General features: G+C 72.9%; 55 protein-coding genes and 1 pseudogene (1 of these 56 cut by a window edge). 26 read left to right on the forward strand and 30 right to left on the reverse strand.

Features of this window, described 5'->3' with window-relative positions:
- Positions 1–597: 597 nt before the first annotated feature.
- A complete protein-coding gene (locus tag FHS37_RS00005) occupies positions 598–1,239 on the reverse strand; it encodes a DNA-3-methyladenine glycosylase (RefSeq protein ID WP_184816871.1) in 642 nt (213 codons plus the stop codon).
- A gap of 189 nt (positions 1,240–1,428) precedes the next feature.
- On the opposite strand from FHS37_RS00005, the gene FHS37_RS00010 reads away from it, so the two are divergent.
- The 3 genes from FHS37_RS00010 (at position 1,429) to FHS37_RS00020 (ending at position 3,507) form a co-directional block, all read left to right on the forward strand.
- Positions 1,429–2,211, forward strand: coding sequence for a sporulation protein (locus tag FHS37_RS00010; protein WP_184816872.1), 783 nt, complete (start codon positions 1,429–1,431; stop codon positions 2,209–2,211).
- A gap of 41 nt (positions 2,212–2,252) precedes the next feature.
- Positions 2,253–2,792, forward strand: a complete 540-nt coding sequence (locus FHS37_RS00015; RefSeq protein WP_184816873.1) for a YbhB/YbcL family Raf kinase inhibitor-like protein — start codon at positions 2,253–2,255, stop codon at positions 2,790–2,792.
- Between the two features lie 208 nt (positions 2,793–3,000).
- On the forward strand, positions 3,001–3,507 hold the full coding sequence (locus FHS37_RS00020; RefSeq protein WP_184816874.1) for an HNH endonuclease: 507 nt from the start codon (positions 3,001–3,003) through the stop codon (positions 3,505–3,507).
- A gap of 78 nt (positions 3,508–3,585) precedes the next feature.
- On the opposite strand, the gene FHS37_RS00025 is transcribed toward FHS37_RS00020, so the two are convergent.
- The 3 genes from FHS37_RS00025 to FHS37_RS00035 form a co-directional block, all read right to left on the reverse strand.
- Positions 3,586–4,542 (reverse strand): SPFH domain-containing protein, encoded by a 957-nt coding sequence (locus tag FHS37_RS00025; protein WP_184816875.1) that lies wholly within the window; start codon positions 4,540–4,542, stop codon positions 3,586–3,588.
- Positions 4,543–4,674: 132 nt separating this feature from the next.
- Entirely contained in the window at positions 4,675–5,106 is a 432-nt protein-coding gene (locus FHS37_RS00030) for an NfeD family protein (protein ID WP_184816876.1), read from the reverse strand.
- A 94-nt stretch (positions 5,107–5,200) separates the two neighbouring features.
- Complete coding sequence (locus FHS37_RS00035; RefSeq protein WP_184816877.1) at positions 5,201–5,998, reverse strand: ABC transporter ATP-binding protein; 798 nt, start codon at positions 5,996–5,998, stop codon at positions 5,201–5,203.
- Between the two features lie 161 nt (positions 5,999–6,159).
- On the opposite strand from FHS37_RS00035, the gene FHS37_RS00040 reads away from it, so the two are divergent.
- Positions 6,160–6,948, forward strand: coding sequence for an Rv1486c family protein (locus tag FHS37_RS00040; RefSeq protein ID WP_184816878.1), 789 nt, complete (start codon positions 6,160–6,162; stop codon positions 6,946–6,948).
- Positions 6,949–7,193: 245 nt separating this feature from the next.
- On the opposite strand, the gene FHS37_RS00045 is transcribed toward FHS37_RS00040, so the two are convergent.
- From FHS37_RS00045 to FHS37_RS00055, 3 genes are all read right to left on the reverse strand, one after another.
- Positions 7,194–7,439: a chaplin gene (locus FHS37_RS00045; RefSeq protein WP_184816879.1), complete on the reverse strand. Its 246-nt coding sequence runs from the start codon at positions 7,437–7,439 to the stop codon at positions 7,194–7,196.
- 158 nt (positions 7,440–7,597) lie between these two features.
- The gene (locus FHS37_RS00050) at positions 7,598–8,239 is read right to left on the reverse strand and encodes a response regulator (protein WP_184816880.1); all 642 of its coding nucleotides are present in this window, start codon (positions 8,237–8,239) and stop codon (positions 7,598–7,600) included.
- Positions 8,232–9,377: a GAF domain-containing sensor histidine kinase gene (locus FHS37_RS00055; RefSeq protein ID WP_184816881.1), complete on the reverse strand. Its 1,146-nt coding sequence runs from the start codon at positions 9,375–9,377 to the stop codon at positions 8,232–8,234. The genes FHS37_RS00050 and FHS37_RS00055 overlap by 8 nt, the downstream gene beginning before the upstream one ends.
- A 216-nt stretch (positions 9,378–9,593) precedes the next feature.
- Between FHS37_RS00055 and FHS37_RS00060 the strand changes: the two genes are divergently transcribed.
- The 3 genes and pseudogenes from FHS37_RS00060 to FHS37_RS00070 all read left to right on the forward strand — a co-directional run bounded on the left by FHS37_RS00060 (position 9,594) and on the right by FHS37_RS00070 (position 12,405).
- Positions 9,594–10,274, forward strand: a complete 681-nt coding sequence (locus FHS37_RS00060; protein WP_184816882.1) for an SDR family NAD(P)-dependent oxidoreductase — start codon at positions 9,594–9,596, stop codon at positions 10,272–10,274.
- Positions 10,271–11,307, forward strand: a pseudogene (locus FHS37_RS00065) (S-adenosylmethionine:tRNA ribosyltransferase-isomerase). The gene FHS37_RS00060 and the pseudogene FHS37_RS00065 overlap by 4 nt, the downstream one beginning before the upstream one ends.
- 339 nt (positions 11,308–11,646) lie before the next feature.
- Positions 11,647–12,405 carry a transglycosylase SLT domain-containing protein gene (locus FHS37_RS00070; protein ID WP_184816883.1) on the forward strand — a complete coding sequence of 253 codons (759 nt, stop codon included), beginning with the start codon at positions 11,647–11,649 and terminating at the stop codon, positions 12,403–12,405.
- A gap of 89 nt (positions 12,406–12,494) precedes the next feature.
- On the opposite strand, the gene FHS37_RS00075 is transcribed toward FHS37_RS00070, so the two are convergent.
- Entirely contained in the window at positions 12,495–15,059 is a 2,565-nt protein-coding gene (locus tag FHS37_RS00075) for an ABC transporter ATP-binding protein/permease (protein WP_184816884.1), read from the reverse strand.
- A 242-nt stretch (positions 15,060–15,301) separates the two neighbouring features.
- On the opposite strand from FHS37_RS00075, the gene FHS37_RS00080 reads away from it, so the two are divergent.
- Positions 15,302–17,155: a streptophobe family protein gene (locus FHS37_RS00080; protein ID WP_184816885.1), complete on the forward strand. Its 1,854-nt coding sequence runs from the start codon at positions 15,302–15,304 to the stop codon at positions 17,153–17,155.
- 406 nt (positions 17,156–17,561) lie between these two features.
- Positions 17,562–18,770: a phosphoserine phosphatase SerB gene (gene serB / locus FHS37_RS00085; RefSeq protein ID WP_184816886.1), complete on the forward strand. Its 1,209-nt coding sequence runs from the start codon at positions 17,562–17,564 to the stop codon at positions 18,768–18,770.
- Between the two features lie 80 nt (positions 18,771–18,850).
- On the opposite strand, the gene FHS37_RS00090 is transcribed toward serB, so the two are convergent.
- The 4 genes from FHS37_RS00090 to FHS37_RS00100 form a co-directional block, all read right to left on the reverse strand.
- The gene (locus FHS37_RS00090; RefSeq protein WP_184816887.1) at positions 18,851–19,369 is read right to left on the reverse strand and encodes a SixA phosphatase family protein; all 519 of its coding nucleotides are present in this window, start codon (positions 19,367–19,369) and stop codon (positions 18,851–18,853) included.
- Positions 19,370–19,433: 64 nt separating this feature from the next.
- Positions 19,434–19,640 carry a hypothetical protein gene (locus FHS37_RS00095; protein ID WP_184816888.1) on the reverse strand — a complete coding sequence of 69 codons (207 nt, stop codon included), beginning with the start codon at positions 19,638–19,640 and terminating at the stop codon, positions 19,434–19,436.
- Between the two features lie 179 nt (positions 19,641–19,819).
- Entirely contained in the window at positions 19,820–19,936 is a 117-nt protein-coding gene (locus tag FHS37_RS40420) for an SGM_5486 family transporter-associated protein (RefSeq protein ID WP_268254599.1), read from the reverse strand.
- An 82-nt stretch (positions 19,937–20,018) separates the two neighbouring features.
- Positions 20,019–21,341, reverse strand: a complete 1,323-nt coding sequence (locus tag FHS37_RS00100; protein WP_184816889.1) for a CynX/NimT family MFS transporter — start codon at positions 21,339–21,341, stop codon at positions 20,019–20,021.
- 79 nt (positions 21,342–21,420) lie between these two features.
- Here FHS37_RS00100 and FHS37_RS00105 point away from each other — a divergent pair, with 79 nt between their 5' ends.
- On the forward strand, positions 21,421–22,149 hold the full coding sequence (locus FHS37_RS00105; RefSeq protein WP_184816890.1) for a FadR/GntR family transcriptional regulator: 729 nt from the start codon (positions 21,421–21,423) through the stop codon (positions 22,147–22,149).
- Position 22,150: 1 nt separating this feature from the next.
- Here FHS37_RS00105 and FHS37_RS00110 read toward each other — a convergent pair whose 3' ends face one another.
- The 3 genes from FHS37_RS00110 to fabG form a co-directional block, all read right to left on the reverse strand.
- On the reverse strand, positions 22,151–22,498 hold the full coding sequence (locus FHS37_RS00110; protein ID WP_184816891.1) for a hypothetical protein: 348 nt from the start codon (positions 22,496–22,498) through the stop codon (positions 22,151–22,153).
- A 172-nt stretch (positions 22,499–22,670) separates the two neighbouring features.
- Positions 22,671–23,438, reverse strand: coding sequence for an enoyl-ACP reductase FabI (gene fabI, locus FHS37_RS00115; RefSeq protein ID WP_184816892.1), 768 nt, complete (start codon positions 23,436–23,438; stop codon positions 22,671–22,673).
- A gap of 5 nt (positions 23,439–23,443) precedes the next feature.
- Positions 23,444–24,163 carry a 3-oxoacyl-[acyl-carrier-protein] reductase gene (gene fabG, locus FHS37_RS00120; RefSeq protein ID WP_184816893.1) on the reverse strand — a complete coding sequence of 240 codons (720 nt, stop codon included), beginning with the start codon at positions 24,161–24,163 and terminating at the stop codon, positions 23,444–23,446.
- A gap of 305 nt (positions 24,164–24,468) precedes the next feature.
- Between fabG and FHS37_RS00125 the strand changes: the two genes are divergently transcribed.
- The 3 genes from FHS37_RS00125 to tyrS all read left to right on the forward strand — a co-directional run bounded on the left by FHS37_RS00125 (position 24,469) and on the right by tyrS (position 28,817).
- Complete coding sequence (locus FHS37_RS00125; RefSeq protein WP_184816894.1) at positions 24,469–25,992, forward strand: TldD/PmbA family protein; 1,524 nt, start codon at positions 24,469–24,471, stop codon at positions 25,990–25,992.
- An 82-nt stretch (positions 25,993–26,074) separates the two neighbouring features.
- Positions 26,075–27,469: a metallopeptidase TldD-related protein gene (locus FHS37_RS00130; protein ID WP_184816895.1), complete on the forward strand. Its 1,395-nt coding sequence runs from the start codon at positions 26,075–26,077 to the stop codon at positions 27,467–27,469.
- Positions 27,470–27,548: 79 nt separating this feature from the next.
- Positions 27,549–28,817: a tyrosine--tRNA ligase gene (gene tyrS, locus FHS37_RS00135; RefSeq protein ID WP_184816896.1), complete on the forward strand. Its 1,269-nt coding sequence runs from the start codon at positions 27,549–27,551 to the stop codon at positions 28,815–28,817.
- 121 nt (positions 28,818–28,938) lie between these two features.
- Here the strand turns inward: tyrS and FHS37_RS00140 are convergent, their stop codons facing one another.
- Positions 28,939–29,223 (reverse strand): GlsB/YeaQ/YmgE family stress response membrane protein, encoded by a 285-nt coding sequence (locus tag FHS37_RS00140; RefSeq protein ID WP_184816897.1) that lies wholly within the window; start codon positions 29,221–29,223, stop codon positions 28,939–28,941.
- 244 nt (positions 29,224–29,467) lie between these two features.
- On the opposite strand from FHS37_RS00140, the gene FHS37_RS00145 reads away from it, so the two are divergent.
- The gene (locus FHS37_RS00145) at positions 29,468–29,866 is read left to right on the forward strand and encodes a DUF3099 domain-containing protein (protein WP_184816898.1); all 399 of its coding nucleotides are present in this window, start codon (positions 29,468–29,470) and stop codon (positions 29,864–29,866) included.
- Positions 29,867–30,121: 255 nt separating this feature from the next.
- Positions 30,122–30,346 carry a hypothetical protein gene (locus FHS37_RS00150; protein ID WP_184817678.1) on the forward strand — a complete coding sequence of 75 codons (225 nt, stop codon included), beginning with the start codon at positions 30,122–30,124 and terminating at the stop codon, positions 30,344–30,346.
- A gap of 66 nt (positions 30,347–30,412) precedes the next feature.
- Here the strand turns inward: FHS37_RS00150 and moaA are convergent, their stop codons facing one another.
- The 3 genes from moaA to FHS37_RS00165 form a co-directional block, all read right to left on the reverse strand.
- Complete coding sequence (moaA, locus tag FHS37_RS00155) at positions 30,413–31,402, reverse strand: GTP 3',8-cyclase MoaA (RefSeq protein ID WP_229890072.1); 990 nt, start codon at positions 31,400–31,402, stop codon at positions 30,413–30,415.
- Between the two features lie 157 nt (positions 31,403–31,559).
- Positions 31,560–33,188 (reverse strand): monocarboxylic acid transporter, encoded by a 1,629-nt coding sequence (locus tag FHS37_RS00160; RefSeq protein WP_184816900.1) that lies wholly within the window; start codon positions 33,186–33,188, stop codon positions 31,560–31,562.
- Complete coding sequence (locus tag FHS37_RS00165) at positions 33,185–33,541, reverse strand: DUF485 domain-containing protein (protein WP_184816901.1); 357 nt, start codon at positions 33,539–33,541, stop codon at positions 33,185–33,187. The genes FHS37_RS00160 and FHS37_RS00165 overlap by 4 nt, the downstream gene beginning before the upstream one ends.
- Positions 33,542–33,876: 335 nt before the next feature.
- Between FHS37_RS00165 and FHS37_RS00170 the strand changes: the two genes are divergently transcribed.
- The 9 genes from FHS37_RS00170 to FHS37_RS00210 all read left to right on the forward strand — a co-directional run bounded on the left by FHS37_RS00170 (position 33,877) and on the right by FHS37_RS00210 (position 44,658).
- The gene (locus FHS37_RS00170; RefSeq protein WP_184816902.1) at positions 33,877–35,412 is read left to right on the forward strand and encodes a S8 family peptidase; all 1,536 of its coding nucleotides are present in this window, start codon (positions 33,877–33,879) and stop codon (positions 35,410–35,412) included.
- Positions 35,413–35,472: 60 nt separating this feature from the next.
- Complete coding sequence (locus FHS37_RS00175) at positions 35,473–36,999, forward strand: S8 family serine peptidase (protein ID WP_184816903.1); 1,527 nt, start codon at positions 35,473–35,475, stop codon at positions 36,997–36,999.
- Between the two features lie 119 nt (positions 37,000–37,118).
- Complete coding sequence (locus tag FHS37_RS00180) at positions 37,119–38,504, forward strand: CoA transferase (RefSeq protein WP_184816904.1); 1,386 nt, start codon at positions 37,119–37,121, stop codon at positions 38,502–38,504.
- Between the two features lie 157 nt (positions 38,505–38,661).
- Positions 38,662–39,669, forward strand: a complete 1,008-nt coding sequence (locus FHS37_RS00185) for a CopD family protein (protein WP_184816905.1) — start codon at positions 38,662–38,664, stop codon at positions 39,667–39,669.
- A 69-nt stretch (positions 39,670–39,738) separates the two neighbouring features.
- Positions 39,739–40,722, forward strand: a complete 984-nt coding sequence (locus FHS37_RS00190) for a DEDDh family exonuclease (protein ID WP_184816906.1) — start codon at positions 39,739–39,741, stop codon at positions 40,720–40,722.
- A gap of 211 nt (positions 40,723–40,933) precedes the next feature.
- On the forward strand, positions 40,934–41,167 hold the full coding sequence (locus FHS37_RS00195) for a metallothionein (RefSeq protein ID WP_184816907.1): 234 nt from the start codon (positions 40,934–40,936) through the stop codon (positions 41,165–41,167).
- Between the two features lie 50 nt (positions 41,168–41,217).
- Complete coding sequence (locus FHS37_RS00200; protein ID WP_184816908.1) at positions 41,218–42,015, forward strand: SURF1 family cytochrome oxidase biogenesis protein; 798 nt, start codon at positions 41,218–41,220, stop codon at positions 42,013–42,015.
- A 100-nt stretch (positions 42,016–42,115) separates the two neighbouring features.
- Positions 42,116–43,897, forward strand: a complete 1,782-nt coding sequence (locus tag FHS37_RS00205) for a glycoside hydrolase family 15 protein (protein WP_184816909.1) — start codon at positions 42,116–42,118, stop codon at positions 43,895–43,897.
- Between the two features lie 5 nt (positions 43,898–43,902).
- Positions 43,903–44,658, forward strand: a complete 756-nt coding sequence (locus FHS37_RS00210) for an SDR family oxidoreductase (RefSeq protein ID WP_184816910.1) — start codon at positions 43,903–43,905, stop codon at positions 44,656–44,658.
- A gap of 426 nt (positions 44,659–45,084) precedes the next feature.
- On the opposite strand, the gene amaP is transcribed toward FHS37_RS00210, so the two are convergent.
- The 5 genes from amaP to FHS37_RS00235 form a co-directional block, all read right to left on the reverse strand.
- Positions 45,085–45,672, reverse strand: coding sequence for an alkaline shock response membrane anchor protein AmaP (amaP, locus tag FHS37_RS00215; protein WP_184816911.1), 588 nt, complete (start codon positions 45,670–45,672; stop codon positions 45,085–45,087).
- Positions 45,669–46,310, reverse strand: coding sequence for a DUF6286 domain-containing protein (locus tag FHS37_RS00220; protein ID WP_184816912.1), 642 nt, complete (start codon positions 46,308–46,310; stop codon positions 45,669–45,671). The genes amaP and FHS37_RS00220 overlap by 4 nt, the downstream gene beginning before the upstream one ends.
- Entirely contained in the window at positions 46,307–46,690 is a 384-nt protein-coding gene (locus FHS37_RS00225; protein WP_184816913.1) for an Asp23/Gls24 family envelope stress response protein, read from the reverse strand. Before FHS37_RS00225 ends, FHS37_RS00220 begins: the two co-directional genes overlap by 4 nt.
- Positions 46,687–46,872: a hypothetical protein gene (locus FHS37_RS00230; protein ID WP_184816914.1), complete on the reverse strand. Its 186-nt coding sequence runs from the start codon at positions 46,870–46,872 to the stop codon at positions 46,687–46,689. Before FHS37_RS00230 ends, FHS37_RS00225 begins: the two co-directional genes overlap by 4 nt.
- Before the next feature lie 61 nt (positions 46,873–46,933).
- Positions 46,934–47,422 (reverse strand): Asp23/Gls24 family envelope stress response protein, encoded by a 489-nt coding sequence (locus tag FHS37_RS00235; protein ID WP_184816915.1) that lies wholly within the window; start codon positions 47,420–47,422, stop codon positions 46,934–46,936.
- Positions 47,423–47,507: 85 nt separating this feature from the next.
- On the opposite strand from FHS37_RS00235, the gene FHS37_RS00240 reads away from it, so the two are divergent.
- The gene (locus FHS37_RS00240) at positions 47,508–48,233 is read left to right on the forward strand and encodes a nucleopolyhedrovirus P10 family protein (RefSeq protein WP_184816916.1); all 726 of its coding nucleotides are present in this window, start codon (positions 47,508–47,510) and stop codon (positions 48,231–48,233) included.
- Between the two features lie 242 nt (positions 48,234–48,475).
- On the opposite strand, the gene FHS37_RS00245 is transcribed toward FHS37_RS00240, so the two are convergent.
- The 3 genes from FHS37_RS00245 to FHS37_RS00255 form a co-directional block, all read right to left on the reverse strand.
- Positions 48,476–49,279 carry an enoyl-CoA hydratase/isomerase family protein gene (locus tag FHS37_RS00245; protein ID WP_184816917.1) on the reverse strand — a complete coding sequence of 268 codons (804 nt, stop codon included), beginning with the start codon at positions 49,277–49,279 and terminating at the stop codon, positions 48,476–48,478.
- Between the two features lie 147 nt (positions 49,280–49,426).
- Complete coding sequence (locus FHS37_RS00250) at positions 49,427–49,648, reverse strand: helix-turn-helix domain-containing protein (RefSeq protein ID WP_018567695.1); 222 nt, start codon at positions 49,646–49,648, stop codon at positions 49,427–49,429.
- Between the two features lie 353 nt (positions 49,649–50,001).
- Positions 50,002–51,600 (reverse strand): ABC-F family ATP-binding cassette domain-containing protein, encoded by a 1,599-nt coding sequence (locus FHS37_RS00255; protein WP_184816918.1) that lies wholly within the window; start codon positions 51,598–51,600, stop codon positions 50,002–50,004.
- Positions 51,601–51,882: 282 nt separating this feature from the next.
- Between FHS37_RS00255 and FHS37_RS00260 the strand changes: the two genes are divergently transcribed.
- Entirely contained in the window at positions 51,883–52,302 is a 420-nt protein-coding gene (locus tag FHS37_RS00260; protein WP_184816919.1) for a VOC family protein, read from the forward strand.
- A 39-nt stretch (positions 52,303–52,341) separates the two neighbouring features.
- On the opposite strand, the gene FHS37_RS00265 is transcribed toward FHS37_RS00260, so the two are convergent.
- The 3 genes from FHS37_RS00265 to FHS37_RS00275 form a co-directional block, all read right to left on the reverse strand.
- On the reverse strand, positions 52,342–53,826 hold the full coding sequence (locus FHS37_RS00265) for a hypothetical protein (protein WP_184816920.1): 1,485 nt from the start codon (positions 53,824–53,826) through the stop codon (positions 52,342–52,344).
- 171 nt (positions 53,827–53,997) lie between these two features.
- Positions 53,998–55,125 carry an alpha/beta hydrolase gene (locus FHS37_RS00270; RefSeq protein WP_184816921.1) on the reverse strand — a complete coding sequence of 376 codons (1,128 nt, stop codon included), beginning with the start codon at positions 55,123–55,125 and terminating at the stop codon, positions 53,998–54,000.
- A 155-nt stretch (positions 55,126–55,280) separates the two neighbouring features.
- Positions 55,281–55,828, reverse strand: the 3' portion of a protein-coding gene (locus FHS37_RS00275; protein ID WP_184816922.1) for a class II aldolase/adducin family protein. It continues 190 nt past the right edge of the window; the window shows 548 of its 738 coding nt (coding positions 191–738); its start codon lies off the right edge, out of view; its stop codon occupies positions 55,281–55,283.

Consider the following 55,828-nt stretch of genomic DNA (forward strand, 5'->3'; position numbering starts at 1 on the left):
CCGTGAATGCTTCCCCGTGATCGGGGCGGACACATCACGAGAGCGGTGCGAGAGGAGGAATAGTCCCCTCGCACACAGCGTCCTCGCTGTGTTTTTCAAAGGAACCTCGTCTCAGAGAGACGGGGTATCAACATATCTGGCGTTGACTTTTGGCACGCTGTTGAGTTCTCAAGGAACGGACGCTTCCTTCGTACTCACCCTCTCGGGCTTTCCTCCGGGCGCTTCCCTTCGGTGTTTCCGACTCTATCAGATCTTTCCGACCCGATTTCCTCGGTGCTTTCCAGGTTCCCGCTTCCGCGTTTCCCTTTCCGGCGCTTCCGACTCTATCAGATCCTTTCGGACCCGATTCCCCGTCGGCGGGATTTGTCGTCGGCTTTCGGCTTTCGCCTGTCGGCCTTTCGACATTCACTACGTTAGCCGATTCCCCCGCTCGGTTCATAATCGAGCTCTGTGGTTCGAATTCAGACGTGCGGACACGTCGAATCCGAGCCCTCTGAGGGCTGACCGTAGGTAGTGGGTTGGCCGCTTCCGGCTGCAGGCGATCGCCGTACCCGGTTCAAGCGGCTCGGACTACATTACGCATCCTCCAAAGTCGAGTCAACTTCGCCGGCGCCTCGGGACGTGGGCCCGGTACGGACTCACGGTCGGGTCGTCGGCGACCCAGAAGCGCCAGGGGTGGACGGCTCCGTCACCGGAGACCCCGGTGCGCGGGCCGCTGCGCACCTGGTCGGAGGGCACGGGGGTGCCGGTGAGCATGCGGAGCGGGGTGTCGTCGGTGGTGCAGGCGTCCGTGCCGTTGAGGGCGCGGTCGACGTCCAGGGCCGTGGCCAGGCGAGCCGGGCCTTTGGCCAGTTCCTTGTCGTTACGGGCCGAGAGTCGACGGGTGCGGGCAAGCTCCGCGCCCTCGATGATCTCGCCGGCGCGCAGCAGGACCGCGCTCGCCCGGTCCTCGGGGCCGCACACCAGGTTCATGCAGAACCACATCCCGTAGGTGAAGTAGACGTACACGTGGCCGGGCGGACCGAACATCACGTCGTTGCGGGCCGTGCGGCCGCGGTAGGCGTGCGAGCCGGGGTCGTTCGGGCCGTCGTAGGCCTCGACCTCGGTCAGGCGGAGGGCGATCGGACCGTCCGGGGTGCTGCGCACCAGGATCCGGCCGAGGAGGTCGGGAGCGACCTCGAGGACGGGGCGGTCGAAGAACTTCCTGGGCAGGGGCGTACGGTCGGAGGTCGCGATCATGCCGTCCCAGGGTACTGGAGACGGGCGGTGGTACGGGGTGGTCACCGGGCACCGCGCTTGCCGGGGCGGGAGGGCACGGAACCGGCCACGGCCGGATCGCGTTGTGAGGATCAAGGGTCCCTTCGCGCAAGTCGATGCAGGACGACGGATCAGGTGTGGCCCACGGGGGTCGCCCGGAGAGGGAGAGACATGGCGTTCAAGAAGCTGCTGGCGAGTCTGGGGGCCGGCGGGGCCTCGGTCGAGACGGTGCTGCACGAGGTCAACGTCGTGCCGGGCGGGGTCGTCCAGGGCGAGGTGCGGATCCAGGGCGGGTCCGTGAACCAGCAGATCGAGGGTCTGTCGGTCGGGCTGCAGGCCAAGGTCGAGGTGGAGAGCGGCGACCAGGAGCACAAGCAGGACATCGAGTTCACGAAGTCGTCGCTGGGCGGTGCCTTCGAGCTCCAGGCCGGTGCGGTGCACGCGGTGCAGTTCGGGCTGGAGATCCCGTGGGAGACGCCGATCACGATGATCGACGGGCAGCCGCTGCGCGGGATGAACATCGGGGTGACCACCGAGCTCGCGATCGCGCGGGCCGTGGACTCCGGTGACCTGGACCCGATCAACGTGCATCCGCTGCCGACGCAGAAGGCCATCCTGGACGCGTTCGTCCAGCTGGGCTTCCGGTTCAAGAACGCGGACATGGAGCGCGGTCACATCCGGGGCACCCGGCAGAAGCTGCCGTTCTACCAGGAGATCGAGTTCTTCCCGCCGCAGCAGTACCGGGGGCTGAACCAGGTCGAGCTGAGCTTCGTGGCCGACGAGCAGGCGATGGACGTCGTGCTGGAGATGGACAAGAAGCCGGGTCTGTTCAGCGAGGGCAGCGACACCTTCCGGTCCTTCAAGGTGGGGCTGAACGACTACCAGGGGACCGACTGGGCGGCCTACCTCAACCAGTGGCTGTCGGAGGTCGGCAGCAAGCGCAACTGGTTCTAGGCTCGGTTCCCACTGGACGTAGACGATCAGGAGGTACCGAGGTGACCGAGCTCAAGCGGCGGCCGCTCCCCCACGACTTCCATCCGCCCGTGCCGTCGTTCACGGTGACGAGCGAGGACGTCGAGGAGGGGGCGACGCTCAAGGACGCTCAGGTCCACGCGGCGGGCAACACCTCGCCGCAGCTGCGCTGGGAGGGCTTCCCGCCGGAGACCAAGAGCTTCGCCGTGACCTGCTACGACCCCGACGCCCCGACGGGCAGCGGGTTCTGGCACTGGGTGGTGTTCGACATCCCGGCCTCGGTGACCGAGCTGCCGGCGGGCGCGGGCGGCGGCACGTTCGAGGGGTTGCCCGAGGGCGCGGTCCACGCGCGCAACGACTACGGCACCAAGGACTTCGGTGGCGCCGCGCCGCCGCCCGGCGACGGGCCGCACCGGTACGTGTTCACGGTGTACGCCGTGGACCAGGAGAAGCTCGGTCCGGACGCGGACGCGTCTCCCGCCGTGGTGGGCTTCAACCTGCGGTTCCACACGATCGCGCGCGCCCAGCTGATCGGTGAGTACGAGGTGCCCGCCGAGTCCTGAGCGAGTCCGGCGCCTCCGAGCGTTCACGGAACGTTTGCCCGTCCCCGGTCTTGGAATTGATCAGGGGCGGGCACTTTCGTTGTCGGGGGTCGCGGGGGTCACCTCCCGCTGGAGCAGCGGATATTGCGTTGTCCATCCCGGCGTGCCCGGCCAGAGTTGATCCCAGCCCGCCGAGGGGTGGGCCGGTGCACACGGGAGGTGGGCTGGTATGCGGGACACGCTGGTGCTGAACGCGAGCTTCGAGCCGCTGTCGACGGTGACGCTCAACCGAGCCGTCGTTCTGGTGCTCCAGGACAAGGCCGTCGTCGAGCAGGCCCACCCCGAGCTGCGGATGCGGGGAGCCGCGGTCGACATACCGGCGCCCCGGGTGATCCGGCTCTGCCAGTACGTGAGGGTGCCGTTCCGAAGACGAGCGCCGTGGTCGAGGCGGGGTGTCCTGGTGCGGGACCGGCACCGGTGCGCGTACTGCGGGCGGCGGGCGACGACCGTGGACCACGTGGTGCCGCGGTCGCAGGGGGGCCGGGACACCTGGCTGAACACGGTGGCCTCGTGCGCGGAGGACAACCACCGCAAGGCGAACCGGACTCCGGAGGAGGCGGGGATGCCCCTGCTGCGGCAGCCGTTCGAGCCGACGCCGACGGACGCGATGCTGCTCGCGCTGGGGCAGGACGACTTCGACGCGCTCCCGGAATGGCTGGCTCGGTCCGCGGCCTAGCTCCGGTTCGGGTCGCACGCGGCGGGCCCGCTCCCCTCGGGGGAGCGGGCCCGCCGTCCTGCCGATGCCGACGTCCCGTCAGTCGATGGACGGCTTCTCGCGGCGTTCCTGGGCCGGGACACCGCCTCCGGAGCCGCCGCTGCCGCCAGAACCGCCGCCCATGGCTCCAAAGTTGCCCACGGCTCCGGAGAGGCCCTTGAGCGCGTCGCCGATCTCGCTGGGGACGATCCAGAGCTTGTTGGCGTCGCCCTCGGCGATCTTGGGGAGCATCTGGAGGTACTGGTAGGACAGCAGCTTCTGGTCCGGGTCGCCGGCGTGGATCGCCTCGAAGACCGTGCGGACGGCCTGGGCCTCGCCCTCGGCCCTGAGGGCCGCGGCCTTGGCCTCACCTTCGGCACGGAGGATCTGGGACTGCTTCTCGCCCTCGGCGCGCAGGATCTCGGACTGCCGGACGCCTTCGGCCTGGAGGATGGCGGCGCGCTTGTCGCGGTCGGCGCGCATCTGCTTCTCCATCGAGTCCTGGATGGAGGTGGGCGGTTCGATGGCCTTGAGCTCGACGCGGTTGACGCGGATGCCCCACTTGCCGGTGGCCTCGTCGAGGACGCCGCGCAGGGCCGCGTTGATCTCCTCGCGGGAGGTCAGGGTCCGCTCCAGGTCCATGCCGCCGATGATGTTGCGGAGCGTGGTGACGGTGAGCTGCTCGATCGCCTGGATGTAGCTGGCGACCTCGTAGGTGGCGGCCCGCGCGTCGGTCACCTGGTAGTAGATGACGGTGTCGATGTTGACGACCAGGTTGTCCTGGGTGATCACCGGCTGCGGCGGGAACGGGACGACCTGCTCGCGCAGGTCGATGCGGTTGCGGATGGTGTCGATGAACGGGACGACGATGTTGAGGCCCGCGTTGAGTGTCCGCGTGTAGCGACCGAAGCGCTCGACGATGGCGGCGCTGGCCTGCGGGATGACTTGGATCGTCTTGATCAGGGCGATGAAGACCAACACCACCAGGATGATCAGGACGATGATGATCGGCTGCATCGTCGGTTCCCCGTACCCTTCTTCGCCTCGGCGCCTTGGGCAGATCCTATGCCTGTTGAAGATCTTGCTGGTCGAGTCTGACAGACCGTCGCGGAACTCGGGGGTGGTTCGGCTCAGTTGCGTCGCACGAGGTCACATGACGATGGCCGTGGCTCCCTCGATGTCCACGACGTCCACTTCCTGGCCTGCTTCGTAGGTGCGGCCGGCGTCGAGGGCGCGTGCCGACCAGACCTCGCCGGCCAGCTTGATCCGGCCGCCGGAGCCGTCGACGCGTTCCAGGACGACGGCCTGTCTGCCCTTCAGGGCGTCCACACCGGTGGCGAGTCGGGGCCGCTGTGCGCGGTGTCTGTTCGCGATGGGCCGTACGACGGCGATGAGGGCGGTCGAGACGACGGCGAAGACCACGACCTGGGCGACGGCGCCGCCGCCGAAGATCCCGGAGACCACTGCCGCGGCGACGGCGCCCACCGCGAGCATGCCGAGTTCGGGCATCGCGGTGATCACGAGCCCGATGCCGAGCGCCGCCGCGCCGATCAGCCACCACAACCATGCGTCGAAGTCCACGGGGTCATGGTAGGACCGTGCGCCCGGTCGTCGACAGGGCGCCGGTCGGTTTGAAAGGCCCTTCGTGCTCGGGGTTTTGAGCGCCGGAAGGGGTTCAGGACATCGGGAGGCCCTGGGCGGTCCAGCGGTCGCCGACCCGTTCGACGACGAGCGGCAGGCCGAAGCAGAGGGAGAGGTTGCGGGAGGTGAGCTCGAGCTCCAGCGGACCGGCGGCGAGTACCTTGCCCTGACGGATCATCAGGACGTGGGTGAAGCCCGGGGCGATCTCCTCGACGTGGTGCGTGACCATGATCATGGAGGGGGCGATCGGGTCGCGGGCGAGGCGGCCGAGACGGCGCACGAGGTCCTCGCGTCCGCCGAGGTCGAGGCCGGCGGCGGGCTCGTCGAGGAGCAGCAGCTCGGGGTCGGTCATCAGGGCGCGGGCGATGAGGGTGCGCTTGCGCTCCCCCTCGGAGAGGGTGCCGAACCTGCGGTCCAGGTACGCGGACATGCCGAGGCGGTCGAGGAAGGCCCGGGCGCGCTGCTCGTCGACGTCCTCGTACTCCTCCTGCCAGCCGGCGGTCATGCCGTAGGCGGCGGTGAGCACGGTCTGCAGGACCGTCTGGCGCTTGGGGAGCTTGTCGGCCATGGCGATGCCGGCCATGCCGATGCGCGGGCGCAGCTCGAAGACGTCGGTGCCGGGCGTGCCGAGGGTCTCGCCGAGGATGGTGGCGGTGCCCTTGCTCGGGTAGAGGTAGCTGGACGCGACGTTGAGGAGGGTGGTCTTGCCGGCGCCGTTGGGACCGAGGATGATCCAGCGCTCGCCCTCCTTGACCGACCAGGAGACCTGGTCCACCAGAGCTCGGCCCTCGCGAACCACGGATACGTCCTGAAGTTCCAGAACATCGCTCATGAGCGCCTTGTCTCCCCTTGCAGTGTGGCCGGTCTCGGCTGTCGCGTACGCCTGTGGGTCGGTCCGCCGCACCCGTGGGCGCAGCCCTCCATGAAATCTACGCCACCGGTCGGGCCGGGCATTCCATCGGTCCGGTTCTTGGCTCTGTCTAGGCTGGGGGCATGCTCTCGGAACCGCGCTCTGGACGCCTCGCCGCTTGGGGAAATGCCCTGCTCGCCGGACTTGTCTCGCCGGATGACGCCGTGCTCGCCGTCGTCGGTGAGGACGCGGTGCACCGGGTGGAGGGACTGCCGGGTGAGTCCGCGCCCGTGGGGCTCACGCTGGCGCTGGGGCGGCTGCGGGCGCTCGGGGCGACCGGGCTGCGGGTCGCGCTGCCCGCGCCGGGGCATCCGCTGGGGCTGAGCGGGCCGCCGGAGTTCAACGCTCGGGCGCTGGAGGCCGAGGAGGCGGTGGTCTGTCACGGGGCGGCGTTCGGGCTGGTGCCGGAGGTGTACGAGGCCGGCCCCGAGGGTGATGTGCACGTGGAGGTCGTGTGGCACTGCCTGCCGGTGCGGGAGGCGCCGCCCGCCGACGTGCCCTCGCTCGGTGAGGCCGAGCGGGAGCTGGCGGAGGCGCTGAGGGAGGCGACGGAGGTGCTGACGCGGCTGGACGTGGCCGGGTCGGGGCCGGTGGCGGAGGCGGCGATCGACGCCTACCGGGCGCGGGCCGAGCACGGGCGTGAGGTGCTGGCGCCGGGGTATCCGCCGCGGGCGGTGCGGGTGCTGGAGCTGGCGCAGCGCGTGGGGGCGCTGATCGCGCTGGCCGGTGCCGGTGGGCACGGGGGTGCGGTGAGCGCCTCGGAGATGGCGGCGCGGGGCGCCGCGCTGCGGCCGGTGGAGCGGACGGCCCGGCGGGCGCAGGTGGCCGCGTACAACTCCGTTGTGGAGGAGCGGGAGCGGGGGGTGCGGTGACGGCCCTGGGCCGGGGCGGCCGACGGCGGTGCCGAGGCGGGGCGGGGCGCGCGGCCGGTGCCCGCGGGGTGCCTCCCCCGAGCCGCTTCGAGCAGGGGACCCCCGTCCGCCCGTGCCGCCCTGAGGTACCCCAGGCCCCTTGGGGGACCGAGCGAGGCGCGATCGCCCGCAGCCGGGCGGCGTGCGACCGGCCTCCCGGGTGGGGGCCGGGAGGCCGGGGGTCTTCACCGGTTCGGTGACGGGCGTCAGTCGTTGACGGCCACGTTGCCGAAGGCCGGGTTCAGCAGGCCGATGACGTTCACGCTGTTGCCGGACACGTTGACCGGGATGTCGACCGGGACCTGGACGACGTTGCCGGAGACGACGCCCGGGGAGCCCACGGCCTTGCCGTCGGCGTGCGCGCCCTCGGTGGCGGAGGCCATGCCCGTGCCGGCGGCGAGCAGGCCGCCGGCCACCATCGTCACGGCCGCTGCCTTCTTCAGGTTCTTCACTTTCCAAGCCCTCCTTGCGATGGCCGCGGCAGGTGCCGCGGCACGCACTGGAGAACGGCGACCGCCGACGAGGGATACGGCCATCCGGGGGACATTCCCACGACAGTATGAATCTCGGATAGGAGGGGAACCTTCCGCACCGTCCGAGGCGTCGAGGGTCAGCCGCTCAGGCCGTGGCGCACGGCCCAGAGGGCGGCCTGGGTGCGGTCCGCCAGGTCGAGTTTCATCAGGATGTTCGAGACGTGCGTCTTCACCGTCTTCTCGGACAGCACCAGGGCGCGGGCGATCTCCCGGTTGGAGCGCCCGTCCGCTATCAGGCCGAGCACCTCGCGCTCCCGTTCGGTGAGCGAGCCGGCGCGCCCCTGGCCCGCGTTGGTCTCCTCCTGGGCCAGCAGGGCACCGGCCACCTCGGCCTGGAGGAGGACGTGCCCGGCGTGCACGGAGCGGATGGCCCCGGCGAGCGCGTCGGGGTCGACGTCCTTGTACACGTACCCGGCGGCGCCCGCGCGCAGGGCCGGGACCACCGTGCGCTGCTCGGTGAAGCTGGTGACGATCAGCACGCGCGCGGAGTGGTCCAGTTCGCGGAGCCGGCGCAGCGCGTCCACGCCGTCCGTGCCCGGCATCTTGACGTCCATGAGGATGACGTCCGGCTGCAACTCCTGCGCGAGGGCCACTCCTTCGGCCCCGTCCGCGGCCTCGCCGACGACCTCGATGTCGTCCTGCACCTCGAGGAAGGTGCGCAGGCCCCGGCGTACCACCTGGTGATCGTCGACCAGCAGCACCTTGATTGTGTCAGCCACCGGGGACCTCCATCTCGATCGTGGTGCCCTTGCCGGGCGCCGATTCCACGGTCATCCTTCCGCCGACCCCGCTCGCCCGGTCACGCATGGAGACCAGGCCCAGATGGCGTCCCGCGCGGCGGACGGTCCTCGGGTCGAAGCCGATGCCGTCGTCGGTGACCCGCAGGACGGCTCCGCCGCCGCGGCGGTCGAGGGTGACGTCGACGTGGTCGGCCCCGGAATGCCGCAGGGCGTTGTGCAGTGCCTCCTGGGCGACGCGCAGCACGGCCTCCTCCTGGGCCGCGGGCAGGGCGCGCACGCCGTGGCCGGCGAAGGTGACGCGCGCCGTGTGGGCGCGGTCGAGGACCTGTATCTGGGTGCGGAGGGTGGCGACGAGGCCGTCCTCGTCGAGGGCCGCGGGGCGCAGCTCGACGACCGCCGCGCGCAGTTCGTCGGCGGCCTCGGCGGCCAGGGCGGCGACCTGCTGGAGTTCGCCCTTCGCACGGGAGGGGTCCCGGTCCACGAGGCGGGCCGCGGCCTGGGCCGTCAGCCGGAGGGAGAAGAGCTTCTGGCTGACCGCGTCGTGGAGTTCGTGGGCGAGGCGGGAGCGTTCCTCGGCGATGGTCAGCTCGCGGCTGCGTTCGTAGAGCCGGGCGTTGGTGAGGGCGATCGCCGCGTGCTGCGCGAGGATCCCGAGCAGTTCCTCGTCGTCCTGGGTGAAGCCGCAGGTGCCTTCGGGTTTGGGACACCTCTTGTTGGCGAGGAACAGCGCGCCGATGACCTCGTCGCCGTCGCGGACGGGCAGGCCGAGGAAGTCGGCCAGATCGGGGTGGGCGCTAGGCCAGCCCTCGAAGCGGGGGTCCCGGCGCACGTCGGCGAGTCGCTGCGGCGTGGCCTCGTTCAGCATCGCGGCGAGGATGCCGTGCTGGCGCGGGAGGGGGCCGATGGCCTTCCACTGCTCGTCGCTGACGCCGTCGACCACGAACTGGGCGAACCCGCCGTGGTCGTCGGGCACGCCGAGTGCGGCGTACTGCGCGTCGAGCAGCTCGCGGGCCGAGGCGACGATCGTCTTGAGGACGTCGCGCACCTCGAGGTGCCTGCTCATGGCCAGCAACGCGGAGCTCACCGCGGCGAGGCCGGACCGGGGACCGTGGCTCATGTCCTCACGGTACCGGCGGGCGGTGACAGCCGGATCGGTCGTGCGGCGGCCGCGGCCCGGGCCGCGGGTCCTAGGACCACGGTCCTCGGGTGCGCGGGGTGAGGCGAAGGGACCCGGCCGTCTGCGCCCCCCGTCCGAGGCGGGGCGCGCGGCGGTGTCCGTACGTGGTGATCACGCCGGTCGGACGGCGTTCACGACAAGGGGCACGGCACGCCGGTGGCGGTCATCACGGGGGCTTCGAAGGGACTGGGGGAGGCGCTGGCCGCGCGTGGCTGGGATCTGGTGCTCGACGCGCGGGATCCGGTCCCCCTGGCGGAGGCGGCCGGGGCGGTGTCCGCGCACGGTACGCGCGTGGCCGCCCTGCCCGGGGACGTCACGGACGCCGGGCACCGCGCGGAGCTGGTGGCGGCGGCGAAGTGGCCGGGCGGGGTCGACCTGCTGGTGCACAACGCGAGCACGCTGGGCGCCGAGGCGCTGGTGCGCCTGGAGGAGCGGCCCCTGGACGGGCTGCGGGGGGCGCTGGAGGTGGACCTGGTGGCGGCGCTGGGTCTGGTTCAGGAGACGCTTCCGCTGCTGCGGGCCTCGCGGGCGGGCACGGTGATCGCGGTGAGTCCGGACGCCGGCGCCGAGGCCTCCGCGGCCTGGGGCGGGTACGGGGCGTCCAAGGCGGCCCTGGACCAGCTGGCGGCGGTGCCGGCCGTGGAGGAGCCGGGGCTGCGGGTGTGGGCGGTCGATCCCGGGGACATGGCGACGGACCTGTACGCGGCGGCCGTGCCGGACGACGACGGTCCTCGGCCGGAGCCCGCCCGCGTGGTGCCGGCCTTCCTGCGGATGCTGGACGAGCGGCCGGCGAGCGGTCGCTACGCGGCTCCGGCGCTGCTGCGGGGAGGGCGGTGACCCTGACCGTCCGGGTGCCGGACGAGTTGTCGGCGCGGGTGCCGGTCGAGCAGCGCGGGCCCGGGCTCGACCGGGACTCGGTCCGGCTGCCGGTGTCCCGGGGCACGGGGGTGTCGCACCACGCCTTCGTGGAGCTGCCGCGGCTGCTGCGGGCCGGGGACCTGCTGGGGGTGGACACCTCGCCCACGCCGGCGGCCGTCGACGGGTGGATCGGGCACGCGCGCGTGGTGGTGCACCTCTCCACGCGCGGTGACGACGGCCGGTGGGCGGTCGAGCTGCGGGACCCCGACGGACGCGGCACCACGCGCGCGGGCGGGAAGAGAAGAGCGGACACGGAGGTGCGGCTGGTCGGGGGCGCGCGGCTGGTGCTGGAGGCGCCGCTGAGCGCGCACGGGGAGCGGCTGTGGCGGGCACGCGTGACGCGGGACGTCCTCGGGGTGCTGCGGGAGCACGGGCGGCCCGTCCGGTACGCCTGCACGGAGCGGGACCGGCCGTTGTCGGCGTACCGGACGGTGTTCGCGCTGCCGTCGCCGGACGGATCGGGCAGTGCGCAGATGCCGAGCGCGGGGCGGCCGTTCACGACGCGGGCGGTGACGGAGCTGGTGAGCCGCGGGGTGCGGTTCGCGCCGGTCACGCTGCACGCCGGGGTGGGGTCGGCGGAGGCGCACGGGCCGCCGCGTCCGGAGCGGTTCGCGGTGCCGGAGGCGTCGGCTGATCGGCGCGGTGCGGGCGGCCGGCGGCCGGGTGATCGCGGTGGGGACGACGGCCGTGCGGGCGGTGGGGTCGGCGGCCGGAGCGGACGGGGCGGCGCGGGCCCGCGCGGGGTGGACCGATCTGGTGGTGGCGCCGGAGCGCGGGGTGCGGGTGGTGGGCGGACTGCTGACCGGACTGCACGAACCGGAGGCCTCGCACCTGCTGATGCTGAAGGCGGTCGCGGGACGGGCGGTGGTCGGCCGCGGTTACGAGGAGGCGCTGCGCGGGCGCTACCTACCTGTGGCACGAGTTCGGGGACGTGCCTCTTGTACTGCCATAGGGGGACCCTCACACGCTGCATTGCTTCAGCAACTATCGGTAAAGCCTTCGAGTGAAGGATGTGAGGCCGCGCATAGGGCGCACATCACGTACGAAGAGGATTAGGAGAGACATATCCCCCATATGAACGGGGCGGATAGTCCGCTCTGCCCCGATTTAACCCCCCTGATCCACTACCCGGCTTCGTACGTCACATCTTTGCCGCGCTATTTTGCGGCCGCTAAGAATGGCTGCCGTCGCTCAGCGCCGCGGGTCCCACTCGCGGCGTTTTGCCGGAAATATCCCTGTCCTTCACCGGACACTGAGCGACCTCCGCGCTATTCGAAGAGGTCCATTCCGCATGTCGAAGCACTTCCTCACCCATGGTCATGGTCGTGCCCTGAGCCGTCACCACAAGATCGCCGCCGCCGGTGTCGCCGCCCTCGGCGCCGCCGCCATAGGCCTCTCGGCGGTGCCGAGCAGCGCGTCGACGACCGCCACCACGAGCGAGACCGCCCTTCCCGCCGCGAAGGTGGCGTACAGCACCGAGCCGATCAAGAACGTCAGGGCCGACATCACCGACCCGACGGCCGGCGCCGGGCTGAAGATCGAGAAGATCGAGGCGAGGTTCGAGGCGAAGAGGGAGGCCGCGGCACGGGCCGCCGCCGAGAGGAAGGCCGCCGCTGCCGCCGCGGAGAGGAAGGCCGAGGAGGCGCGCCGGGCCGAGGAGGCCGCCAGCCGTGCCGCCGAGCGCGCCAGGTTGAAGGCCGAGGCGAGGAAGGCCGTCCCGAAGGCCTACAGCGACACCCTGGACGGCTGGATCCGCGAGTCCCTGGCCATCATGAGGAAGCACGGCATCCCGGGCTCCTACGAGGGCATCCGCCGCAACATCATGCGGGAGTCCTCCGGCAACCCGAAGGCCATCAACCTGTGGGACATCAACGCCCGGAACGGCATCCCGTCCAAGGGTCTGCTGCAGGTGATCCCGCCGACGTTCGAGGCGTACCACGTCCCGGGCACCTCGAAGAACATCTACGACCCGGTCGCCAACATCGTCGCCGCCTGCAACTACGCGGCGGACAAGTACGGCACCATGGACAACGTCGACAGCGCGTACTGAGGTCGGCGCGGACCTCTTCTCGCGGACACGGACGCCGAAGGGCGGCACCCTCCTGACGGGGTGCCGCCCTTCGGGGCGTACGGCGGTGACTACTTGCGCATGACCTCGGGCTCGTGACGGCGCAGGAAGCGGGCCACGAAGAAACCGCAGATCACGCCGAGGGCGATCAGGGCGGCCATGTCCATGCCCCAGGCGCCGAGGGTGTGCTCCCACAGCGGGTCGGTGTCGCCGCCCTCCTCCGGCGGGCTGATCCTGTTGAAGTCGAGCGTGGCGCCCGCGGCGGCCACCGCCCAGCGCGACGGCATCAGGAACGAGAACTGGTTGACGCCGACCGCGCCGTTCAGGGCGAACAGGCAGCCGGTGAAGACGACCTGGATGATCGCGAACATGACCAGCAGCGGCATGGTCTTCTCCGCGGTCTTCACCAGCGAGGAGATGATCAGGCCGAACATCATCGAGGTGAAGCCCAGCGCCATGATCGGCAGCGAGAGCTCGACCAGCACGGCGCCGCCGAGGACCAGACCCTCCTCCGGGATCTCCCGGCTGGAGAAGCCGATCACACCGACCATCAGGCCCTGCAGCACGGTGATCAAGCCGAGCACGAACACCTTGGACATCAGGTAGGCCGAGCGGGACAGGCCGGTGGCGCGCTCCCGCTCGTAGATGACCCGCTCCTTGATCAGCTCACGCACGGAGTTCGCCGCGCCGGCGAAACAGGCTCCGACCGCGAGGATCAGCAGGACCGTGGTCGCCGTGCCGTTCGGGATGATCCGGCCGGTCTGCGGGTTGGCCGGGTTGGGCAGCAGGCCCTTGTCGGCGTCGATGAGCAGGCTGACCGCGCCGAGGACGGCCGGCAGGATCACCATCAGGGCGAGGAAGCCCTTGTCCGAGGCGATCACCGAGACGTAGCGGCGCACCAGCGTGCCGAACTGCGACATCCAGCCCTGCGGCTTCGGCGGCTTCATCGCCTGCATCGCCGGGACCTGTACGGACTGCGGCGCGACGGCGTCGATGTCCGCGGCGTACATCTGGTAGTGCTGCGAGCCCTTCCAGCGGCCCGCCCAGTCGTAGTCGCGGTAGTTCTCGAAGGCGGAGAAGACGTCGGCCCAGGTGTCGTAGCCGAAGAAGTTCAGCGCCTCCTCGGGCGGGCCGAAGTAGGCGACGGAGCCGCCCGGGGCCATCACCAGGAGCTTGTCGCACAGCGCCAGCTCGGCCACCGAGTGGGTCACGACGAGGACCGTGCGGCCGTCGTCGGCCAGACCGCGCAGCAGCTGCATGACGTCGCGGTCCATGCCCGGGTCGAGACCGGAGGTCGGCTCGTCCAGGAAGATCAGCGACGGCTTGGTGAGCAGCTCCAGGGCGACGGACACCCGCTTGCGCTGGCCGCCGGACAGGGACGTGACCTTCTTGTCCTTGTGGATGTCCAGCTTCAGCTCGCGCAGCACCTCGTCGATGCGGGACTCGCGCTCGGCGGCCGTGGTGTCGGCCGGGAAGCGGAGCTTGGCCGCGTACTTGAGGGCCTTCTTGACGGTCAGCTCCTTGTGCAGGATGTCGTCCTGCGGGACCAGACCGATGCGCTGGCGCAGTTCGGCGAACTGCTTGTAGAGGTTCCGGTTGTCGTAGAGGACCTCGCCCTGGTTGGCCGGGCGGTAGCCGGTGAGCGCCTTGAGCAGGGTCGACTTGCCGGAGCCGGACGGGCCGATGACCGCGATCAGCGACTTCTCCGGGACGCCGAAGGAGACGTCCTTCAGGATCTGCTTGCCGCCGTCGACCGTGACGGTCAGGTGGCGGGCGGAGAAGGACACCTCACCGGTGTCGACGAACTCCTCGAGCCGGTCGCCGACGATCCGGAACGTCGAGTGGCCGACGCCCACGACGTCGGTGGGGCCGAGCAGCTGTGAGCCGCCCTTGGGGATCGGCTGGCCGTTGACGTACGTGCCGTTGTGCGAGCCCAGGTCGCGGATCTCCATGCGGCCGTCGGGCGTGGAGTGGAACTCGGCGTGGTGGCGGGACACCTGGAGGTCGGAGACGACCAGGTCGTTCTCCAGGGCACGGCCGATGCGCATCACGCGGCCGAGCGAGAACTGGTGGAACGTGGTGGGGCTGCGGTCGCCGTAGACCGGCGACGCCCCCGCGCCGCTGCCGGACGCCTTCTGCGCGTACTGCTCGCCCGGCCCGCCCTGCTGCTGCGGGATGTGCGGCGCGGACGGCTGCGGTGCCGCCTGCTGCTGCCAGCCCGCCTGCGCGGCGGGCGGCTGCTGCTGCGGTGCCTGCTGGGCCCAGCCGGGGTTCGCTCCCTGGGCCGCGTACGGCTGCTGCGGCTGGGCCTGCGGTGCGGCGGCCGGGGTCGCGGCACCGGCGCCGGCGCCGGACAGCGTCACGCGCGGCCCGTCGTTCGCGTTGCCCAGGTTCAGCACCGTGTCGGAGCTGAACTCCAGGTGGTGGATCCGCTGTCCCTGCACGAACGTGCCGTTGGTGCTGCCGTGGTCCTCGATGACCCAACTGCGGCCGTTGAAGCTGATCGTGGCGTGACGCCAGGAAACCCTGGCGTCGTCCAGCACGACGTCCCCCTGCGGATCGCGTCCGAGGGTGTAGGACCTGGACGGATCGAGCGTCCAGGTCCGTCCGTTTGATTCCAGTACGAGTTCCGGCACTCCATGCCCCACTGAGTTGTCCCCCGAGTTCCCCCCATCGCAGGGAGTCTAGGGATGTCGAACATCGGGGGGAACTATTTCAGGCTCGGCCCTCTGACCGAAAGTCGGGCCTTGTCACGACCGCGCACCAAGGCGTTCACGGTCTTTCGCCGGCGGGGGTTGAAATCGGCCCGGAGAGTGGTAAACCACGCGAGGGGGACACGCGCGGCCGCCTCGCCGCGCCGCGGATCGGGGGGTCTGCCATGGGTGCTGCCACGAGCGCCGGAGTCGCGCAGCACGGTACGCGCGTGCCGTGGGCGGATGTCGTCATGTCCGCGGTCGCCGCGGTGAGCTGGGCGTTGATCGGGATGGCGGGGACCGCCGCACTGGGGCTGCACCTGCTGGACGCGGACGCGGCGGGTTCCCTGGGGCCGATGACCGCGGCGGTGGTGGCTCTGGGCCTGGGCGGCTCGGTCACGCCGTCCGGCGACGTGTCCGCCTTCGGGCTGTCGGGAGCGCAGGCCGGCACGGCCGTCGACATCACGCCGCTCGGCGTGGGCCTGGTGGGCGCGCTGCTGCTGTCGTACTTCTTCCTGCGGTCCCTGCGGGCGGCCGGAGTTGTGGTCTCCGGTGCCGAACTCCTCGCCCGCGCGGGCGCCGTGGTGGCGTTGTCCGTCGCGATGACGGGCGGGCTGGCCTGGGCCGGGCACGACGTCGTCACCATCGACGGGGGCTCGCTGGGGCTGGACGACCTGCCGGGCGGGGGCGGTGACGGGGTCGGGATCCCGGGACTGGGCGATCTCGGCGACATCGGGGGCCTGCTGCCGGACCGGATCGGTGATCTCGTCGACGCGGAGGCGGCGGTCGGGTTCACCGTCGACACGGCGCCGACGCTGCTCGGCGGCCTCGGCTGGTCGGCCGGCATCCTGCTCGCCGCCCTGCTGGCGTCCCGCCGCACTCCCCTGCCGCGCGGCTGGGACGCCGTGCACCGGGTCGTCCGGCCGGCCGTGTCCGCCCTCGTCACGGTGGGGCTGGTGGCGGTGGCGGCGGGGTACGCCGCGGCGGGGTACGCGGCGATCGGCGACGGCCATCCCCGGCGGATCGCCGGAGCGGCGCTGCTGGGGGCGCCGAACGGAGTGTGGCTCGGTCTCCCGGTCGGTCTGTTCGTGCCGTGGGACGGGCGGGCGAGCGGGGCTCTGCTGGAGGTGCTTCCCGACCCCGTGGACGACCTCCTGAGGATCGGCTCCGACCAGCCCGTCACGCTGGGCCGGCTGGCCGAGCTCGACGGGCGGGTGTGGCTGCTGGGGGTGGCGGCCGCGCTGGCGATGCTGCTGACGGGGGTGCTGACGGCGGTGCGGACGCCGGTGGGGCGCGCGGCGGCGCAGGCCCCGGGGGCGGTCGGCTTCGCGGCGCGGTGCGCGCTGAGGCTGGGCGTCGCGACGGCTCTGACGCTGCCGTCGCTGGCCTGGCTGACGGAGGTGTCCGTGGACGCCTCGCTGTCCGTCCTCGGCTTCGACGCGTTCGGTGCGGGCATCGAGCTGCGCGGCCACCTCGGCGTGGCGCTCCTGCTGGGGGCCGGGTGGGGCGCGGGAGCGGGCGCCGCGGGGGCGCTGCTGGCCTGGACGAGCGGGGCCGCGGGGCGGTGGGCGGCGCCTCTGGCACGGGGTGACGGGGAGGTTGAGGAGGCTGATGGAGCCGAGGGGGCCGAGGGGATCGGGGACCGGGGGTCCGCGGAGGGCTTCGGTGACCAGGGGTACGGGGTGCGGCGCACGGCTGCGCCGTCCGGGCCGTACGCACCGGGCGCCCCGTACCGGCCGCCGAATCCGGACACCAACCCCTACCTGCGGGTGCCGCGGGAGCCGCAGGAGCCGCGGCCGCCCGAGGACGCACGGCCGTCCGGCGGTCCGCCGGCTCCCGGTGGCCGGGACGGACCCGGTGACGTCTACGGCGCCCCCACCGTGATCGGGCCCGTCGGGCCGCCCCGTCGCGGACGGGGTCGCGGACCGGGGGACGGGGCGCGAGGCGGGGAGCGGTCGCCGCTGTGGCCGGACGAGGTGCCGCCGCCTCCGCCGCCCCCTCCCCCGGCACCGCGCAGGCCGGAGGACGGTGGGCGCTGACCCTCGGGAGCCGGACGGAGACGGCGGCACGGGCGGGGACGACGGGCGGTGGGCGGCGGACGGCGGGTGACGCGGACCGCGAGCGGTCGATGGCGCGGGCACAGACGGGGAACGGCCTGCCCGTGGGCGACGCGGGCGGTAGGGGCGGACGGCGGCCGGCAGCCCGTGGGGACGCAGACGGCCGACGGGCGGCGCAGACGACGGGTGACGGCGACAGCGGGCAGCGGGCGGCGCATGCGGTGGCCGCCGTGCGGCACGGACGGCGGGCGGCACGGACGGCGTGGGCCCCGGCTGTCGGCAGGCGGGGCGCAAGGTCCCGGACACCTCGGCGACGCCCAGTGTTCGCTGTCCGCCAGGCGGACCTCAGGGGCGCAGGGCACTGGGTGCCGGATACGGTGGGAGCACCATGAGCGCATCGCAGACCTCCGACGTCCCCACTCTCCTGGTCAAGATCTTCGGCAAGGACAGGCCGGGCATCACGGCCGGCCTCTTCGACACCCTCGCCGCCTACTCGGTCGACGTGGTCGACATCGAGCAGGTCGTCACCCGTGGCCGCATCGTGCTCTGTGCGCTCGTGACCGAGCCGCCCAAGGGGCTGGAAGGGGACCTGCGGGCGACCGTCCACAGCTGGGCGGAGTCGATGAAGATGCAGGCGGAGATCATCTCGGGCATCGGCGACAACCGTCCGCGCGGACTCGGCCGCTCCCTGGTCACCGTGCTGGGCCACCCCCTCACCTCGGAGGCGGCGGCGGCGATCGCCGCGCGGATCACGAGGGCCGGCGGCAACATCGACCGTATCTTCCGGCTCGCCAAGTACCCGGTGACGGCGGTGGAGTTCGCCGTGTCCGGCGTGGAGACGGAACCGCTGCGCACCGCGCTGGTGACCGACGCGGCCATGCTCGGGGTCGATGTCGCCGTGGTCGCGGCGGGGCTGCACCGGAGGGCGCAGCGCCTGGTCGTCATGGACGTGGACTCGACCCTCATCCAGGACGAGGTGATCGAGCTCTTCGCCGCGCACGCCGGCTGTGAGGACAAGGTCGCCGAGGTGACGGCGGCGGCGATGCGCGGAGAGCTGGACTTCGAGCAGTCGCTGCACGCGCGCGTGGCACTGCTGGAAGGGCTGGACGCCTCCGTGGTGGACAAGGTGCGCAGCGAGGTGCGGCTGACGCCGGGCGCCCGCACCCTGATCCGTACGCTGAAGCGCCTCGGCTATCAAGTCGGCGTGGTGTCCGGTGGGTTCACCCAGGTCACGGACGACCTGAAGGACCGGCTGGGGCTGGACTTCGCCCAGGCCAACACCCTGGAGATCGTCGACGGGAAGCTGACCGGCCGGGTCACCGGCGAGATCGTGGACCGGGCGGGCAAGGCCCGGCTGCTGCGCCGCTTCGCGGCCGAGGCGGGGGTGCCGCTGTCGCAGACCGTGGCGATCGGTGACGGTGCCAATGATCTGGACATGCTCAACGCGGCGGGTCTCGGTGTCGCCTTCAACGCCAAGCCGGTGGTGCGCCAGGCGGCCCACACCGCGGTGAACTTCCCCTTCCTCGACACGGTCCTGTATCTGCTGGGCGTCACCCGTGAGGAGGTCGAGGCCGCCGACATGCTCGACGCGGACTGAGCCGTCCGGGCCGGGTCACGGCACGGGGACCCGGCTCCCCCGCGTCCACGGGGTGCCGGGCCCCTGTCGTGCCGGGTGTGTCACTCGGTCGGCGCCCAGTAGTCGAGCAGCGTGGCGACACCGGGCTCCAGGGATTTCCAGGAGCCCGCGAAGGACAGGACGGCGAAGGCGGCGGCCGGGTAGCCGCGGCGGCTCATCCGCTCGCGGGCGTCGCCCTCGGCTGCGCCGGCCAGGATGTCGGCGAGTGCCTGGACGCCCGGGTTGTGGCCGACCAGGAGGACGTTCTGCGCGTCGTCGGGGGTTTCGTTGAGCAGGGCGATCAGCTCGCCGGGCGAGGCCTCGTAGATCCGCTCCTCGTAGACGGTTTTCGGCCGCTGCGGGAACTCCTGGACCGCGAGCTTCCAGGTCTCCCGGGTCCGGACCGCGGTGGAGCAGAGAGCCAGGTCGAAGGCGATGCCGGTGTCGGCGAGCTTGCGTCCGGCGACTGCGGCATCCATGCGGCCCCGCTCGGCGAGCGGGCGCTCGTGGTCGGACACCGGGGGCCAGTCGGCTTTCGCATGCCGGAAAAGGACAATCCTGCGGGGTTCTGCGACGCTCATGGGACCCAGCTTCGCATGAAACAGGCCATGGGGCGCAGGGAGTTGAAGGCCGCTTCCGGGGTGTTCAGCGGGCTATGAGCTGCTGTGCGCGCTCGACGAGGTGGGAGATCGCGGGCTCCCCCGCGGCCGCGTGGGCGTCGGAGGGGTTCAGGACCAGGGCGAGCAGCGTGACGAAGGCGAGCACGGGCAGGGCGAGGGCCCACCACGGCAGCCTGGTGCCGACGCCGCCCCGGGGGGCCGAGTGGGGCCGGGTGTGCGTGCGCGCCGCCATGGGGGCCTCCGTTCCTCGCATGGTCCGTGACCCGCGTCGCGCGGTCACATCTCGAAGGTACGGATCCCTCGGGCCCCAACCCATCCGGTGATCCACCCACTTGACCCTGAGCCTGACCCCCTAGGGGATGGGGGTGCTAGCACCACCATGGCCACCGGGACGGGACGGCGGCGGGGCCGTCACGGCGCGAGGACGGTCGCGACCACGCCGATGACGACGAAGATGGCGAAGAACGCGCCGAAGACGAGCAGCAGCTTCTTCTGGCCGTTCTGCGGATTCGGGTCGAGGACTGGCATACGGCAAGTCTCGCACCCTCCGCCCCTACGGCGGCCTCCGGGGTCGGAGGGGACGTGTGCGCGCTCCGCCCGTCGGGCGGGGTCAGCGAGCGGCCGCCTCTTCCTCCACCGTGCGGTCGCGGCCCGCCAGGACGCCCACGATCGTCTGCGGGATCATCAGACCGGCCATCAGCGCGACCGGCAGTCCCCAGCCGCCGCTGTGCTGGTAGAGGACGCCCACCAGGAGCGGTCCCGGGATGGAGATCAGGTAGCCGGTGCTCTGCGCGAAGGCCGACAGCTGGGCCACGCCCGCGCCGGTCCTGGCCCGCATCCCGACCATGGTGAGCGCCAGGGGGAAGGCGCAGTTGGCGACGCCCAGCAGCAGTGCCCAGGCCCAGGCGCCGGCGGCCGGTGCGAGGTACAGGCCGGCGTACCCGGCGAGGCCGCTCACCCCCAGCGCGAGCACGATCGGCCCCTGGTGGGGCAGCCGCGCGGCGAGGCGCGGTATGACGAAGGCCAGCGGCACGCCCATCACCATGGTGACCGCGAGCAGCAGTCCGGCCGTGCTCGCGGGCACGCCCGCGTCCCGGAAGATCTGCGGCATCCAGCCCATGGTGATGTAGGCGGCGGTCGCCTGGAGCCCGAAGAAGACGGCCAGTGCCCAGGCGGTACGGCTGCGCGTGATGCGCGGCGCGGGGGCCTCCCCGCGCTCGGGCGTCTCCCCCTGTGCGTGCTCGCCGGGAGCCCGCTCGGCCGGCGCCGCGGTCCGCTCCCGTACGAACGGGATCCACGGCAGCACGGCGGCGGCGGCGAGGGCCGCCCACAGGGCGAGGCCCGACCGCCAGTCACCGCCCACGGCGTCGGTCAGCGGCACGGTCGCCGCGGCCGCCGTCGCGGTGCCCATGGCGAGGGCCATCGAGTACAGGCCGGTCATGGAGCCGACCCGGTCGGGGAAGTAGCGCTTGACGATGACCGGCATCAGGACGTTGCTGACGGCGATGCCCATCAGCGCGAGGGCGGTGGCGGCCAGGAAGCTCGCCGTGCCCCCCGTGAACGGGCGGATCAGCAGGCCGGCGCCGATGGCGGCCATGCCGGCGCACACCACCGCGCCCGGGCCGAAGCGCCGGGCCAGCCGGGGGGCGGTGACGCCGAAGACGGCGAAGCACAGCGGGGGCACCGAGGTGAGCAGCCCGGCCACGCTGCCGCTCATGCCGAGTCCGTCGCGGACCTCCTCGAGCAGCGCGCCCAGACTGGTGATGGCGGGGCGGAGGTTCACCGCGGCCAGCACGATGCCGACGACGAGCAGCCGCACGGTCCACGCGCGCATCGCGGCGCCCCCGGTTCCCGGGGCTCCGGGCGTGACCGAAGTGCGTACGGTCGCGGACTCGAACGTCCGGGTTTCCTTACCAGTCATGCGACCCATCATAGAATCATAGGATGATTGGGTGTCCAGGTCGTCCATGTCGAGGGCTCCGTACGGCGCCCCTGTCGTGCGAAGGTGTGCCATGCCTTTGAACCATCCCCGTCGTTCGGCGCTGTCCGAACAGGTCATCGCCGCGCTGCGGGCCCAGATCACCTCGGGCGAGTGGCCGGTCGGCACACGCATCCCGACCGAACCGGAGCTGGTCGAGCAGCTGGGGGTCGCCCGCAACACGGTCCGCGAGGCCGTCCGCGCGCTCGCGCACAACGGGCTGCTGGACATCCGCCAGGGCTCGGGCACGTACGTGGTGGCCACGAGCGAGCTGGCCGGCGTGATGCACCGCCGCTTCGCCGACGCCGACCCCCGGCACGTCGCCGAGCTCCGCTCCACCCTGGAGTCGGCCGCGGCGCGGCTGGCCGCACAGCGGCGCACGGAGAAGGACCTCAAGCAGCTCGACACGCTGCTGCTGCGCCGCGAGGAGGCCTGGGAGTCGGGTGATGCGGAGGCGTTCGTGGCGGCGGACGCGACGTTCCACCTGGCCGTCGTGGCCGCCTCGCACAACGACGTGATGACCGCGATGTACGCGGACCTGAGCGAGGTGCTGCGGGACTGGCTGCGCGACGACGTGGGCCGGGAGCTGACGCCGGAGACGCACATGGACCACGGGCGGCTGGTGGACGCGATCCGCGCGGGCGACGGGGCGGCGGCGGCCGAGGAGGCCGCCGCCTATCCGTTCCTGTGCCGTCCGGGGCGGTTCGGTCCGGCCACCGGAGGCCGGGGGTCCGCGGGGGACCGACGGTCCGCCGACGAGTGATTCAGGCCGCCCTCCGGTGGCTGATCCACGCCGAGCGGACCTCCTTCCAGCAGCGTCCGGTCAGCTCCACGGTCTGCGCGGGCCCGGCGGCCACCGGGGAACCGTCGCTGTCGAGGTCCCACCAGCGGACGCACTCGACGTGCAGGCTGACGTGATCGGTGGCCGGATAGGGGTTGTGGCAGTACGCGGTCACGTGGGAACCGTCGACGCGGATCCGGCAGGCGGCGCCGAACAGATCGCCGGACCGCGTCTCGGTGGGGTGCACGCGCGCGTGCGCCCTCGCCTCGTACGGCAGGGCGAGCACGAAGGCGACGGCGACGGTCGCTGAGGCCAAGCGGGACAAGCGCACAAGGGGACCTCCTCGGCCGTGCTGGGGAGGGGGATCACGCGACGGGCGCGCCCCTCCACGATGCCCCGCCGACGTCCCGTCCCGCCCGCACTGCTGAGCCGAACGGGTGACGCGCCCGGACACGCCGAGGGCCCGCGCCCTCCGTGGACGCGGGCCCCGGCGGGGCGTCGGGTCAGGCGCCGACGGCGTGCAGACCGCCGTCGACGTGGACGATCTCGCCCGTGGTCTTCGGGAACCAGTCGCTCAGCAGCGCGACGACACCGCGGCCGGCCGGCTCCGGGTCCTTCAGGTCCCACTCCAGCGGGGCGCGGGTGTCCCAGACGGAGGCCAGCTCGGCGAAGCCGGGGATGGACTTGGCGGCCATCGAGCCGATGGGGCCCGCGGAGATGAGGTTGCAGCGGATGTTCTGCTTGCCCAGGTCGCGCGCCATGTAGCGGTTGGTCGCCTCCAGGGCGGCCTTGGCCGGGCCCATCCAGTCGTACTGCGGCCAGGCGTACTGCGCGTCGAAGGTGAGGCCGACGACGGAGCCGCCGTTCTGCATCAGCGGCAGGCAGGCCATGGTGAGCGACTTCAGGGAGAACGCCGAGACGTGCATGGCCGTGGAGACCGACTCGAACGGCGTGTTGAGGAAGTTGCCGCCGAGCGCGTCCTGCGGTGCGAAGCCGATGGAGTGCACGACGCCGTCGAGACCGCCGAGCTCCTCGCCGACGACGTCGGCCAGGCGGCCCAGGTGCTCGTCGTTGGTGACGTCGAGCTCGATGACCTTGGTGGGCTTGGGCAGCTTCTTGGCGATGCGCTCGGTCAGGGTGGGCCGCGGGAAGGCGGTCAGGATGATCTCGGCGCCCTGCTCCTGGGCCAGCTTGGCGGTGTGGAAGGCGATGGAGGACTCCATCAGCACACCGGTGATCAGGACGCGCTTGCCCTCGAGAATTCCGCTCATGGTGATCAGTGACCCATTCCCAGTCCGCCGTCAACGGGGATGACGGCTCCAGTGATGTACGAGGCGTCGTCCGAGGCGAGGAACCGCACCGCCGCGGCGATCTCCTCCGGCCGCGCGTACCGGCCGAGCGGCACCTGCGACACGATGTTCGCGCGCTGCTCGTCGGTGAGCACCTTGGTCATGTCGGTGTCGACGAAGCCGGGTGCGACGACGTTGAAGGTGATGTTGCGCGAACCCAGCTCACGGGCGAGGGAGCGCGCGAAGCCGACCAGGGCGGCCTTGGAGGCGGCGTAGTTCGCCTGCCCCGCGGAGCCGAGCAGCCCGACCACCGAGGAGATCAGCACGACGCGGCCCTTCTTGGCCCGCAGCATGCCGCGGTTGGCGCGCTTGACGACGCGGAAGGTACCGGTGAGGTTGGTGTCGACGACGGAGGTGAAGTCCTCCTCCGACATCCGCATCAGCAGCTGGTCCTTGGTGACGCCGGCGTTGGCCACGAGGACCTCGACGGGGCCGTGCGCCTCCTCGACCTCCTTGTAGGCCTGCTCCACCTGCTCGGTGTCGGTGATGTCGCACTTGACGGCCAGGCAGCCCAGGTCCGTCAGGGCGGCCGGCGGCTCACCCGAGCGGTACGTGACGGCGACCTTGTCGCCTGCCTCGGCGAATGCGCGGGCGATGGCGAGGCCGATGCCCCGGTTGCCTCCGGTGACGAGAACCGAGCGGCTCAACGGATCACCCTTTCGATAGCGGTTTCGTTCCCGCCCGAACGCCCGGATGACAGAGGACGACGACAGGCGGCTTCCCCGAAAACCTATCGGTCCCGGTCCGCCGGAGGACATTCGGGCACCGACAGTGGCCGACGGGTCGCTCTGTCGGATCCCTACAGTTCGGACGCCCGCCGGCACCACCGGCCACCGGTGCTCGCGGAGGTCGGGGGACCGGGGTGCGGATTTTCCCGGGAGCGCGGGCTGTGCGGCATGATTCACTGCCCGTGACGGTCACCCCGGCACGCACCCCGAAGGGAAACCACACCGTGCCCCATGAAGTCGATCAGTCGTTTCTGGCGCTCCCGCTGAGGGCCCTCGCCGACGCCGCGCTCGCCCGCGCGCGTGCGCTCGGGGCGGAGCACGCGGACTTCCGCCTGGAGCGGGTGCGCAGCGCGTCCTGGCGGTTCCGGGACGCCAAGCCCGCCGGATCGTCGGACACCACCGACCTCGGGTACGCGGTGCGCGTGGTGCACGGCGGGACGTGGGGGTTCGCGTCCGGGGTGGACCTCACCCTCGACGCCGCCGCCAGGGTCGCCTCGCAGGCGGTGGCGATGGCGCAGCTGTCCGCGCAGGTGATCCGGGCCGCCGGGTCCGACGAGAGGGTCGAGCTGGCCGACGAGCCGGTGCACGCCGACCGGACCTGGGTGTCGTCGTACGAGATCGACCCGTTCACCGTGCCCGACGAGGAGAAGGCCGGGCTGCTGGCCGAGTGGAGCGCGCGGCTGCTGGCGGCGGACGGGGTGGACCACGTCGACGCCTCGCTGCTCACCGTGCACGAGAACAAGTTCTACGCCGACACCGCCGGGACCGTGACCACGCAGCAGCGCGTGCGGCTGCACCCGGTGTTCACGGCCGTGTCGGTGGACGGGTCGAGCGGCGAGTTCGACTCCATGCGGACCCTCGCGCCGCCCGTCGGCCGCGGCTGGGAGTACCTGCGGGGCACCGGCTGGGACTGGGACGACGAGCTGGGACGGATCCCGGAGCTGCTCGCCGAGAAGATGCGGGCGCCGAGCGTGGAGCCGGGGCTGTACGACCTGGTCGTCGACCCGTCCAACCTGTGGCTGACCATCCACGAGTCCATCGGGCACGCCACCGAGCTGGACCGCGCGCTCGGCTACGAGGCGGCCTACGCCGGGACCTCGTTCGCCACCTTCGACCTGCTCGGGAAGCTGCGCTACGGCTCGGAGCTGATGAACGTCACCGGCGACCGCACCGCCGAGCACGGCCTGGCCACCGTCGGCTACGACGACGAGGGCGTCGAGGCGCAGTCCTGGGACCTGGTGAAGGACGGCACGCTGGTCGGCTACCAGTTGGACCGCCGCATCGCGCGGCTCACCGGGTTCGAGCGGTCCAACGGATGCGCGTTCGCGGACTCCCCCGGGCACGTGCCGGTGCAGCGCATGGCCAACGTGTCGCTGCGGCCGGATCCGGCAGGGATGTCGACCGAGGACCTGATCGGGGGCGTGGACCGGGGCATCTACGTGGTCGGTGACCGGTCGTGGAGCATCGACATGCAGCGCTACAACTTCCAGTTCACCGGGCAGCGCTTCTACCGGATCGAGAACGGGCGGCTCGCGGGGCAGCTGCGGGACGTCGCCTACCAGGCCACGACCACCGACTTCTGGGGTTCCATGGCCGCCGTCGGCGGTCCGCAGACGTACGTCCTGGGCGGCGCCTTCAACTGCGGCAAGGCCCAGCCCGGACAGGTGGCGGCGGTCTCGCACGGCTGCCCGTCCGCCCTCTTCAAGGGAGTCAACATCCTCAACACCACGCAGGAGGCCGGTCGATGAGCGTCAGCATCCGGGTCGGCCGGGGGTCCGGGGGTTGTCCCCCGGGAAAGCACAGTCTCAACACCACGCAGGAGGCCGGTCGATGAGCGCGCGCACCACCAAGCCGCACGAGATCGTCGAGCGCGCCCTGGAACTGTCCCGGGCCGACGGCTGTGTCGTGATCGCCGACGAGCACTCCACCGCCAACCTGCGCTGGGCGGGCAACGCGCTGACCACGAACGGCGTCACCCGCGGGCGCACGCTCACCGTGGTCGCCACGGTGGACGGCAAGGAGGGCACCGCATCCGGGGTGGTGTCCCGGTCCGCGGTGACCGCGGACGAGCTGGAGCCCGTGGTGCGGGCCGCCGAGGCCGCCGCGCGGGGCGCGGGCCCGGCCGAGGACGCGCAGCCGCTGGTCACGGGGGTGGCCCACTCCCCCGGGTTCACCGAGGCGCCCGCGGAGACCTCCTCCGCCGTGTTCGCCGACTTCGCGCCGGCGCTCGGCGAGGCGTTCGCACGCGCGCGTGCGGGCGGCCGGGAGCTGTACGGCTTCGCCAACCACGAGCTGGTCTCCAGCTACCTGGGGACGTCGACGGGGCTGCGGCTGCGGCACGACCAGCCGAACGGCACGCTGGAGCTGAACGCCAAGTCGCCGGACCGTACGCGGTCGGCGTGGGCGGGGCGGTCCACGCGGGACTTCGAGGACGTCGATCCGGCGGCGCTCGACGCCGAGCTGGCCGTGCGGCTGGGCTGGGCCGAGCGGCGTCTGGAGCTGCCCGCCGGCCGGTACGAGACGCTGCTGCCGCCGACCGCCGTGGCGGACCTGCTGATCTACCAGCTGTGGTCGGCCTCGGGCCGGGACGCGGCCGAGGGCCGCACGGTGTTCTCCAGGCCGGGCGGCGGCACCCGGGTCGGCGAGAAGCTGAGCGAGCTGCCTCTGACCCTGCGCAGCGACCCGGACGAGCCGGGCCTGGAGTCGGCGCCCTTCGTGATCGCGCACTCCTCCGGCGGCGACCAGTCGGTGTTCGACAACGGGCTGCCGCTGGCGGCCACGGAGTGGATCCGCGAGGGTGAGCTGAACCACCTGACCACCAGCCGGCACAGCGCGGCCCTGACCGGGCTGCCCGTGGCACCGGGGATCGACAACCTGATCCTCGACGGGGTCGAGGACCGCTCCCTGGAGGAGATGGTGGCGTCCACCGAGCGCGGACTGCTGCTGACCTGCCTGTGGTACATCCGCGAGGTCGACCCGGCGACGCTGCTGCTGACCGGTCTCACCCGGGACGGCGTCTACCTCGTCGAGAACGGGGAGGTGACCGGCGAGGTCAACAACTTCCGGTTCAACGAGTCGCCGGTGGGCCTGCTGGGCCGGGCCACGGAGGCGGGGCGTACGGAGAAGACGCTGCCCAGGGAGTGGGGTGACTGGTTCACCAGGGCGGCGATGCCGGCGCTGCGCGTCCCCGATTTCAACATGAGCTCCGTCAGCCAGGGCGTATAACCTCGTAGGCGTTCGCAGTCGGCCGTCACCCGGCCGGCCGAAGATCACCGGGCACCACCACCTAGGAGACACGAGAACCGTGACGGACATCGTCGACGAGCTGAAGTGGCGCGGGCTGTTCGCCCAGTCCACCGACGAGGACGCTTTGCGCAAGGCGCTCGCGGACGGTCCCGTCACGTTCTATTGCGGCTTCGACCCGACCGCGCCGTCGCTGCACGTGGGGCACCTGGTGCAGGTGCTCACCCTGCGCCGGCTCCAGCAGGCCGGTCACCGGCCGCTGGCGCTGGTCGGCGGCGCCACGGGCCAGATCGGCGACCCCCGCCCGACGGCGGAGCGCACGCTGAACCCGCCGGAGACCGTCGCCGGCTGGGTCGAGCGGCTGCGCGGCCAGATCGAGCCGTTCCTGTCCTTCGAGGGCGAGAACGCGGCCGCGATGGTCAACAACCTCGACTGGACGCAGAACCTCTCCGCCATCGAGTTCCTGCGGGACATCGGCAAGCACTTCCGCGTCAACAAGATGCTGACGAAGGACTCCGTGGCCCGGCGCCTGGAGTCCTCGGAGGGCATCAGCTACACGGAGTTCAGCTACCAGCTGCTGCAGGCCATGGACTTCCTCCAGCTGTACCGGAGGTACGGCTGCACGATGCAGCAGGGCGGCAGCGACCAGTGGGGCAACCTCACGGCGGGGCTGGACCTGCTGCACCGGCTGGAGCCGGACGCCGACGTCCACGCCTACGCGACGCCGCTGATGACGAAGGCGGACGGCACCAAGTTCGGCAAGACCGAGGGCGGCGCCGTCTGGCTCGACCCGGAGATGACGACGCCGTACGCGTTCTACCAGTTCTGGCTGAACACGGACGACCGGGACATCTCGCGCTACATGCGCATCCTGTCCTTCCGGTCCCGTGCGGAGCTGGAGGAGCTGGAGAAGCAGACGGAGGAGCGGCCGCAGGCCCGGGCCGCGCAGCGCGCGCTGGCGGAGGAGCTGACGACGCTGGTGCACGGCGCCGACCAGACGGCCGCCGTGATCGCCGCCTCCAAGGCCCTCTTCGGTCAGGGCGAGCTGACGGACCTGGACGAGAAGACGCTGGCGGCGGCCCTCTCGGAGGTGCCGCACGTCCGGGTGTCCGAGCTCGGCCCGGTCGTCGACCTGTTCGCGGAGGTCGGTCTGGTGGCGAGCAAGTCGGCCGCGCGGCGCACGGTGAAGGAGGGAGGCGCCTACGTGAACAACGCCAAGGTCGCCGCCGAGGACGCCGTCCCCGCGCACGAGGACCTGCTGCACGGGCGCTGGCTGGTGCTGCGCCGGGGCAAGAAGAACCTGGCGGCGGTGGAGGTCACGGCCGGCTGAGACCGGCGCGGGCGGACGCGCCCGGTGCGCGGCTTGCGAGGGGCGGTCTCCGGCGGGTGCCGGAGACCGCCCCTCGCCGTGCGCCCGCCGACCGGTGCGTGGTCGCCGTACCGCGGGGCGGTCAGACCCGCTGCCGCTGGTGCCTCCTGCGCTGCATCGCGTTGTACAGCATGTCGGCAAGGGCGACGATGACGATCGCGGCCACCAGCTGGAAGATGTGCCGGCTCCAGTCGATGCCGGGCGTCGCCCGCACACCGAAGCCCTGCGCCATGGCGTTGCCCGCGATGGCGCCGAGCATGCCGCAGATGGTGGCGAGCCACAGGGGGAGGTGCTGCTTCCCCGGGATCACCGCCTTGGCGATCAGACCGAGCACGAATCCCACGATGATCGCCCACAACCAGCCCATGACTGCCTCCTCGTACGACGTGACGTGCGCATTACGGCCAGTGTCCGCCGAACGGCGGTACGCCGCATGTCGGGTGGTGTCGTACGCGCTACGGCGCAGGCCGGGTGGACGGGGACGGGACGACCCGGTCTCGTGACCCGCGCGGGCGCGGCGTACCGTGGACCTGTCCGGGCCCGGTGTCCCCGACCGGTCACGGGACGGTCAGGGTCGGGAGGAGTCCGATGCGGGCGGATGGTGGAATGTGATGCGGAAGCAGCATGGCGGTGGCGGCGTCCAGGTGTTCCGGATCACCGGCGCCCGGGCGGGCCTCCAGGAGGACGTGCGCGGGCGGCAGCGCCGCTACGTGATCTCGATGGCCGTCCGTACGATCTCGGTCATCCTCGCGGCCACGCTCTGGAACGTGGAACGGCACGTCGCGATCGTGGCGCTGGTCCTGGGAGCGGTGCTGCCGTACATCGCGGTGGTGATCGCCAACGCGGGGCGTGAGAACACGCCGTCGCTGCCCTCGACGTTCGTGACGACGCCGATGAAACCGATGATCGCGCCGTCGCGGCCGCATGACGGCGAGGCGGAACCGGACTCGGAAGACGTGGCGTCCGGTCCCCCGCCGGGCGCGCGAACGGAGCGGTCCGAGCGGCCGTGAGGACCGGGCGGTACCGGAGGCGGGCCCGGCGACGGTGCCGAGCGGGAGACGCTTCCCCGCCAAGCTCAAGAAAAGCTCAGATCAATCATGTTGTTCCGGTGCCGGGGGCGGGGTGACCCGTGACATACTTCGTACGCGCTCCGCATCCCCCGTCGGAGCGACGGACCGACGCCGGGCAGCTCCCCCCGTGGCTGCTCGGCGTCGCCTTTTCCCGGGCCCGCGCACTGAGCCGATCGGGTTAGGGTCGGCGGTGTGATGGTCCCTGATCCCGAGACGCCGATCTGTTCCGCCAAGGGCTGCCGTACCGCCGCCGTGTGGGTGCTCGCCTGGAACAACCCGAAGATCCACACGCCGGAGCGCCGCAAGACGTGGCTGGCGTGCGAGGAGCACCGCGAGCACCTCTCGCAGTTCCTCGGGGTGCGCGGGTTCCTCAAGGACGTCGTGCGGTTCGAGGAGTGGGAGGCGCCCGAGGGGGCGTAGGGACACGGCCCCCTCAACCGGGCCTCCCCGGTCGGGCCCCTCGGCCGGACTCCCCGGTCGGGCCCCTCAGCCGCCGATCGCCGACATCGGGCGGTCCGGCTGGACGAAGGACGGGTCGTCCAGGCCCGCGCCCGCCTTCTTGCCCCACGTGGCCAGCTTCCAGACGCGGGCGATCTCCTCGTCGGGGGCGCCGGAGCGCAGGGCGGCGCGCAGGTCGGTCTCCTCGGTGGCGAACAGGCAGGTGCGGACCTGTCCGTCGGCCGTGAGGCGGGTGCGGTCGCAGGCACGGCAGAAGGGGCGGGTGACGGAGGCGATGACGCCGACGCGGTGGGGGCCGCCGTCGACCAGCCAGCGCTCGGCCGGTGCCGAGCCGCGCGCCTCGTCGCCCTCGGGGGTCAGCTCGAAGCGGGTGCGCAGGGAGGCGAGGATGTCCCCGGCGGTGATCATGCCGTCGCGCTTCCAGCCGTGCTGGGCGTCCAGGGGCATCTGCTCGATGAAGCGCAGCTCGTAGCCGTGTTCCACGGCCCAGGCGAGCAGGTCGGGGGCCTCGTCGTCGTTGAGCCCCGGCATCAGGACCGAGTTGACCTTCACCGGGGTCAGCCCGGCCTCGCGGGCGGCGGACAGGCCGTCGAGGACGTCCTGGTGGCGGTCGCGGCGGGTGAGGGTCTTGAAGACGCCCGGGCGCAGCGTGTCGAGGGAGACGTTGACCCGGTCCAGGCCCGCCTCCTTCAGGGCGCGCGCGGTGCGCCTCAGCCCGATGCCGTTGGTGGTCAGCGACGTCTGCGGGCGGGGCTCGAGGGCGGCGACGCGCTCGACGATGCCGACCAGGCCGGGGCGGAGCAGGGGCTCGCCGCCGGTGAAGCGGACCTCCTCGACCCCCAGGGAGGTGACCGCGATGCCGATGAGGCGGACGATCTCGTCGTCCGTGAGCAGGTCCGGCTTGGCCAGCCACTGCAGGCCCTCCTCGGGCATGCAGTAGGTGCACCGCAGATTGCACCGGTCGGTCAGCGAGACCCTCAGGTCGGTGGCCACACGGCCGTAGGTGTCGATGAGCACGCGGCCCCTCCCTCGACGCGGATCACTCGTGTCCCGTACCCGTGAGCCTACGGGACACCACCGACAACCCACAGCGACCCGATGTGACAAGACGCACGGCGGCCGCGTCGTAGGGACCTACAGGGGGTCTCCACGACGCGGCCGCGCGGTGTGCGGGTCAGTGGGCGCCGGTGCCGGTCAGCGACCGGACCTCCAGCTCCGCGTACTTCTTGGCGTCGGGCTCCTCCTTGGACAGGACGGTGCCCAGCCAGCCCATCAGGAAGCCGAACGGGATGGAGATGATGCCCGGGTTCTTCAGCGGGAACCAGGCGAAGTCGACGTCCGGGAACATCGCCTTGGGGTCGCCGGAGACGACGGGCGAGAACAGCACCAGCCCGACGGCGACGATGAGACCGCCGTAGATCGACCACAGCGCGCCCTGGGTGGTGAACCGCTTCCAGAACAGGCTGTAGAGGATGGTCGGCAGGTTGGCGGACGCGGCGACCGCGAAGGCCAGCGCGACCAGGCCGGCCACGTTCAGGTCGCGGGCGAGGGCGCCCAGCGCGATGGAGACGACGCCGATGAAGACGGTCGCCCAGCGGGCCGCCCTCATCTCCTCCTTCTCGGTGGCCTTCCCCTTGCGGATGACGTTGGCGTAGATGTCGTGCGCGAAGGAGGACGACGAGGCGAGGGTGAGTCCGGCGACCACGGCGAGGATCGTCGCGAAGGCGACCGCCGAGATGGTGGCGAGCAGGATCGCGCCCCAGGTCGAGTCGACGCCGCCCAGGTGCAGGGCGAGCAGCGGGGCGGCCGTGTTGCCGGACGGGTTCGAGGCGATGATCTCGTCCCGCGAGATGAGCGCCGCGGCGCCGAAGCCGAGCGCGATGGTCATCAGGTAGAAGCCGCCGATGATGCCGATGGCCCAGTTCACGGACTTACGGGCGGCCTTGGCGTTGGGCACCGTGTAGAAGCGGATCAGGATGTGCGGCAGGCCGGCGGTGCCGAGCACCAGGGCGATGCCGAGGGAGATGAAGTCCAGCTTGGTGGTGCCGTCCGCGCCGTACTGCAGGCCGGGCTCCAGGAAGGCGGCGCCCGCGCCGCTGTTGTCGGCGGCCTTGCCCAGCAGGTCGGAGATGTTGAAGTCGAACTTCAGCAGCACCAGGAAGGTGATCAGGAGGGTGCCGCCGATGAGCAGCACGGCCTTGACCATCTGGACCCAGGTGGTGCCCTTCATGCCGCCGATGGAGACGTACACGATCATCAGGACGCCGACGAGGGCGACGATGAGGATCTTGCCGGCGTCGGAGGTGATGCCGAGCAGGAGCGAGACGAGGACGCCCGCGCCCGCCATCTGGGCCAGCAGGTAGAAGATCGACACGACGATGGTGGAGGTGCCGGCCGCGGTGCGCACGGGGCGCTGGCGCATGCGGTAGGCGAGGACGTCGCCCATGGTGTAGCGGCCGGAGTTCCGCAGTGGCTCGGCGACCAGGAGGAGCGCCACGAGCCAGGCGACCAGGAAGCCGATGGAGTAGAGGAAGCCGTCGTAGCCGAAGAGGGCGATGGCGCCCGCGATGCCGAGGAAGGACGCGGCCGACATGTAGTCGCCGGAGACCGCGAGTCCGTTCTGGAAGGCGCTGAACTGGCGCCCGCCCGCGTAGAAGTCGGCGGCGTCCTTGGTCTGCCGGCCCGCCCAGACGGTGATGCCGAGGGTCGCGAGGACGAACAGCGCGAACAGCGTGATGATGAGCCCGCGGTGTTCGCTGGCCTCGTTCGCCGCGAGGGTGACATGGGTGATCGCGGGGCTCATGCGCCGCCCTCCATACGGGTCTTGATGGCCTCGGCCTTGGGGTCGAGCTTGACGGCGGCGTGCCGGGAGTACCACCAGGCGATGAGGAAGGTGGTGACGAACTGCAGGACGCCGAAGACGAAGGCGACGTTGATGTTGCCGAACAGCTTGGCGCCCATGAAGTCGCCCGCGTAGTTGGAGAGCAGGACGTACAGCAGGTACCAGGCGATGAAGGCGACGGTCAGCGGGAAGGCGAAGGAGCGGTAGGAGCGGCGCAGTTCACCGAACTCAGCGCTCTCCTGCACCTCGGTGAACTCCTCGGGCGTGGGGAGTTTGTGTCGTTCTGTCGAGGGGGGCGGTGCTTCGGCGGCCACGGAGTCTCCTCGCGTAGTGGTGCGGTCGGACGGGGACGGAAGGCGAGTGTCCCCGCGCTTCCTGCACAAGGTCACGGCGCCACGCGAGGACCGGTTCAACCGTGTTCGCTTCTTTCCGCGGGACGCCGCGCGGGACACCGGGGAGGACGTCGCGCGGGGCACCGTGCGGGACTTCTGCGGGACATTCGGGCCCATCTCTGTGAAGTTCTTCCGGGAAGGCGTTGCTGGCCAGCAACATCGCGGGATAGCTTCGCCCTGCACCACCCCGTCATGTACCTGCCCGAGCACCACCTGTGCCTCGGGCCGGTTTCGTTTCCGGATGATGTGGAGACCCCATGGCTCATCTGCGTTCCAGACGCCGGCTCGCCCTCGCCGTACCCGTCGTGCTGTCCCTGACCGCCTCGCTCGGCTTCCTGCCGGCGGCGGCCTCGGCGGCCGCCCCGCGGACGGCGCCGACGGCCGAGCAGGCGGCGGACGCGCCCACCCTGGCGTATGTCGTCAACACCAGGGTGGACCGCCGCACGATCGCCTCGGTGGAGAAGGCGGTCGCCGCGGCCGGCGGGACCGTCGTGGTCACGTACGACAGGATCGGCGTGATCGTCGTCCACTCGGCGAACCCGGAGTTCGGCGAGGAGATACGCAAGGCGCGCGGAGTGCAGTCCGCCGGTGCCACCCGCACCGCGCCGCTGACCCGCGCCGGGACGACGGACGAGGGTGCCGCCGACTACGTGACGGCCGCCGAGGCCGCGCGGACGCAGGCCGCCTCCGCCGAGACCCCCGGCAGCGAGCCGCTCGAGGCCGACCAGTGGGACCTGCGGGCGATCGGGGCCGACGAGGCCGCGCGGATCAACCCGGGCAGCAGCAAGGTGACCGTCGCCGTGATCGACACCGGCGTCGACGACACCCACCCGGACCTCGCCCCGAACTTCTCCGCCTCCCAGTCGGCCAACTGCGTCGGCGGCAAGGCGGACACCAGCGAGGGCGCCTGGCGCCCGTACACGGACGAGGACTACCACGGCACGCACGTGGCCGGTGAGATCGCCGCGGCCCGCAACGGCGTCGGCGTCGCCGGTGTCGCGCCCGGCGTCAAGGTGGCCGGCATCAAGGTGAGCGACCCGGACAACGGTCTCTTCTACCCGGAGAACGTCGTCTGCGCCTTCGTGTTCGCCGCCGACCACGGCGTCGAGATCACGAACAACAGCTACTACGTGGACCCGTGGCTGTACAACTGCAAGGACGACCCGGACCAGAGGGCGATCGTCGACGCGGTCAACCGGGCCCAGCTGTACGCCCAGCGCAAGGGCACCCTGCACCTGGCCTCGGCCGGCAACTCCAACCACGACCTGGCCTCCGACGCGATCGTCGACGACTCCAGCCCCAACGACACCACGCCGGTGACGCGGACCATCGACCCGAGCGAGTGCCTCGACGTGCCGACCCAGCTGCCGGGCATCGTCACGGTCAGCGCGACGGGCGTGCAGAACCTCAAGTCGTACTACTCCACGTACGGCAAGGGCGTCGTCGACGTCGCGGCGCCGGGCGGCGACCGCCGCTACCAGCTGCCGGACACCCCGTCGAAGGACGGACGCATCCTGTCCACCATGCCGAACGGCGAGTACGCCTTCCTGCAGGGCACCTCGATGGCCTCGCCGCACGCCGCCGGCGTGGCCGCGCTGCTGAAGTCCAAGCACCCCTGGGCCTCCCCGGCCGCGCTGCAGGCGATGCTGAAGGCGCAGGCGGACAACCCCGGTTGCCCGGAGTCCTACGACCAGGACGGCGACGGCACGCAGGACGCGACGTGCGAGGGCGGGAAGCGGGTCAACGGCTTCTACGGCTTCGGCATCGTCAACGCGCTGCGCGCCGTCAAGTGAGAGCCGGAACTCACGGCTTCGGACCCGTCCGCCCGCATCAGTGAACGAACTGGAGACCCCATGACCGCGTCTCACCCGCGCCACCGCCGTGCGCTCGTGATCCCGGCCGGGATGGCCGTGGCCACGGCGCTCGCGTTCCTGCCGAACACCGCGGCCACGGCCGCGCCGGCCGCCGACGGGGCGGCCTCGGCCTCCGCCGACGGCACCCCGCTCAGCTACGTCGTCAACGTCCGTGGCGGTCACGGCACGTCGGCGCAGGTGAAGGAGGCGATCGGCAGGGCCGGCGGCACCGTCGTGACGTCGTACGACAAGATCGGCGTCATCGTCGTCCACTCCTCGGACCCCGACTTCGCGAAGACCGTCCGGAAGGTGCGCGGGGTGCAGTCGGCCGGTGCCACTCGCACCGCGCCGCTGCCGTCGGCGGCCACCACCGACATGGGCACCCCGAAGGTGCTCAGCGCGGCGGAGGCCGCCGAGGCCGAGGCCGTCGAGGGGCAGGACCCGCTCCAGCCGCTGCAGTGGGACCTGCCCGCCATCAAGGCGGACCGGGCGCACGAGAAGTCGCTGGGCAGCCCGAAGGTCACCGTCGCCGTCATCGACACCGGCGTCGACGACACCCACCCCGACATCGCGCCCAACTTCGACCGGGACGCGTCGGTCAACTGCGTGTCGGGCAAGCCGGACACGAGCGAGGGCGCCTGGCGTCCGGGCCCGTCCGAGAGCGCGCACGGCACGCACGTCGCCGGTGAGATCGCCGCCGCCAAGAACGGCGTCGGCATGACCGGTGTCGCGCCCGGCGTGAAGGTCTCGGGCATCAAGGTGTCCAACCCGGACGGCTTCTTCTACACCGAGGCCGTGGTGTGCGGCTTCATGTGGGCGGCCGAGCACGGGGTCGACGTCACCAACAACAGCTATTACACCGACCCCTGGTACTTCAACTGCAAGAACGACCCGGACCAGAAGGCGCTCGTCGAGGCCGTCACCCGGGCCTCGCGGTACGCGGAGCGCAAGGGCGCGGTCAACGTGGCCGCGGCCGGCAACGAGAACTACGACCTCGCGGCCGACGAGATCACCGACCCGTCCTCCCCGAACGACTCCACTCCGTCGGACCGGGTGATCGACCCGTCCGAGTGCTACGACATACCGACCCAGCTGCCGGGTGTCGTGACGGTCGCGGCGACCGGTGCCAAGGGGCTGAAGTCGTCCTTCTCCAACTACGGCCGGGGGGTCGTCGACATCGCCGCGCCCGGCGGCGACTCGACGGCGTACCAGAAGCCGGAGGCCCCCGCCACCAGCGGCCTGATCCTGGGCACGCTGCCCGGCGGCAAGTGGGGCTACATGGCGGGTACGTCGATGGCGTCCCCGCACGTCGCGGGCGTCGCCGCACTGATCAAGTCGACGCACCCGCACGCCTCGCCGGCGCTGGTGAAGGCCCTGCTGTACGCGGAGGCCGACGCCACCGCGTGCACGGACCCGTACGACATCGACGCCGACGGCAAGGTCGACGCGGTGTGCGAGGGGCCGAAGAACCGCAACGGTTTCTACGGCTGGGGCACGGCCGACGCGCTGGACGCGGTGACGCGGTAGCCGTCGGGCAGGACCCGTGAGAGCGGTGGGCCGGGCGTCTCGCCCGGCCTTTCCGCTGTCCGGACCCCGTGACCGGGCCTTCCCGCGTATTGATCGGGTCAATACTGCATAGTGCGGTCATGATGGATATCGCGCACGTCTGGTCCGCGCTGGGCGGCGATCCCGCCCTCCTCGCGCACGTCTCGGCCGTCGAACGGCCCGGTGCGCTCCGGGCGCGCCTGCCGGTGCGGGAGGCGGCGCGCGCCTGCGTGGGCGCGTGCGCGCTGGCCGCCGCGGAGCTGGGGGCGCGGCGGGCGGGGCTCGCCGGCGTGCCGGCGGTGCGGGTGGACGACGGGGCCGTGGCGGCGGCGTTCGTCAGCGAGCGGCACCTGCGGGTCGGCGGACGGGCGCCGGTCGCCTTCGCGCCGCTGTCGCGGTTCTGGCGCACGGCCGACGGGTGGGTGCGCACGCACGCCAACTACCCGCACCACCGGGCCCGGTTGCTCGCCGCGCTGGGCGTGCCGGACCGCCCGGAGGCGGTGGCGGCGGCGCTCGCCGAGCGGTCGGCGCCGGAGACCGAGGAGGCCGTGCACGCGGCCGGGGGCCTCGCCGTCGCCCTGCGGACGCCCGAGGAGTGGGCCGCGCACGAGCAGGGCGCGGCGGTGCGGGGACTCCCCCTGGTGGAGCGGGGGCGGCTGGACTCCGCGCCCGCGCGGGTGTGCCCGCGCGCGGACCGCGATCCGCTGCTGCCCGCCGCCGGGCTGCGGGTGCTGGACCTCACCCGGGTCGTCGCGGGGCCGGTCGCCACCCGCACGCTCGCCCTGCTCGGCGCGGACGTGCTGCGCGTGGACGCCCCGTGGCTGCCCGAACTCCCCGACCAGCACGCCGACACGGGCTTCGGGAAGCGGTCGGCGCGGCTGGACCTGGCGACCGGCCGGGACGCCTTCGAGGAGTTGCTCGCGACGGCGGACGCGGTGGTCACCGGGTACCGTCCGGGCGCGCTGGACCGCTTCGGGCTGGCCCCCGAGGCGCTGGCCGGGCGCCGGCCCGGCGTGGTGGTGGCCCAGTTGTCGGCGTGGGGGGCCCGCGGGCCGTGGGGCGGCCGGCGCGGCTTCGACAGCCTGGTGCAGGTGGCCACGGGGATCGCGGCGGCCGAGGGTTCGGTCCGCCGGCCGGGCGCGCTGCCGGCCCAGGCGCTCGACCACGGCACGGGGTACCTGCTGGCGGCCGGGGTGCTGCGGGCGCTCACCGAGCAGGTGGACGAGGGCGGCAGCAGGGTCGTACGGGTGGCACTGGCGCGGACCGCGGGGTGGCTGCTCGAAGGAGCCGCGGGCGCGGGTACCGGAACTGAGGGGTCCTCGGGCGGGCGGGAGTCCGCGGCGCCCGTCGACGTCCGGCTCGCGGAGCGGGACAGCCCGCTGGGAACGCTGCGGTACGCGCCGTCCCCGGTGTCGTTCGCCGGCGGCCCGGACGACTGGGCTCGGCCGCCCGGGCCGTGGGGAGCCGACCCGGCGCGCTGGGGGTGACGGACGGAGCCGGGCCGGACGGCGGGCGGTCTCCCCGCGGCGCACCGGCCGGCGGGCCCGGCCGGGTGGCTCGGAACGTTCCACCAGCCCGGAATGTCGCACCGTCACTTCCACCCCGGACTTGCCCGGTTCTGTGGGCGCTTGTGAAGATCCAGGGGTGACTCTGACGAATCCCAGGTCCGGGGCGACCGGTGCGCACAGAGGCGCCAGGCGTCCCGGCGCCGGCCGGGCCGTCGCCGTGATCGCGCTGGTGGCGGTGGCCGCGCTGATACCGCTCCTCGGCCCGTCCCCCGCCCTGCACGGCACCGGGGAGGACGAGGCGCCCGGCACCGGCGGCATAGCCCTGCTGCGCACGGTGCTGTTCGCCGCGCTGTCCGTACCCGTCGGCGAGCTGTTCATCAAGCGGCTGATCCGTTCCGTGCCCGGCGCTCCCCCGGCCGTGCCCCGCAGCTGGTCCGTCGCGGCGGGCGCCGTCGGCTTCGCGGCCGCCCTCGGGCTCGCCTCCGTGGTGGCCACCGGCAACCTGGTCCCCGACAGCCTGGCCGACATCGACGTCGGCGGCCTGTACGCGACCCGGGACGGCAAGCTCGCCCTCCTGGAGGTCAACGCGTTCCTCGCGGCGGCCCTGTGCGCCGCCTCCGGCCGTCCGGGGACCCAGGTCTGGCCGCTGGCCGTGGTGGTCGTCGCGGAGGCCCTGCGCGCGCATCCGACGACCGAGTACAGCCCGCTCGTCGGCTCCGGGCTGACGCTGGTGCACCTGACCTGCGCGTCGCTGTGGGTGGGCGGCCTGCTGTACGTGCTGCGCACCCTGCGGCTGTGGCGGGGGGCGGAGGCGGGCGGCGCGCTGCTGGGACGCTACGCGCGCGTGGCGGCCGTCCTGCTCGCCGTCCTCACCGCGACGGGGGTGTGCAGTTCGCTGCGCCGCATGCCGCCGGAGACGATCCTGGAACAGCTGACGGACACGGCGTACGGGCGCGTCCTGCTCGCCAAGGTGATCCTGATGGCCGGTGTCGCCGCGCTCGCCCTGTGGGCCCGGATCCGGCTGGCCCGCGCGGCCGACCCGCTGACCGCCGCCACCCCCGCACGGGCGGAGGTGTACCTGCTGGGCGCGGTGGTCGCCGTGTCGGGCCTGCTGACCGCCCTGCCCGTACCGATCCGCTGGTGAGGGGCGGCCGGGCCGCGCACGGCACCTGACGGACGGTGCTGTCAGTCGCGGCCCGTATCCTCGTGAACCATGCTCGAAGACCTCACGACCGCAGCGTCCTCCCCCATCGCGTGGCCGGCCGCGTACCCGCGGGGATACGCGGTCGTCGACGTGGAGACCACGGGGCTGGCCCGCGACGACCGCATCATCTCCGCGGCCGTCTACCGGCTGGACGCGCGCGGCGAGGTCGAGGACCACTGGTACACGGTGGTCAACCCGGAGCGGGATCCGGGCCCGGTGTGGATCCACGGTCTGACGAGCGAGGTGCTGGAGGGGGCGCCCCTCTTCCGCGACGTCGCCGAGGAGTTCGCGACCCGGCTGGAGGGCCGGGTGCTCGTCGCGCACAACGCCGTCTTCGACTGGCAGATGATCGCCCGGGAGTACGCCCGCGCCCGGAGCGAGGCGCCGGTCAAGCAGCGGCTGTGCACCATCGCCCTCTCGAAGGAACTGGGGCTTCCGCTGCCCAACCACAAGCTGGAGTCGCTCGCCGCGCACTTCGGTGTCGTCCAGCGGCGGGCGCACCACGCGCTGGACGACGCGCGCGTGCTGGCGGAGGCGTTCCGGCCCAGTCTGCGGGCCGCGGCGGCGAGCGGCGTGCGGCTGCCGTTGCACGAGTGCCGGCCGCTGACGGAGTGGGCGGACCGGCCCCGCACCGGACAGCAGGCGGGGCCCGCCGCCAACCGGTCGACCGGTTGGCGCCCGTCCCGCAGGAGGCCCGCCTGCCCCTACCCCAACCCCGGGCGGTACGAACCGGGCAAGCGGCTCAAGCAGGGCATGCGGGTGGCCTTCTCCGGCGACACCTCCGTCGAGCGGGAGCTGCTGGAGGACCGCGCGACCGAGGCCGGACTGCACGTCGCCACCAGCCTGTCCCGGCTCACCAGCCTCCTCGTCACCAACGACCCGGACTCGGGCACCTCCAAGGTGGTCAAGGCCCGGCAGTACGGCACGCCGGTCGTCGACGAGGCCGCGTTCGGTCAGCTGCTCGGGAACGTCGAACCCGCTTCGGACGACTGACCGGCGCGGAGACGGGCGGGTCCGGGAACGACGGGGCCCGTGCGCACGGGGCGGGACCGGGAACGCGGGGCGGACCGGGAGCACTGGACGGCCCGGACGCGCGGGAGGGCCCGGACGCGCCGGAGGGGCGAACCGTACGGACGGGTGATTGCCGGGCGACTCGCCCGCCGCCCGCTCGCCCGCGCCGGGCCGACGGCTCACCCTGTGGCGCATGGCGACATGTGAAGTCTGCGGCAACAGCTACGGAATGACCTTCGAGGTGCACGCGCAGGGCGCGGTGCACGTCTTCGACTGCTTCTCCTGTGCGATCCACCGCATGGCCCCGATCTGCGAGCACTGCCGGGTGCAGATCATCGGACAGGGCGTCGAGGCCGACGGCCACTGGTACTGCGGCGCCCACTGCGCCCGCGCCGAGGGGAAGGTGGGGATCGTCGACCGCGTGTGAAGGACGTACCCGCCTCCACGGACCCCACGACCGAGTTGTACGGTCGTGGGGTGTACCGCTTCCTGTTGTCCCGCCAGTGGGTGATCCTCACCCTCGTGGCGCTCGTGCTCGTCCCGACGATGATCGAGCTGGGCTTCTGGCAGCTGCACCGCCATGAGCGCCGCGTCGCGCTGAACCAGGTGATCGCCGACTCCCTGGCCGCGAAGCCGGTGCCGGCCGAGTCCCTGACCTCGCCCGGGGCGGAGGTCGACGACGACGACCGGTACCGCAGGGTGACGGCGAAGGGCCGCTTCGCCCCCGAGGACGAGGTCGTCGTGCGCCGCCGCACCAACGCGGACGACAGGGTCGGCTACCACGTCCTGACCCCCTTCGTGCTCGACGACGGCAAGGTCCTCATGGTCAACCGGGGCTGGGTCCCCTCCGACGGACGGAGCCAGAGCGCGTTCCCGGAGATCCCCGCGCCGCCGAAGGGCGAGGTCACCGTCACCGGGCGGCTGCTGCCGGACCAGACGACCGAGGACAGCGGCATCAAGAACCTCGAGGAGCTGCCCGACCGGCAGGTCATGCTGATCGACAGCGGGCAGGCGGCCGAGCGCCTCGGCAAGCAGGTCCTCGGCGGCTACGTCGAGCTGACCGAGCCCGCGCCGTCCGGGGACACACCGGAGCCGATCCCCGCCCCCGATCACGACAGCATCGGCAACCACATGGCGTACGCCGTCCAGTGGTGGCTGTTCGCCGCGGGCGTCCCCGTCGGCTGGGTGATCCTGGTCCGCCGCGAGGCCCGGGAGCGCGCGGAGGCGGCCGCCGGGAAGGCGGACGCCGAGGAGTCGGAACCGGCGGCGGTCTAGGGAGACCGACCGCCCGGCGGACCGTGCCGGACGGTCCCGGTCCGCCGCCCACCCGGACCGTCCCTGATTGCCGCGCCGGACGGCCGGGAACCCGGACCCCGTGCACCGTATCGAGGACTACGCGCTCATCGGCGACGAACAGACCGCTGCCCTGGTGGGCGCGGACGGCTCGGTCGACTGGCTCTGCCTGCCCCGCTTCGACTCGGCGGCCTGCTTCGCCCGGCTGCTCGGCGACGAGGACAACGGCCACTGGCGGATCGCCCCCGTCGGCGCGGACCGGTGCGCCCGCCGCGCCTACCGCCCCGACACCCTGATCCTGGACACCGAGTGGGAGACCCCGGACGGGGCGGTGCGGGTCACCGACCTGATGCCCCAGCGCGACCGCGCGCCCGACCTGGTGCGCATCGTGCAGGGCGTGCGCGGCGAGGTGACCGTGCGCAGCACGCTGCGGCTGCGCTTCGACTACGGCTCGGTCGTGCCCTGGGTGCGCAGGGAGGACGGCCACCGGGTGGCGGTGGCCGGGCCGGACTCGGTGTGGCTGCGCAGCGAGCCGGAGGTGCGCACCTGGGGCGAGGACTCCGGCACGCTCTCGGAGTTCACGGTGCGGGAGGGTGAGCGGGTCGCGTTCGTGCTCACCTGGCACCCCTCCCACGAGCCGCGCCCGCCGCTGATCGACCCGTACTCCGCGCTGCGGCACAGCACCGCGGACTGGCGCGCCTGGGCGGCCCGCTGCCGTTACGACGGCCCGTACCGGGACGCGGTCGTCCGGTCGCTGATCACCCTCAAGGCGCTCACCTACGCCCCCACCGGCGGCATCGTCGCCGCGCCCACCACCTCGCTGCCGGAGGAGCCGGGCGGGGTGCGCAACTGGGACTACCGCTTCTGCTGGCTGCGGGACGCCACGCTCACCCTGAACACGCTGCTGGCGGCCGGGTACCAGGAAGAGGCGGAGGCCTGGCGCAACTGGCTGCTGCGCGCGGTCGCGGGCGACCCGGCGGACCTGCAGATCATGTACGGCCTGGCGGGCGAACGGCGGCTGCCCGAGTTCGAGCTGCCGTGGCTGTCCGGCTTCGGCGGTGCCGCGCCCGTGCGGATCGGCAACGCCGCCGTGGACCAGCTCCAGCTGGACGTGTACGGCGAGGTCATGGACTCCCTGGACCTGGCCCGGCGTTCGGGACTCTCCCCGCAGCCGGACGTGTGGGCGCTGCAGACGGTCCTGATGGACTACCTGCGCACGGCGTGGCGGCAGCCGGACGAGGGGCTGTGGGAGGTGCGCGGCGGCCGGCGCCACTTCGTGCACTCCAAGGTGATGGTGTGGGTGGCGGCCGACCGCGCCGTGCGCACGCTCCGGGAGCACCCGGACTTCGACGGCGACCTCGACGGCTGGCGGGCGCTGCGCGACGAGGTGCACCGGGAGGTGTGCGAGAAGGGCTACGACCCCGAGCGGAACACCTTCACGCAGTTCTACGGCTCGCGCGAACTCGACGCCGCCCTGCTGCTGATCCCCCGGGTGGGTTTCCTGCCGCCCGACGATCCGCGGGTGCTCGGCACGATCGACGCGGTCCGTGCGGAGCTGGAGCAGAACGGTTTCCTGCACCGCTACTCCACCGACCGGGCGACCGTCGACGGGCTGCCCGGGACCGAGGGCACCTTCCTGGTGTGCTCGTTCTGGCTCGCGGACGCCCTGCACATGACGGGACGGAAGAAGGAGGCGCGCGAGCTGTTCGAGCGGCTGCTGGGGCTCGCCAACGACGTGGGTCTGCTGGCGGAGGAGTACGACCCGGCGGGCGGGCGGCTGCTGGGCAACTTCCCGCAGGCGTTCAGCCACATCGGCCTGGTGAACACCGCCCTCGCCCTGTTCGGGGACGAGGGGGCAGGATAAGGACCATGGATCTTGGACTGAAGGACCGGGTGTACGTCGTCACCGGGGCGACCCGCGGGCTGGGCAACGCCTCCGCGCGCGAACTGGTCGCCGACGGCGCGAAGGTGGTCGTGACGGGGCGGGAGGAGAAGGGCGTCGCCGAGGCGGCGTCCGCGCTCGGCCCGGACGCGGTCGGGGTGGCCGTCGACAACGCCGACCCCCGGGCGCCCGAGCGGCTGATCGCGACCGCGCGTGAGCGGTTCGGCCGCTTCGACGGCATCCTCGTCAGCGTGGGCGGGCCGCCGCCGGGGTTCGTCGCCGACACCACCGACGAGCAGTGGCGGGCGGCGTTCGAGTCGGTGTTCCTGGGTGCGGTACGGATGGCCCGGGCCGCCGCGGCGGAACTGGGCGAGGGCGGCGTCATCGGCTTCGTGCTGTCCGGTTCGGTGCACGAACCGATCCCCGGCCTGACCATCTCCAACGGGCTGCGCCCCGGGCTCGCCGGTTTCGCCAAGTCCCTCGCGGACGAGCTGGGTCCGCGCGGCATCCGCGTCGTCGGCCTGCTCCCCGGCCGCATCGACACGGACCGGGTCCGCGAGCTGGACTCCCTCTCCGCCGACCCGGAGGCCACCCGCCGGGCGGCCGAGTCCCGCATCCCGCTGCGCCGTTACGGCACCCCGGAGGAGTTCGGCCGCACGGCGGCGTTCCTCCTCTCCCCGGCGGCCTCCTACCTGTCGGGCGTGATGCTGCCGGTGGACGGCGGGGTACGGCACGGGTTCTAGCCCCGTCGTCGGGCTCCCGTCCCGCCGTCGGCTCCCGTCCCGCCCCGCCCGCCGTCGGCTCCGCGAGGCCGCCCTCCGCGTGGACGGCGCGGTCCCGACGACAGGGCCCGGCGGACCGGGGCCGCCGAGGCCGTCCGGGCCGGGGGAGACGGCGGGCCGGGGCTGCCGGCTGCGCGTCGGGGACACCGGCACGTCGGCAAGCGGATGTCCGCGGCGGTCCCGCGGAACCGGGGCGCCGGGCCGGGGGGACGGCGGGCGGCGGAACGCGACGGGGCGGTCCCGCGGCGGCCGGCGGCCGTCGCCGGCCGACTCCCCGCGGCAAGAGGCCGCGGCCCGGGACGGAAGGCACGGCCCGGGGACGGGCGCCGGGCTTCCGGTGATCGGGGGCTTCGGACGCCGCGGCGCGCACGGTCGGCTGACGGGTGCTCAGCTGACCCGTTCCGCCCGGTGCTTGACGCCGTGCAGACGTACTTCCGCCGGCAGGGCCGCAAGGCCCGTCGAGTCGCGGGCGTGGGCCAGGACACCGGTGGTGAGGGCGTGCAGCGCGGCTCCGGGGTCCACGTGGGGCTCCAGGAGGACGTGGACCCGGGCCCTCGGGGCGGTGCGTCGCCCGGTGAGCAGGACGTGGGCCCGTCGGACGCCGTCGAGACGGCCCGCCTCCTCGGCGAGGGCCTGCTCCAGCGCCCGGCCGCGCAGCACCGCGCCCTCGCCGTCGCCGGTGTCGACCAGCACCTCGGCCGGGCGCCGTCGGCGCACCACCGCGACCAGCCACCACAGGCAGAGCAGGACCAGGACGGCGAGGACCGCGAGGACGACCGGCCACCACCAGCCCTCGTCCCGCCACCGGGTCCGCTCGGCCTCGCCCAGCAGCACGTCGTGCCGCCCGTCGTGCAGCCACCAGGAGGGTGCCGGCACTCCCAGCCCGATCGCCAGCACGGAGCCGCCGAGGGCGACCAGCACCAGGCCCGCGATCGCGAGCAGCACCCGGTTGACGCCTCTGAGCACCGGCCTCACCCCTTCCGGCCGGGCCGCCGCACGCGCACCGACAGCGTGGGCGGCCGGGCCAGGCCCAGTCCCCGGGCCGCGTCGTCGAGCACCGTGTCCAGGTCGGCCCGTACCTCGTCCAGTCCACGGAAGTGGGACCCCGCGCGGACATGGGCCCGGGTGCGCCTCATCCGCACCCGGGCCGACTGCACGCCGGCCACCTCCATGGCCCGGTCCCGCAGCACCGTCGCGGCGGCGGCCCGGTGCAGTCCGGCACGCACGTCGGGATGGGTGCGGCGCATCGGGAGCAGGGAGCGCAGGCCGGGCGTCAGGGCGAGGAGGAGCAGCCAGAGGCCGAGCGCGGCGGCGACGCCGGCGCCGACCAGCACCCAGATGTCGTCCAGGGGCCGTTCGGCCAGGTTCCGGGCCAGTTCCCGGCGCCAGCTCATCGCGGACCGGCCGGCGCGCACCGCGGCGATGTCGTACAGGAACGCGCCCGCGACCAGCAGCGCCAGGAGCGCGAGCAGACCCGCGGGGACGCGGCGGGCCGACCAGAAGCGCCGGTTCCGGTCCGCTTCGCCGCCCGCGGCCCGGGCGTCCCGCACGGGCCGCGGGGTCCGCTGCAGGACCGTGCCCGGGGGTTCCTCGGTGCCGTGGGTTCCGCTCATCGGGTCCTCCCTCGTGCCGTGCGGAACTCGGCGGCCAGGTGCAGCCGTTCCACCTGGACGACGACCTCCGGCACCTGCAGGCCCGCCAGGGCGCCCACCCGCTCGGCCACCTGCCGGCGCACCTGCCGGCACCGGCCGCCGATGTCACCGGGGTAGTCGAGCTCGGTGTACACACGGATCCTGGCGCTGTCGTGGTGGACGACGACCGCGGCGTGCGGCGGGGCCGCGCCCGGCGGGAGCGGTCCGACCGCCTCGCGGGCCGCCTGGGAGGCGATCTTCGCCACCACCCGGTCGGCGATCCTGGTCGCGCCGCGCTCCCCCGGCGGGACCACGGCCGGCCTCCCGCCGGTCCCCGCGTCCACCGCCGTCGCCTCCGTCATCGCCGTCGCTCGTCGCGGGGACGGAAGAAGTCGCCGAGCTCCAGGTCCCCCTCGAGGAGCCGCCCGACGACGAACCCGACGGCTCCCAGGGCCGCCACCAGCAGGAAAGCCCAGAATCCGCCGAAGTATCCGGCGAAGCCCAGCGCCATGCCGGCGATCATGCCGACCACGGCCATGCTCATGGTGCGCTCCTCAGCTTCTCGGCGATCCGCCGTCCGGGTGGACGGCCCGCGCGTCGGCGCCTCACTGGAGCCGCGTCTCCGGCTCCTCTTCCTCCTCGGGCAGCTTGACGTCGCTCACCGCGATGTTGACCTCGACCACCTCCAGGCCGGTCATCCGCTCGACCGCCGCGATGACGTTCTCCCGTACGGCCCTGGCGACGTCCGAGATGGACACGCCGTAGTCGACGACGATCTCCAGGTCGAGCGCGGTCTGCACCTCGCCGACCTCGACCTTCACGCCGCGCGTCACCGACTTGGAGCCGCCCGGCACCCGGTCGCGCACGGCCCCGAAGGTCCGCGACAGCCCGCTGCCCAGGGCGTGCACGCCGAGCACGTCCCGCGCGGCCAGCCCCGCGATCTTCTCCACGACGCCGTCGGCGATCGTGGTGCGGCCACGGGTGGACGGGTCGCCACCGCCGCGCCGGGTCGCCTGGCCCTTGTGCACGGTGGTCTCCGGGAAGTTCTCGATCTCCGGGGTCCTCGCCGGGCCCCCCTCGGTCATGTCCGTCATCACCGCACGTCCCTTCGGTCGTCCTCCTCGACCACGGTATGCGCGGTTGCGCGGCACCGCGCCGCCGATGCGGCAGTCTGGAGGAATGACGGAGGACCGGTGGGCACAGGTGGTGCGGCATCAGGTGGGGCTGGGCAGGTTCCTGCCCCTGGGCGGCCCGCGCGACGGCGCGTGGATCGCGGAGCGTGCCGTCGAGACGGTCCTGAGGCACACGGCGGCGCGCGGTGTGCCGGACGTCCGGCTGGACGGGGTGCGCCTCGCGCTCGCCGACCCGGGCCGGACGCACGAGCCGGTCGTCCCGCCCCCGACGAGCGCGCTGCCGCCGGGCGCGCTGCGGTTGACCGCGGAGTTCGCGGCCACGGCGGCACAGCCGCTGCCGGCGACGGCGTCCCGCCTGCGCGCGGCGTTGGCGGACGCCGCGGCGGAACGGATCGGGCTGTCCGTCACGGAGGTGGACCTGCGGGTGACGGAACTGCTGGACGGGGAGCCGTCACCGGCCCCGCCCGCCGCGCCGCCGCGGGAGCCGGCGCCCCGGGAGGCCGTCCCGCCCGGTGGTTCCGAGGCGGACCGCGTGGCGGCGGCGGTGCTCGCCGTCCCGGGGGTGACCCGGCTGACGGGCACGCCGGGCCGCCCGGTGCAGCTGACGGAGCGGCCGGGCGGGGCCGCGCTGCCCCACCGCCACGCGCGCGTGGATCTCGCGGTCCGGGCGGACCACCGGGCCCTGGACGTGGCCCGGGCGGTCCGCGCGGCGGTGTCGGGGGCACTGCAGGACCGTCCGACGGTGGCGGTCCTGGTCACGGCGGTCGACTGACCACCCGCCGCCTCCCGTCGGCGCCGCCCCGGTACACCGCCGGGCGCTGCCGTGGGGCCGCCGGACACCGGCGGGCGCCGCCGGCCGCCCCGGGCTTCCAGTCGCCGTCGACCGTCACCGGCCACTGTGAGACACCGCGGACCGCCGGACACCCGCGAGCACAGTCGACCGCCGGACACCGGCGAACGGCCGCGGAGCACCGGGGCGGCGTGGGTTTCCGGGTGGCGGCGGTGTTCGGTGCGCTACTCGCCGAGGCCGGCCAGGTCCCGCAGGCGGCGGCCCTGGGCGGCGCGTTCGGCGACCCGCTGCTCCTCGTACGTACGGTCCTGCGCGCCGCGCAGCAGCGCCTTGGTCTCGATCACCGCGTCCCGGGGCGCGGCCAGCAGCGCCCCGGCCAGGTCCCGCACCGCCGCGTCCAGTTCGTCCCCGGGCACGGCGAGGTTGGCCAGGCCGGTGCTCACGGCCTCCTCGGCCGCGACGAAGCGTCCGGTCGCGCAGATCTCCAGCGCGCGGGCGTACCCGACGAGCCCGACCAGCGGGTGGGTGCCGGCCAGGTCCGGTACGAGCCCGAGGCTGGTCTCGCGCATGGCGAACTGCACGTCGTCCGCGACGACGCGCAGGTCGCAGGCGAGGGCCAGCTGGAAGCCGGCCCCGATCGCGTGCCCCTGCACGGCCGCGATGGACACGATGTCGCTGCGCCGCCACCAGGTGAACGCCTCCTGGTACTCGGCGATGGTCGCGTCGAGTTCGGCCTCGCCACCGCGCGCCATGGCGACGAACGACGGCTCGCCCTCGATTCCCTCGGGCGTGAGCATCTGCCGGTCGAGCCCGGCGGAGAAGGACTTGCCCTCACCGCGCAGCACCACGACGCGGACGGACCCGGGCAGCAGTCGACCCGCCTCGGTCAGCGCCCGCCACAGAGCGGGGCTCTGCGCGTTGCGCCTGGCCGGGTTGGTCAGCGTCACCGTGGCGATCGCGTCGTCGACGGTGAGCCGTACGCCGTCCTTGTCGAGTACCGGACCGAGGTCCTGGGCGGACGAAGCCATGGGGCGCCTCCGATGGGTGCGGTCGTCTTCCGTGCCGTACGACGGGTCGGGCCCGTCCTGCGGCACAGCCAAGTGACTGCACAGTAACCACCCGGCCGGTCAGTCGGCCGACCGGGTGGCCACCACCGGATCGCGGGGCGCCCGGGGTCAGGCCGAAGCGGCCTTCTTGCCCCGTGTCGCCCCGCCACGCCCTCGGAGCGTGACGCCCGACTCGCTGAGCATGCGGTGCACGAAGCCATACGAGCGGCCGGTCTCCTCGGCCAACGCCCGGATGCTCGCACCGGCGTCGTACTTCTTCTTCAGGTCTGCCGCGAGCTTGTCGCGCGCGGCGCCGGTCACCCGGCTGCCCTTCTTCAGAGTCTCGGCCACCCGTGCCTCCTCATGGGAAGTGCGCTCTGGTCTCCTCATGATCACCCCTCCCGGGCTTCATGGCCACCCATTCGGCAAGGTCCGTGAGACAAGGTTGTGACGACGGGAGTGCGTCCCCACATACGGAATACGGGATTCCAGTCGCCGCCGCCGGTACCGCCGAACGGGTCCCTCCGGGAAGTCCCAGGTCAGAAAGGCACAACGGCCGCACCCCCGGTGACCGGGGGTGCGGCCGCAATGTCGTTGTAGGACACACCTCGGTACGAGGAGATCTCACACGAATGATGGATCACGGATGGGCCGAATGATCCATACTCAGTGGATCACCCGTTCGATCAACCCGGGCTGACCGCTCAGGCGAGGGCGACGAGGTCCGCGTAGTCGGATCCCCAGAGGTCCTCGACGCCGTCCGGCAGCAGGATGATCCGCTCCGGCTGGAGCGCCTCGACGGCGCCCTCGTCGTGCGTCACCAGCACCACCGCGCCCTTGTAGGTGCGCAGGGCGCCGAGGATCTCCTCGCGGCTGGCCGGGTCGAGGTTGTTGGTCGGCTCGTCGAGCAGCAGCACGTTCGCCGAGGAGACCACGAGGGTCGCCAGCGCCAGGCGGGTCTTCTCACCGCCGGAGAGGACACCGGCGGGCTTGTCCACGTCGTCGCCGGAGAACAGGAACGAGCCGAGCACCTTGCGGACCTCGACGAGGTCCATGTCGGGCGCGGCGGAGCGCATGTTCTCCAGGACCGTGCGGTCGGGGTCGAGGGTCTCGTGCTCCTGGGCGTAGTAGCCGAGCTTGAGGCCGTGGCCGGGGACGACGGCGCCGGTGTCCGGCTGCTCGACCCCTGCCAGCAGCCTCAGCAGGGTGGTCTTGCCCGCGCCGTTGAGGCCGAGGATGACGACCCGGGAGCCCTTGTCGATGGCGAGGTCGACGTCGGTGAAGATCTCCAGGGAGCCGTACGACTTGGACAGGCCCTCGGCCATCAGCGGGGTCTTGCCGCAGGGCGCGGGCTCGGGGAAGCGCAGCTTGGCGACCTTGTCGGACTGGCGGACATCTTCCAGGCCGGCCAGCAGGCGCTCGGCGCGCCGGGCCATGTTCTGCGCGGCGACCGTCTTGGTGGCCTTGGCGCGCATCTTGTCGGCCTGGGCGTTGAGCGCGGCGGCCTTCTTCTCGGCGTTCTGCCTCTCCCGCTTGCGGCGCTTCTCGTCGGCCTCGCGCTGCTGCTGGTAGAGCTTCCAGCCCATGTTGTAGATGTCGATGGTGGCGCGGTTGGCGTCCAGGTAGAACACCTTGTTGACGACCGTCTCGACCAGGTCGACGTCGTGGGAGATGACGATGAAGCCGCCGCGGTAGGTCTTGAGGTAGTCGCGCAGCCAGATGATCGAGTCGGCGTCGAGGTGGTTGGTCGGCTCGTCCAGCAGCAGCGTGTCCGCGTCCGAGAACAGGATCCGGGCCAGCTCGACACGGCGGCGCTGGCCGCCGGAGAGCGTGTGCAGCGGCTGGCCGAGCACCCGGTCGGGCAGGTTCAGCGCGGCGGCGATGGTGGCGGCCTCGGCCTCGGCGGCGTAACCGCCCTTGGTGAGGAACTCCGTCTCCTGGCGCTCGTACTGCTTGAGCGCCTTCTCCCGGGTGGCTCCCTGGCCGTTCGCGATCCGCTGCTCGTTCTCGCGCATCTTGCGGATCAGCACGTCCAGGCCGCGGGCGGAGAGGATGCGGTCGCGGGCGAGGACGTCGAGGTCACCGGTGCGGGGGTCCTGGGGGAGGTAGCCGACCTCGCCGGAGCGGGTGACGTTGCCGGCGGCGGGGATGCCCTGGCCGGCGAGGACCTTGGTGAGGGTGGTCTTGCCCGCGCCGTTGCGGCCGACCAGACCGATGCGGTCGCCCTTGGCGACGCGGAAGGTGGCGCTTTCGATGAGGACGCGGGCACCGGCGCGCAGCTCGATGCCGGAGGCGGAGATCACGGACAGACTCCTGGGATGGGGATCCCCCCTGCTCGAGCGGAGTCGAGAGCTTGGGGGATGGTGGCGGAGGGGGCGGCTGGAGGCGTTCCCGCCGTCTAATGCGCGAGGAGAATGGCCATGCGAGCCATTCTAACGGGGCCGTGCAACCAGTTTTTCTGCGCGTGCCGTCCGCCCGGGCCCCGCACGAGCGGCCCGGGGGCGCTGTCAGTGGCCGGTGTCACACTGAGCGGCGGATGGAATGTCCGGCGATGTCCGGCTACGACACACGAGGAAGTGATCGCCATGGCAGGCACGGGCAACGGGCGTCCGAGCGTCTTCCCGACGCTGCTGTACGCGGACGCGAAGGCGGCGATCCGGCAGCTCACGGAGGCCTTCGGGTTCACGGAGCTGTCGGTGTACGAGGGGGAGGACGGGGCGGTGATGCACGCCGAGCTGGTGCAGGGCAACGGCGCGGTGATGCTGGGTTCCAAGGGCCGCGGCGGGGTGTTCGACACGGCGATGAAGGGCGCGGGTCCGGCCGGGGTGTACATCGTCGTGGACGACGTCGACGCACACCACCGGCGCGCGGTGGAGCAGGGCGCGGAGATCCTGATGCCCCCGACGGACCAGGACCACGGCTCACGGGACTACACGGCCCGGGACCTCGAGGGCAACGTCTGGAGCTTCGGCACGTACGCGCCCGGGGCCGGGACCGGGGGCTGAGGGCGAGGCCCCCGGGGCCGGCGGAGCCGGCCGGTGGTGTCAGCCCCCGGTGTGCACCTGGAAGGCGGCCCGGCGGACGGCCTTGGCCAGGGCCGGGTCGGGGTGCGCGGCGGCGAGCGCGACCAGGACCTGCACGGTGCGCGGGTGGCCGACGGCACGCACCTCGTTGAGCAGTGCGGGGACGGTCGGCTGCACCGCGGACTCCAGGTGCCGGACCAGCAGGGGGGCCTCTCCGTGGTCGGCGACGGCGGCCGCGGTGTCCACCCACAGCCAGGTCGCCTCCTCGCGGGTGAGGACCTCGTGGGCCTCCTCCGGGTCGGCACCGTCGTGCTCGGCCAGCCACAGCAGGGCGTAGGGCCGCAGCGTCGGCTCGTCGAGCACGGCGCGGACCTCGGGTTCTGCGGGGGCGCCGACCACGCGCAGGGCCTCGAAGGCGAGGCCGCGCAGCAGGGCGTCCTCGCCCCGGGCGGCGCCGATCAGCTCGGTGACGGCACTGCCGACCGGGCGGGCGGCGAGCCAGGCCCGGTACTCGGCGCGGGCTGCGGCCGGCCGCAGCCGGCCGCAGCCGCGGAGCATGTCCTCGGCGCCCTGCTCGATGTTCCCGGCGGGGCTCTGCGCGGCGACGCAGATCTGCTCCAGCTTGACCCACACCGCCCAGCTGCCGAGCGGGGTGAGCGTGGCCTGCCCGTCGCCGCAGGTGAGGGCGCCGACGGAGGCGAGGGCCTGCAGGGCCCAGTCGAGCAGCGGCGCGAGCGGGGCGTCGGCGACGACCGGCTCGGCGGGTGCGGGACGGGGTTGCCGGAGCCGGGGCTCGGGACCGGTCACGGGCCGGGTGCCGGGGGTTCGGGGCGCGTCGTCCTGAGGGCCGTCGGCCTGTGGCTGCGGGACGTAGTCGATCTCGCAGCGCTCCGTGCGGAGCTCGGTGACCCGCTGCTGCAGGAGGTCGAGGAGCTGCGGCACAGGGACCGGGCCGGCGGACAGCTGGAGGAAGGAGAGCACCTGGGGCATGGCCGAGACGACCTCGGCGACGGCGGCGGGCTCGTACTCCTCGGGTTCCGGATGGGCCAGCGACCAGGCGTCGAACAGGGCGACCCAGCCGCGCAGCACGGCGCTGTCGTCGCGGTCCCAGGCGCGCAGCCGCCAGCCGGGGCGGGCGGTGTCGCCGTGCACCTCGACGAGGCCGGCCAGGCGGGCGGTGTCCCAGTCGGCCCGCACCTGGGCCGGGGTCAGGCCGAGGTCGCGGGCCGCCCGTTCGGCGGTCGCGTCGGAGAGGGTGGCCTTGCCGTCGGCGGTGGCGCCGTCCCGGCCGGGGCCGAGGGTCGCGTCGGCCCAGCGGGCGACGCGGGCCGCACCGGCCAGGCCGGAGCGCGCCATTCTGGCCAGCTCCGCCGGTGCCGGGGTGCCCTCCGGGGGGCGGGGCGCGGGGCGGCGCGAGCGCCGCTGGTTCATCGCTCTGGGGGCGGCGGCCAGGGGTCGCGGGCGGACGAGTCGAAGCCTGGAGTCGCGCGGGATACGGGACGTCACGGGTGCAGTCTCGCGGTTGACGGTCCGAAATCCCAAACGGAATGTCACGGTGGGCGAGCGGGATGGCCAACGCACCGGGTCCGGTGGTGGCGGGAGGGAGGAGAACAGGCCAGTGGTACGGCGCTAAACGGAATCCTCGGGACCGGCTGTCCGGTCCGTTGCGGGCAGCCGTCACATGAGCGGGGTGAGGAAGCGCCGCAGGGCCTCTTCGTAGGTGTGCGGGTCGGCGTTCCACATCGCCGCGTGGGGGGCGCCCCTGACCGTGTGCAGCGTGACGATGTTCGGGTGGGCGGCGGCGAGGCGGCGGGAGAAGCGCCAGGGGGCCACCGTGTCGTCAGGGCCGTGGAAGATCCTGGTGGGGACGCCGATGCGGGCCAGGTGGACGGCGCCGGGACCGCGGTCGCCGTACAGGCCCGTGCGTCCCTGCGCGGCGCGGACCGCGAGCGGCAGCAGCGCGCCGGGGGTGCGGCGGGCCGCGGCGAGGGCGCGCAGCGTCGCGTCCCAGCTGAGCACCGGGGAGTCCAGGATGAGACCGGCGACGTGTTCGCGCACCATGGAGCGCGCGGCGGCGCGCAGCGCCATGGTCGCTCCGGTGGACCAGCCGTACAGGACCACCTGCCGGGCGCCGGCGGCCACCGCGTGGTGCAGCGCCACGTCGAGGTCGTGCCACTCGGTCTCGCCGAGGTGGTTGAGGCCGTCCGGGGAGCGCGGGGACTCCGGGTCGCCCCGGTAGGCGAGGGCGAGCACCGGGAAGCGGTGCCGGTGCAGGAACTCCATGACGTTCATGGTGTGTTCCCGGGTGGTGCCGAGGCCGTGCACCACGAGCACCCAGGTGTCCCGGGCGCCCGGGACGAACCACGCGGGGAGCGGGCCGAGGTCGCCGGGGATCTCGAGGCCGGTGTGGTCCAGGCCGAGGGCGGTGCCGGGGTCGCCGACGTGCAGGTTCGGGGTGAGCCACACGTGGTCGCCGGGCTCCAGGGTGCCGCGCGTGACGCGTTCCAGCCGGCGCACGACGGTGTCGGCGGAGTCGGAGGTGCCGGCCAGCACGGGTCCGACGACCGCGTGGGAGCCCTCACCGGCGAGGCCGTAGTGGCCGGGCCGCAGCGCGGCGAGGTCCCGGGTGAGGCTGATCTGGCCCGCCGCGGTGCCGTGGACGGTGAGCCGGGGTTCGGTGGGCAGGGGGCCGCCCGGGGGCACCCTGAGGGCGGCGTCGCTGGCGAACCGGCCGACGGCCACAGCGGCGGCGCCGGCCCCTACCACGGCGGTGACGGCGGCGGCCGTCGCTCTGGCAGTGCGCACGAGACCAGTGTCCCGGTGGAACCCGGGACCGGCCAGTGGGCGGCACGGGTGCGGGTGACACGGGCCGCCCGGCCGCGGCCCGCCCGGCTCGCCCCGCCGCCCGCTGCCCGCTGTCCGGCGGCCCCGTCCCTTGGTCCCGGCCCCGGTCCCGGCCCCTAGTCCCGGTCCCGCTGTCCGTACCCCCGCAGGCGCTCCCCCACCTCCGCCACCTGTCCCGGCGACAGCAGGTTCGGGGACAGGCCCGGGACCGACGAGGCGGCCAGCCAGACGCGGCACATCCACTCCAGCTGGGCCGTGCGGTCGTAGGCCCGGGCGAGGGTCGTGCCGTGGGCGACGGTGCCGTGGTTCTGCAGGAGACAGCCGGTGCGGCCGTCGAGGGCGCGGAGCATGTTCTCGGCCAACTCGTCCGTGCCGTACGTCGCATAGCGGGCGACCCGGACGGGCCCGCCCAGCGCCGCGGCCATGTAGTGGATCAGCGGCAGCTCGTCGACGAGCGTGGAGACGGCCGTCGCGTGCACGGCGTGCGTGTGCACGACGGCGCGCGCGCCGGTCGTGCGGTATACGGCGAGGTGCATGGGCAACTCGCTGGTCGGGACCAGCGAGCCGAGGACCTGCCGGCCGGCGAGGTCGACACCGGTCACGTCGTCCGGCGTCAGCCGGTCGTACGGCACTCCCGACGGTGTGACCAGGACGGTCCCGCCGA

This window comes from Streptomyces griseomycini (genome assembly GCF_014203535.1).
In the GTDB taxonomy this organism is placed as follows: domain Bacteria; phylum Actinomycetota; class Actinomycetes; order Streptomycetales; family Streptomycetaceae; genus Streptomyces; species Streptomyces griseomycini.

Excerpts from the sequence above, each read along its gene's own strand:
- FHS37_RS00080 (WP_184816885.1), top strand. The coding sequence starts at position 15,302 with ATGGGTGCTGCCACGAGCGCCGGAGTCGCGCAGCACGGTACGCGCGTG.
- FHS37_RS00260 (WP_184816919.1), top strand. The coding sequence starts at position 51,883 with ATGGCAGGCACGGGCAACGGGCGTCCGAGCGTCTTCCCGACGCTGCTG.
- FHS37_RS00235 (WP_184816915.1), bottom strand. The coding sequence starts at position 47,422 with ATGACGGACATGACCGAGGGGGGCCCGGCGAGGACCCCGGAGATCGAG.
- FHS37_RS00040 (WP_184816878.1), top strand. The coding sequence starts at position 6,160 with ATGCTCTCGGAACCGCGCTCTGGACGCCTCGCCGCTTGGGGAAATGCC.
- FHS37_RS00130 (WP_184816895.1), top strand. The coding sequence starts at position 26,075 with ATGAGCGCGCGCACCACCAAGCCGCACGAGATCGTCGAGCGCGCCCTG.
- FHS37_RS40420 (WP_268254599.1), bottom strand. The coding sequence starts at position 19,936 with ATGCCAGTCCTCGACCCGAATCCGCAGAACGGCCAGAAGAAGCTGCTG.
- FHS37_RS00140 (WP_184816897.1), bottom strand. The coding sequence starts at position 29,223 with ATGGGCTGGTTGTGGGCGATCATCGTGGGATTCGTGCTCGGTCTGATC.
- FHS37_RS00245 (WP_184816917.1), bottom strand. The coding sequence starts at position 49,279 with ATGGCTTCGTCCGCCCAGGACCTCGGTCCGGTACTCGACAAGGACGGC.
- FHS37_RS00220 (WP_184816912.1), bottom strand. The coding sequence starts at position 46,310 with ATGAGCGGAACCCACGGCACCGAGGAACCCCCGGGCACGGTCCTGCAG.
- FHS37_RS00230 (WP_184816914.1), bottom strand. The coding sequence starts at position 46,872 with ATGAGCATGGCCGTGGTCGGCATGATCGCCGGCATGGCGCTGGGCTTC.
- FHS37_RS00190 (WP_184816906.1), top strand. The coding sequence starts at position 39,739 with ATGCTCGAAGACCTCACGACCGCAGCGTCCTCCCCCATCGCGTGGCCG.
- FHS37_RS00150 (WP_184817678.1), top strand. The coding sequence starts at position 30,122 with ATGGTCCCTGATCCCGAGACGCCGATCTGTTCCGCCAAGGGCTGCCGT.
- FHS37_RS00160 (WP_184816900.1), bottom strand. The coding sequence starts at position 33,188 with ATGAGCCCCGCGATCACCCATGTCACCCTCGCGGCGAACGAGGCCAGC.
- fabI (WP_184816892.1), bottom strand. The coding sequence starts at position 23,438 with ATGAGCGGAATTCTCGAGGGCAAGCGCGTCCTGATCACCGGTGTGCTG.
- FHS37_RS00180 (WP_184816904.1), top strand. The coding sequence starts at position 37,119 with ATGATGGATATCGCGCACGTCTGGTCCGCGCTGGGCGGCGATCCCGCC.
- FHS37_RS00010 (WP_184816872.1), top strand. The coding sequence starts at position 1,429 with ATGGCGTTCAAGAAGCTGCTGGCGAGTCTGGGGGCCGGCGGGGCCTCG.
- FHS37_RS00100 (WP_184816889.1), bottom strand. The coding sequence starts at position 21,341 with ATGATGGGTCGCATGACTGGTAAGGAAACCCGGACGTTCGAGTCCGCG.
- FHS37_RS00095 (WP_184816888.1), bottom strand. The coding sequence starts at position 19,640 with ATGGCGGCGCGCACGCACACCCGGCCCCACTCGGCCCCCCGGGGCGGC.
- FHS37_RS00105 (WP_184816890.1), top strand. The coding sequence starts at position 21,421 with ATGCCTTTGAACCATCCCCGTCGTTCGGCGCTGTCCGAACAGGTCATC.
- FHS37_RS00035 (WP_184816877.1), bottom strand. The coding sequence starts at position 5,998 with ATGAGCGATGTTCTGGAACTTCAGGACGTATCCGTGGTTCGCGAGGGC.
- FHS37_RS00225 (WP_184816913.1), bottom strand. The coding sequence starts at position 46,690 with ATGACGGAGGCGACGGCGGTGGACGCGGGGACCGGCGGGAGGCCGGCC.
- FHS37_RS00090 (WP_184816887.1), bottom strand. The coding sequence starts at position 19,369 with ATGAGCGTCGCAGAACCCCGCAGGATTGTCCTTTTCCGGCATGCGAAA.
- FHS37_RS00170 (WP_184816902.1), top strand. The coding sequence starts at position 33,877 with ATGGCTCATCTGCGTTCCAGACGCCGGCTCGCCCTCGCCGTACCCGTC.
- FHS37_RS00195 (WP_184816907.1), top strand. The coding sequence starts at position 40,934 with ATGGCGACATGTGAAGTCTGCGGCAACAGCTACGGAATGACCTTCGAG.
- FHS37_RS00005 (WP_184816871.1), bottom strand. The coding sequence starts at position 1,239 with ATGATCGCGACCTCCGACCGTACGCCCCTGCCCAGGAAGTTCTTCGAC.
- FHS37_RS00070 (WP_184816883.1), top strand. The coding sequence starts at position 11,647 with ATGTCGAAGCACTTCCTCACCCATGGTCATGGTCGTGCCCTGAGCCGT.
- FHS37_RS00025 (WP_184816875.1), bottom strand. The coding sequence starts at position 4,542 with ATGCAGCCGATCATCATCGTCCTGATCATCCTGGTGGTGTTGGTCTTC.
- FHS37_RS00210 (WP_184816910.1), top strand. The coding sequence starts at position 43,903 with ATGGATCTTGGACTGAAGGACCGGGTGTACGTCGTCACCGGGGCGACC.
- FHS37_RS00175 (WP_184816903.1), top strand. The coding sequence starts at position 35,473 with ATGACCGCGTCTCACCCGCGCCACCGCCGTGCGCTCGTGATCCCGGCC.
- FHS37_RS00055 (WP_184816881.1), bottom strand. The coding sequence starts at position 9,377 with ATGAGCCACGGTCCCCGGTCCGGCCTCGCCGCGGTGAGCTCCGCGTTG.
- serB (WP_184816886.1), top strand. The coding sequence starts at position 17,562 with ATGAGCGCATCGCAGACCTCCGACGTCCCCACTCTCCTGGTCAAGATC.
- FHS37_RS00145 (WP_184816898.1), top strand. The coding sequence starts at position 29,468 with ATGCGGAAGCAGCATGGCGGTGGCGGCGTCCAGGTGTTCCGGATCACC.
- FHS37_RS00020 (WP_184816874.1), top strand. The coding sequence starts at position 3,001 with ATGCGGGACACGCTGGTGCTGAACGCGAGCTTCGAGCCGCTGTCGACG.
- FHS37_RS00240 (WP_184816916.1), top strand. The coding sequence starts at position 47,508 with ATGACGGAGGACCGGTGGGCACAGGTGGTGCGGCATCAGGTGGGGCTG.